The organism is Neobacillus drentensis (assembly GCF_036962125.1).
In the GTDB taxonomy this organism is placed as follows: Bacteria; Bacillota; Bacilli; order Bacillales; family Cytobacillaceae; genus Neobacillus; species Neobacillus drentensis_B.
Genome location: NZ_JBALOA010000015.1, coordinates 143,076 through 200,746 on the forward strand (window position 1 = coordinate 143,076; position 57,671 = coordinate 200,746).

Consider the following 57,671-nt stretch of genomic DNA (forward strand, 5'->3'; position numbering starts at 1 on the left):
GCCGCTGACCAGGGCGCTTGCGCTTTTCCTAAAACTTTTTGATTAAATCTAAATAATTGCAAAATTATTTTTGAAAAGATATGATTTACACTGTACATATTTGAAGTAAAATGGGGAATTTAACCACCGCTTTACTTTGATACGACAAAGGAGGATGCAATATGGCAACTGTAACATTTAAAGAGAATCCGATTACGCTTTTAGGAAATGAAGTAAAGGTAGGAGACAAAGCTCCAAACTTTACTGTACTGGCCAACGACTTATCAGAAGTTACCCTCGAGAGTACGAAAGGTCAAGTACGTTTGATTACTTCCGTCCCTTCTTTGGATACGGGTGTTTGTGATGCGGAAACACGTCGTTTTAATGAGGAAGCCAATAACTTAGGCAATGTGAAAATTTTAACCGTAAGTGTAGACTTGCCATTTGCTCAAAAACGCTGGTGTGCTGCTAGCGGAATCGAAAGCGTGCAAACATTATCTGATCATCGTGATCTTTCTTTTGGTGAAGCATACGGGGTGGCAATCCAAGAATTAAGACTGCTGGCTCGGGCTGTATTTGTTGTAGATTCTAACGACAACGTAACATATGTGGAATATGTTAGTGAAGCAACCAACCACCCGAACTACGAAGCAGCACTTGAAGCAGCAAAAGCAGCGAAGTAAATTTAAAAGCTTACATCGCCTGGCCTAGGCGATGTAGCTGTATAGTAAATATTAAACGGGTCTCGGCGAAGTCGAGGCCTTTTTAAATGTTTAAACTTGTATAAAATGCACATACTCGATTAAAATGGATAAGGAAATTAACGAGGGAGGGGAAAGGATGAAAGTTTCTCCAGTAGAACAATTGTTTACATTATTTAATGAAACTGCACTTCTTTTGCAAGAAGAATTAAACTGTACATATTTAGAAGCACTCGCCGAAACGGGAGAGAATTTATTTCAAGGGTCTATCCTTCAAGAAGTCAGTGAACTGACGGAAAAAAGGATTAAGAAACAATATGCACAAATTAATTTGGAAAAGTTTTCAAACGAGGAAATTCGAAAAGCCTATCAATTGGTCATCTTAAAAGGGATGAATGATAGTGTTCAGCCTAACCATCAAATGACACCCGATTCTGTCGGGATGCTGGTAGGCTATTTAGTAGAAAGATTTATGAAACAATCAACATTCCGCTTACTTGACCCAGCGGTGGGGACGGGAAACCTGTTAACAACAGTCTTAAATCATCTCCAAAGAAAAGTAGACTCTGTCGGCGTGGAAATAGATGATCTGTTAATTAAACTTGCCTATATTAATGCTAATTTACAGGCTCACCCTATTCAACTCTTTAATCAAGACAGCCTTGAGCCAATGTTTATTGATCCAGTTGATGCAGTGATCGGAGACCTGCCTGTTGGCTTTTATCCAAATGATGTGAGAGCGGCTGATTATCAAGTCAAGGCAAGTGAAGGACATACCTATTCACATCACCTCTTTATTGAACAAAGTGTTCGCCAGACGGTTCCTGGAGGTTATTTATTCTTCCTTATCCCTAATGGACTTTTTGAAAGTGAGCAAGCAACACTATTGCATGAATTTTTTAAAGAGCATGTCATTGTTCAAGGATTGTTGCAATTACCAATCAGTATGTTTAAAAATCAAAATTCAGCGAAAAGTATCATTATCCTGCAGAAAAAGGGGGAAGCGGTGCAGCCTCCAAAACAGGCACTGCTTGTCGATTTACCTAACCTATCAAATGCGGTAGAGATGGACAAGATACTAACCAGAATGGATAAATGGTTTAAAGAAAACAAAGGATGAGCCAAGCATAACGCTGGTTCATCCTTTGTTTATATTATGAAATATCTGAATAAATTTTCATTTGTAATGTAACCGCTACCAAAGAAAATTTGCCTTGAAATATAATATACACAGTGTTTCAATTAATGATGGAAATAATCAAAGAGGGTTTGAGCAAAATAATATTGTACTACACAAATGAATCCCAAACCAGTGTTGTTATATAAAAGGAGCGGTAACAGTATGTCAAAAATTATTGCCATTAATGCGGGGAGTTCATCCTTAAAATTTCAATTATTTGAAATCCCAAGTGAAAATGTCATTACCAAAGGATTAATCGAAAGAATCGGTTTAAATGATTCAATTTTTAATATAACGGTTAATGGGGAAAAAGTTCAGGAAATAATCGATATTCCTGACCATGAAGTCGCTGTAAAAATGCTTTTAGATAAATTAACGACACTCGGAATTATAAAATCTCTTGATGAGATTACAGGAATGGGGCACCGTGTTGTCCATGGCGGTGAAACCTTTACAGATTCTGTGCTTATTACTGACGAGGTACTGAGTAAAATTGATGAATTATCTGAGCTTGCACCATTACACAACCCAGCAAATCTAACAGGAATCAAGGCTTTTATGAGCGTGCTTCCTAATGTTCCTGCTGTTGCAGTTTTTGATACAGCGTTCCACCAAACGATGCCAGAAAGCTCTTATCTATACAGCTTACCAATGGAGTATTACGAGAAATATGGTATTCGTAAGTACGGATTTCACGGAACCTCTCATAAATACGTTTCACAGCGTGCAGCTGAACTATTAGGACGTCCTGTTGAACAATTACGTCTCATTTCTTGTCATTTAGGAAATGGTGCAAGTATTGCTGCAATTGAAGGTGGTATGTCTATTGATACGTCTATGGGCTTTACACCACTTGCAGGGGTAACTATGGGTACTCGTTCCGGTAATATTGATCCTGCCTTGATCCCATATATCATGGAGAAAACGAATAAAACGGCAGAAGAAGTACTAGATGTCCTAAATAAAAAGAGCGGAATGCTGGCCATGTCTGGTTTCTCAAGCGATTTACGGGATATTGAAATTGAAGCAAAAAAAGGAAATGAACGTGCGAAATTAGCCTTAGATGTTTTTGCTAACAGAATCCATAAATACATTGGTTCTTATGCTTCACGAATGAATGGTGTCGATGCCATTATTTTCACAGCTGGTATCGGTGAAAATAGTGACACCATCCGCGAAAATGTTTTAAGAGGTCTTGAATTTATGGGTGTATATTGGGATCCAGCTCTTAATAAAGTAAGAGGGGAAGAAGCGTTTATTAACTATCCACACTCTCCAGTTAAAGTAATGATCATCCCTACAAACGAAGAAGTAATGATTGCTCGTGATGTTGTACGTCTAGCTGACATTCATTAATCTATTTAAAGGCAAAAGCTTTATAACAAGGCTTTTGCCTTTTGTTTTATTTCCAGGTAAAGCTTTATGATATACTGGAATTAGAATGCCTTGCTGTGAGGGGGAATCAATCATGCCATTAACGGACCGTGAAGCAATGATTTTGAATGAAATACGGAACTGGGAAAAAAGTTTACAGGATTTTGTACCGAATGATTTCCAACTGACCTATGAAAAATATTTGCATCATTCATTCTCATTATTACCTGAAAAGGTCCAAAGACAATTCTTTTCGGTAATCGATAGCTGGCTGTTTCATTTACATAGTATGATACAAGGCTCACAGCTGCAAATGGATGCAAAGGAGAGAATTATTTCTTCAGGGCGAATTTTTCACAAGGACCTAGAAAAAATTTCCGACCTTAAAAAGCTTAACATTGAGCAATTACAATACATAGCAGAGCAGCAGATTGCCCGTCATCGTTTTTATTCCTTTGCGCAAGGCGGCTTAGCTGGAACGGGTGGTCCATTGCTGTTAAGCACAGACATTCCGGCAATTGCCGTTATTAATTTAAGGGTAGTGCAATTAATTGCGATGACCTACGGGGTTGAGGTTAACACTCCATTTGAAATGATGACCTCCCTAAAGGTATTTCATACGGCAACATTACCGCCAAGGCTTCAAGGAGAGGGCTGGACCTCTTTAATGGAAGAATTAGACTTCCAGGAAGACTTTTATTTCTATGAAGGCAATGAAGAAATAACCGACATAACCTGGCTGGAGCAGCCAATTCAACAACTGATGAAAGCCCTAGTCATTACTTTATTCAGAAAGAAAATGATACAAGGTATACCGCTTGTCAGTATGGCCATTGGTGCCGGTGCAAATTATCAGTTAACGAGAAAAGTAACAGAGATAGCTCATAAATATTATCAACTTCGTTATCTTAGAGAAAAAGAGGAGTCTATTGGATGAGTACTCAAGAACATAAAAATGCAGCCCCCAAGACGGTTAAGTGTAAAGTCATTACCGTTAGTGATACTAGGGATAAGGAAACCGACAAAAGTGGGAGGTTAATGATTGATTTGCTTGAACAGGCAGGTCACAAAATTATTGATTACGTCATTGTTAAAGATGAAGCCGAGCCGATTCAAAATGAAATCGTTAAAGGTTGTTCCAGCGGAGAAATTGATGTCGTCCTAACAAATGGAGGAACAGGAATTGCCAAGCGGGACGTTACGATAGAAACAGTTCAAAAGTTAATTGAGAAAGAGATTGTCGGCTTTGGAGAATTATTCAGGATGTTGAGTTATCAAGAGGACATTGGTTCTGCTGCAATTCTGTCAAGAGCCATTGCGGGAGTAGTAAATAATAAAGCAGTATTTTCTACTCCAGGCTCAACCGGTGCGGTGAAGCTCGCGATGAATAAATTAATCCTGCCTGAGATTGGCCATGTAGTTAGAGAAATGCAAAAAGATCTCTAAATCAGAAAAGCGAAGGACACTAGCCGCTAGGGCGCTGGAGCTAGACAGTTATCTAAGTTCAAGACCGTATACTTTCTTAATAGAAAAAAACTCCCTTTTTCCATATAAAGGGAGTTTTTTACTGATGAACTTTTGTTGAAACAACTTCGTTTGTTCGATACCAAAGCCATAAGTCATTAATAATTGAAGCTAGTTCAGCAATTTCTGTGTTTAATTTACAAGAGAGCGGAAAATTACTTTCATTCGAAAGAAGTGCTTGTTTCTGATTAATTTGATGTTCAAGGTCACTGATTCGGTCAGGGATAGAACCACGAACTTGTTCCCAGTATAAGAGAATGTCTTGCTGTATTTCTAATGTGTATTCAGCCAATTCCATAGGGAAATCTGGGATTTGAATACCAAGACGTTCGTCAAAAGAAAAAAATTCTCTCATGCATTTTCCTCCTAACAGTTTATTATAGTTTATTCTACTATACATGGATAAGCTCTTCATCACAATGATATTTTAAAAGGCAAAATAGCAATTAAAAAAGCACGGAGAAACATTGCTCCGTGCTTTTGGAGACTTTATATTTTTATTCAGAATCTTTATCTGTACGAACAACTAGTACATCACAAGCTGCATAGCGGGTGATGTGTTCAGAAACACTGCCGATAAAGAACCTTTCCACTACATTTAATCCAGTTGCACCGCAGATAATCAAATCAGCTTTGTGCTTTTTAGCTAAATCTCTTGGAATTCTTAGTTTAGGAGAGCCGAAATCAATTTCATATTGCACATTTGTTAAACCTGCATCTTCAGCTTGTTTTAGATAATTTTCAAGCATATCCTTTGCCAGTTTTTCTGCTCTATCTCCAATGACTGTATCATAAGCCTCGATTAGTGCAAATGTTCTAGTGTCAATTACATGGACTAATACTAGGGTAGCATCATTTCTTTTAGCAATTTCCATCCCCTTTTTAAAAGCCCTATCAGCTTCTTTTGAACCATCAATAGCGACTAAAATATTTCTATATTTAAGTCCCATGATTATCATCTCCTTACTTGAATTATACATTATTTTACAGGGGATAACTGTTGCAATTTTTCGAACAATAAAGAGGTAACCAACAAAGAAAGGTGATTGGCAGAATGGAAAAACGGGATCAGAATAAGCAGTTTTTGTTTGAGTTTGATGAGAAGGGAACAATTGAAGTAAGCCAACAAATTATGAATTCATATAATAGTGGATTTATTGGAGAGGGAACAGCAATTGCAGATAATGATGATTTTGCTGAGACAGAGAGTTAAATATGGTTAAACCTTTGGACTGTCCTAACTAGGGGACAGTTTTTTTTTGGACAAATGTCTTGGGAATTTTTATTAATACGGGCGAAAACCCAAGAATGTGCATCAGAATATGCATATTCTTTAATGTGTCAATTAATTATTTCGAGGAGGAGAATTATGAATACAGAAATGTATACTATGCCTAATAACATTGATATGAACTATAATGTGGTAGATCCAGGGGATGAAAGGATTCATGGATTCCATGGAGGATTTCACGGAGGGTTCGGTCACGGATTCCACGGAGGATTTGGCCGTCCAGGATTTGGTTTTGGCCGTCCAGGATTCGGTTTTGGTTTTGGTCGCCCAGGCTTTGGCTTTGGTGGATTTGGCTTTGGTGTTCCATTCTTAACTGGATTAGCAGCTGGTGCATTATTAACTCCTGGTTACGGATATGGTTACGGATATCCATACTACCCACCATATCCATATCCTTACCCTTACCCTTACTACCCTTGGTATTAATGAGAAAAAGCTTTGCCATTCCCGGCAAAGCTTTTGCATTTTTTTTTCGAAAACAACTGTAAATCTGTTTAACGTAACAAGACTACATCTTACTTGGGAAAAAGGGTATAATAAAATTGTCTTGGTTGATTTTACTAATTTGAATTTATTTGGAGGTAAGCACATGCGGATCGGAGTACCTAAGGAAATTAAAAATAATGAAAACCGAGTAGCCATGACACCAGCCGGAGTAGTAAACCTGGTTAAATTTGGTCATGAAGTTTTTATTGAAAGTGGAGCTGGGCTTGGATCTGGTTTTTTTAATGAAGATTATGAAGCAGCAGGTGCGATATTAGTAGATTCAGCAAAAGAAGCTTGGTCTATGGAGATGGTTATGAAGGTTAAAGAGCCGCTTCCTAGCGAATATAAATTCTTCCGTGAAGGCTTAATCTTATTTACATACTTACATCTTGCCCCCGAACCAGAATTAACTAAAGCATTAATTGACAATAAAGTGGTAGGCATTGCGTATGAAACGGTACAGTTGCCAAATAGAAGCCTACCGTTATTAACCCCGATGAGTGAGGTAGCTGGAAGAATGGCAGCTCAAATTGGTGCACAGTTCCTTGAGAAGGTCCATGGCGGTATGGGGATTCTGCTATCCGGTGTTCCAGGCGTTCAAAGAGGAACGGTTACCATTATTGGCGGTGGAGTGGCAGGAACTAATGCGGCTAAAATGGCCATTGGTCTAGGAGCAAAGGTAACCATTATTGATTTAAATCCTGATCGTCTACGTCAGTTAGATGACATCTTTGGATCAGATGTGACGACACTGATGTCCAATCCTTATAACATTGCAGAAGCTGTGAAGGAATCTGATCTGGTCATTGGAGCTGTTCTTATTCCTGGGGCAAAGGCACCGAAGCTTGTAACTGAAGAGATGATTCAATCGATGAAACCAGGAAGTGTAGTGGTCGATATTGCGATTGACCAGGGTGGGATTTTTGAAACCACTGACCGGATTACTACACACGACAATCCTACCTACTTGAAGCATGGTGTCGTTCACTATGCTGTGGCGAATATGCCTGGTGCAGTGCCAAGGACTTCAACGATTGCTTTAACAAATGTAACGGTTCCATTTGCTGTACAGATTGCCAATAAAGGCTATAAACAAGCTTGTCTTAACAACGAAGCCTTGTTAAAAGGGATTAACACACTTGGCGGATATGTCACCTATCAAGCTGTCGCAGAAGCACATGGACTTGAATACTTAGATACAAAAACGTTATTGGAAAAATAATTATTCGGGGGAGGTACAGAAATGTTCCTCTCCTTTTATTTTATTAAAAGTAAAAAACCAGCCCCTCGAAAGGAACTGGCTTTGAAATACTACATATGTAGCCGCATTTGCCGTATTAATATAAGAAAGTTTTAAACCACCACTCCTCAAAGTGGGTGTTCTCAGAAACCTTCCTGCGTGTCCTCCATGTCTTATAGACAGAGGCATGTCATTCCAGCTCAATGGTTAAACTCCCTTTTACAGCTTAAAGGTTAAAACTTTATTATGACTACGAACAACGCAGCTTGTATATGTATAATATATCAATTTCATCAGGATTTCAATGTAAAAAAATGACAACTGTTATTATTTTATTATCTGTAATTCTTTCGGGAATTTAGTAAGAACTTTTGCACCGTCTGCGGTAATAAAAATGTCATCTTCTATGCGGACACCGGCCACGTTTGGAACATAAATCCCTGGTTCAATGGTATAAACCATACCTTCTTCAATAATTAGCTGGTTTGTTTCGGTTAGTGAAGGGTATTCATGGACACTTATTCCAAGCCCATGTCCGAGCCTGTGTGGGAAATATTCTCCGTAACCAGCTTCAGCAATGATTCTACGTGCAGTTAAATCCACTTCCGATGCAGATACACCAGGTTTGCTAGCTTCAATCGCAGCAAGCTGGGCTTTTAATACAGTATCATAGATCTCCTTTTGCTTGTAACTAATGTCCCCATAAGCTACAGTTCGTGTGATATCCGAACAATACCTGTCAACAACCACACCCAAATCAAATAAAACAAGATCTCCTTTTTGAATTTTTGTTTCCCCAGGATTTCCATGAGGTGAAGCCGCATTTGCCCCAGTAAGAACCATGGTTGAAAATGACATTTCAGTCACACCCTTTTGCTTTAGAGCGTACTCTAGGGCATTAAGAATTTCCAATTCTGTTTTTCCTTCTTTGATTTCACTGGAACCAAATTCAACGGCGAAATCAGCAAGGGCACAAGCTTCTTCAATAATTTTTAATTCTTTGGCATCCTTAATCATACGAAGCATTCGTAATTTTTCCTCTGCAGAAATGAATGCAGCCTGCGGGAATAGTTTTGAGAGGTGTTCATAGCGTTCCACATTCATATGTTCTTTTTCAATAGCCGTTTTTGATACTCCGTTTATTCTTTTATTAATGGAAGTTAGAACCATTTCCCATGGTTTGTCAATGTCGCTATAACCAAGAATCTCATAGTCCCAACCAGAGCGTTTGGCATCATGAACTTCCATCCCAGGGCAGACAAGGAAAGGCTCTTCCGTTTGGAAGACAACTAGTGCAAGCAACCGTTCATGTGGATTGGTGTAATAACCGCTTAAATAAAAGACATTTTCTGATGAGGTAATAAAGCTAACTTCAATATCATTTTCCCTCATCCATGTTTGAAGTTTAGATAATCGCTGATTCATTTTATCTCCCCCTATGTAATTGATATCCTATTTGAGATTATCAATTAAAACTTGAAATGTAAACAAACTGACGAACTTCCTTTTTACTGCTTAAATTCAAATGAAGAGGAATAAACTAAGTTTATGAAGGAATTCCAGTTATTGTATGGAATTAATTAATATTCAAAACCAGAAAGGAGCGAGTCTGATGAGAATTTCTTATCACGGGCATTCAGTTGTACAAATTCAAACAAATGGGAGGACCATTTTAATTGACCCGTTCATAAATGGGAATCAATTAACGGACTTGAAAGTAGCTGAAACAAAGCTTGATGTCATTATTTTATCGCATGGACATAATGACCATGTCGGGGATACAGTCGAGTTAGCAAAGAAAAATAATGCGCTGGTTGTTGCTAACCATGAACTTTCAACTTACCTAAGCTGGCAGGGAGTAAACACCCATGCAATGCATATTGGCGGAGCTCATCAATTTGAGTTTGGCAAAGTTAAATTAACGCAAGCTTTTCATGGTTCTAGCTATACAACAGAAAATAATGAACTCATCTATTGCGGTATGCCGGCTGGGATATTATTTATGAATGAAGGGTATACGATTTATCATGCCGGAGATACAGCACTATTTTCCGATATGAAGTTAATTGGTGAGCGTCATCCGATTGATGTGGCCTTCCTGCCGATTGGTGATAATTTTACAATGGGACCAGAAGATGCTGCGTATGCTGCCGGATTATTAAAAGCTAAAACTGTTGTTCCTATCCACTTCAACACCTTTCCGCCTATTAAACAAGATCCATTTAAGTTTATTGAGCTGCTTGAAGATAAAAACGGAAAAGTACTTCAGCCAGGTGAATCGATTGAAATATAAATGTTCTTAGGTAAATTACATACTTTTTTTCCTCCTCTATGCATAAATATGGAACAAGCAGTCTTTAGAGGGAGGAATTTCATTTGAAAAAGAACCGTTATTTACTATGCTTGTTACTCTGTGGCTTCTTGCTTTACTATGGGGCTCCAAGATTATCCATTCATGCAGAAGGTGCAGAGGGGATATTTTCGTTAACCTGGCTCGCATTTGCATTAATCGTCATCGCTGGAAATCTGACAGGTCTGCTTTATACGCCTAAAAGGCAGGGGAAAAACCTTCAAACGGGACGTCGGACAAGGAAAAAATCAAGGTCATTCCATTAATGAATTAAGGGAATGTGAGAATCTGCATTGAATCAAGGCTTTTAACACTCTATAATAACATTTATACGTAATCCGAATTATTCAATACTGAATAATTGGAAGTTGACTATAAAAAGGGTGAAGGTCTTGGCCACTAAGCATGAACAAATTTTACAATATATTGATGGGCTTCCAATTGGGGAAAAGATATCTGTCCGGCAAATTGCCAAGGCAATGTCCGTTAGCGAAGGTACAGCTTACCGAGCGATTAAGGAAGCGGAAAATAAAGGATATGTAAGCACCATCGAACGTGTGGGAACCATTAGAATCGAACGTAAGAAGAAAGAAAATATTGAAAAGCTCACATTTGCTGAGGTCGTAAATATTGTTGATGGTCAAGTATTGGGCGGAAGAACAGGGTTGCATAAAACACTAAATAAGTTTGTAATTGGTGCAATGAAATTAGAAGCAATGATGCGCTACACTGAGGCCGGTAACCTATTGATTGTGGGAAACCGGACGCAGGCTCATGAATTAGCTTTAAAGGCAGGCGCCGCCGTGCTGATTACCGGTGGTTTTGATGCTGAAGAACATATTAAAAAGCTGGCTGACAAACTAGAAATCCCAGTGATTTCTACGAGTTATGATACATTTACGGTTGCAACCATGATTAACCGCGCCATTTATGACCAGTTAATAAAAAAGGAAATTATTCTTGTAGAGGATATTTTAACACCGCTTGCTGAAACTTTTTATTTAAAGACCACGGATAAGGTATCTAAATGGCATGAATTTAATCAACAAACTGCCCACAGCCGCTATCCTGTTGTTGATCAAAATATGAAGATCCAAGGGATGGTTACAAGTAAGGATATCTTAGGTCAGGATATGGAGATATCAATTGACAAAATTATGACCAAACATCCAATGTCTGTTAATGGAAAGACAAGTGTAGCGTCGACAGCTCATACCATGGTCTGGGAAGGGATTGAAGTCCTTCCAGTCACGGATGACGCTAACCGTCTTGAAGGAATTATTAGCAGGCAGGATGTTTTAAAGGCATTACAAATGAACCAGCGGCAGCCGCAGGTTGGCGAAACCATTGATGATATCGTTACAAATCAGATGGTTTTAATGCAGGGAAAAGCAAAAGGTGAAGAGGTCTACACATGTGAAGTAACCCCTCAAATGACAAACCAACTTGGAACTATTTCATATGGTGTTTTTACAACCATTGTTGCTGATGCGGCTAATCGGGTCTTACGTACCTACAAAAAAGGTGACCTTGTCGTTGAAAATATGACCATTTACTTTATTAAGCCAGTTCAAATGGAAAGTAACTTAGAAATATATCCAAAGGTACTTGAAGTGGGTCGTAAATTCGGAAAAGTGGATGTAGAAGTGTTCAATGAGGGAGTTTTAGTTGGAAAAGCGATGATGATGTGTCAGTTGCTCGATAGAAATTAGAAAGAAAGCACAAAGCCGCACTTCAGAGAGGCGGCTTTGTGCTTTTTACTTTTGGAGTTCAAAGTTTTTTGCTTCCTCAATTGCGAAAGGAAGGTAATGATTATATTTTTTGTAACCAATCCAGCTGAATCCAGCACCATAAATAATAAATAATGAAGCTACAAGATACGTAAGGGCTGTATCGGAAATAAATAACAAGTGATTAACTCCAAATAAAAAAACAAAAAGCCCAAGAGCAATATTGGATTTAGCAGCAAGCCATTTCTTTTCTACCAAACGGTTGCTTCTGAAGTATTTTGTTTTATAAAATAGATAGAAAGCAAAGAGAATAGCAATTAATACAACAAGAACAAACATATTATTTCCTCCAAGCATAGAAAATCTTTTATTATTGTAACTGTTAAAACAAAAAAATACCACCTTCGTTTATGAGTGGTAAAGGAGCATTGCCCATGATTGAACAAATATTAGCAGAGATTGAAAAATATGAAACCATTATTATTCATCGTCATGTCCGTCCTGATCCGGATGCATATGGATCACAAGGTGGGTTAGCAGCTATCCTGAAGGAATCCTATCCAGATAAAAAGATTTACGCAGTTGGTCAGGAAGAACCGACTCTCCATTACATGCGCAGGCTTGATGTGATTGAAGATTCAGTATACAAAGGAGCATTGGTGATCGTTTGTGATACCGCCAATGCTGAAAGGATATGCGATAAGCGTTACGTACTTGGCGATAAATTAATCAAAATTGATCATCACCCGAACGAAGACCGGTATGGCGATTTACTATGGGTCGATACAAGTGCAAGCTCATGCAGCGAAATGATTTATGAATTTTATTTAAATGGAAAATCCAAAGGATTAAAAATGAATGATGAAGCAGCCAGATTATTATATGCAGGGATTGTTGGGGACACAGGACGATTCCTTTTCCCGAGCACAACAGAAAAAACGCTTGGCTATGCAGGAGAGTTGATCCATTATAATTTTTCGCGGACAGAATTATTTGACAAGATGTATGAATTAGATACTAATATCATTAAATTAAACGGATATATACTCCAAAATTTCGAACTACAGGAAAATGGGGTGGCTTCCGTAAAACTAACAAAAGAATTGCTAACGAAATATAGTGCAAAACCCTCAGAAGCCTCTTTATTGGTCGGAACATTAGGAAATGTTAAAGGAATTAAGGCGTGGGTTTTCTTTATCGAAGAAAATGAACAAATAAGAGTGCGTCTTCGTTCAAAAGGTCCGGTAATCAATGGAGTTGCAAGGAAGTTCAAAGGGGGAGGGCATCCGCTTGCATCAGGTGCCTCCATCTATTCGTGGAGCGAAGTGGATGAAGTATTGAAAGCACTTGGCGAGGTCTGTGAGAACTACTCATTTAACCAATAAACAAATAGAAAAATCGGCCTTCGTACGGCCGATTTTCTTTTTATTCAAACTGAATCTCTAGTTGTATTGAGAGGTTCGTGTAAAAGACCATTTCTTTTACCTTCAGTTTGTACCTTTTATCATTTATTTTTATTGGTTTATTTTCAATGATTTTTTTCAGGAGGTCTTTACTTTTGTAAACTGTTTCGATATCTTTGGCGATCATCATGTTAATATCATCTTTTACGGCATCTTCTGTTTCTAGCACACTTAAGGAATCAAGTTTATATTTTTCCCAATTTGTTATTTTTATGTTGATTTTCTGAACCGTCAGCTGTTCTATTTTTCGTTTATTTATTTCTTTATATTCTTCCTGCCAAATCTTTTTCTCTTCGTTTAGGTCAACTATGTCTTGGGCTTGTTTCCGAATCAATTCGGTATTCTCCTCTTGCCAAACTCCATAAATATATAAAAAAATACACCAGCTTATTGCCCCTCCAACAGCCATTCCTGCAAAAAAACGCTGCCAGGAAGGTTTTCTATATAACGGCGGTATTCTCATGATGAGATATGCTCCTGCGTTAACCAATTAATAATTAAAGCTCCTGTCTGGGCACCGCCTAAGGCAGAGAGGATTAATAAAAACTGCTTAAAAAGATCCTTGGTATCGGCGTTAAATAGCCCCCGTTCAAACGTATAAACTGCGTCAAAAGTTCCTCCGATGGCGGAAACAATCGCCCAAATTCTAAGTGCTGAAGAGAGGCGATAAACGGTCGTAAGCGGCGGCTGCCCGGTTAGGAATGAAGCAATTCCCCCAATAAGTGCTCCGCCAAGTACAACTCCTAAGGCAATAAAGTAGCTTTCTATAAAAGCAGGAAAAAAGCCTATTTCTTTCATTTTCGTCAACCGCCCTTACCTAAAATCAATCCCAATACTCATTTATATGGACAAACCCCTGCAAATATGAATGAAGAATTGTCTAGCTTCAATCAGGACGCTTCCGCTTTTCTAATAAAAATGAGAACATATTTTCTTTTTAATCGATCTCGTTCTATAATAGAGGAAGAGATTATCGAATTAAGGGTGTGACAATATGTCTTTTATTCACCTGCATGTATATAGTGCATATAGTTTATTAACAAGTACGGCTTCTGTTTCGGATTTAATAAAAAGTGCACAGAAAAAAGGATTTTCATCAATTGCCTTGACGGATAGAAATGTCATGTACGGAACCATTGAATTTTATAAAATGTGCAAAAAAAATAACTTGAAACCCATTATTGGATTAACAGTGGACGTGGAAAGTGAGTACACTCCAACTGAGTCTTTTCCTTTGGTCTTACTCGCAGAAAATGATATTGGCTATAAAAATCTTTTAAAAATATCAAGTACCGTTCAAACAAAAACAGAAAATGGAATACCACAAAAATGGCTGAAACATTATTCTGCAGGCCTAATTGCGATTACACCTGGACTAGAAGGAGAAATTGAGCAGTCTATCATTAATGGCAACGAGGATATTGCAATAGGCATGATAAAAAAACTATCAGCTATTTTTGGCAGAGAGAGCTTTTTCCTTTCGGTTCAAAATCATCATCTGGAACAAGAAACAAAAATTAGAAAGACGTTCACGATGATTTCAAAAGAAATGAATATTCCTCTTGTGGCAACGAACCAAGTCTATTATCTAGAAAAAGATGATATGTTTGCCCATGAGTGTTTGTTAGCGATAAAAAATGGGGAAAAATTGCAGGATGATCATAGAGAAAAATTGGCAAATGATCAGTACTATCTAAAGACTTCGGAAGAAATGATAGAGCTCTTTGCTGATATTCCAGAAGCACTAGAGAATACGCTATGGATTGCAAATAGGTGTGACTTTAACATTGAATTAAATAAAACTTATTTACCTACCTTTCCTACGGAAAATGGAATGCCTGCAGAGAAATACCTTGAAATGTTGTGCCAACAAGGATTAAATGAACGGTTTCCCTCACCGTCACAGGAATACCATGAACGGTTATCTTATGAATTAACCGTGATTAAACGAATGAAGTTTAGCAACTATTTTTTAATTGTTTGGGATTTTATGAAATATGCAAGGGAACATGGAATTTTGACAGGACCTGGAAGAGGTTCAGCTGCTGGTTCACTCGTGGCTTATGTTTTATACATTACGGATGTTGATCCAATCGAGCATCAGCTATTATTTGAGCGCTTTTTAAATCCTGAGCGAATCTCTATGCCGGATATTGATATTGACTTTCCAGACCATCGCCGGGATGAAGTGATTAACTATGTAGCAGCAAAATACGGTGAACTGCATGTCGCTCAAATCGTTACCTTTGGAACGCTAGCTGCTAAAGCGGTTCTAAGAGATATCGGCAAGGTATTCGGCTTAAATTCAAAGGAACTCGAACATCTTTCAAGAATGATTCCATCTCGTTTAGGAATAGACCTAAAAGGTGCTTATAAAGAATCAGAAGCACTTAAAGCGTTTATTAAGGAAAGTCCGATGAATCAACGCCTTTTTGAAACAGCCTTAATACTTGAAGGTCTTCCGCGTCACACTTCCACCCATGCAGCAGGTGTCGTAATTAGTGAAAAACAACTTATCGACTTAATCCCCATTCAGAGAGGGTCTAACCATGTTTTTCTAACACAATTTTCAATGGAGCATTTGGAGGAAATCGGCCTCTTAAAAATGGACTTTTTGGGCTTGCGAAATCTTACCTTAATCGATTCCATTTTGTCCTCAATATTTCGAAAAACTGGTAGAAAAGTAAATATCAGTACGCTTCCATTAGATGATACATTGACCTTTAACCTGCTAGCTAAAGGGGAAACGACAGGTGTTTTTCAGCTTGAGTCAGAAGGAATGCGCAAGGTACTAACCCGTTTAAAGCCTTCTCGCTTTGAAGACATTGTCGCTGTCAATGCCTTATACCGACCAGGGCCAATGGAAAATATCCCGCTCTTTATTGATAGAAAACATGGCAGGCAGGCAGTTGAATATCCACACCCTGATTTGCAGCCCATCCTTGAGAACACATATGGAGTAATCGTTTATCAAGAGCAAATCATGCAAATTGCTTCAAAAATGGCTGGGTTCTCACTAGGGGAAGCTGACCTTTTAAGAAGAGCCGTAGGGAAAAAGAAAAAAGATGTACTTGATCAAGAGCGCAATCATTTTGTTGAGGGCGCCCTAAAAAAAGGTTATGAACAAGCATTAGCGAATGACATCTACGATTTAATTGTTCGCTTCGCAAACTATGGATTTAACAGAAGTCACGCTGTAGCCTATAGTATGATTGCTTATCAGTTGGCATTTTTAAAAGCCAATTATCCAGTTTATTTTATGGCTGGTCTGCTTACGTCGGCCATTGGCAATGATACAAAAATTGCTCAATATATTATGGAAACAAAGCAAAAAAATATAAATGTCTTGCCACCATCCATCAATCATAGCGGTTATTCTTTTCAAGTGGAACAAGAGGGGATTCGTTACAGTATGGCGGCTATTAAAAGTGTAGGGGCCGCTGCCTTAAAAGAAATTTTTCAAGCAAGGAAAAAGAAAAAATTTGCGGACTTATTTGATTTCTGTATACGTGTCTCCCCTAAAGCCATCAATCGAAAAACGATGGAATACCTTGTTCACTCCGGCAGCTTAGATGAATTTGGAGAGGACCGGGCCGTGTTACTTGCTAGTTTAGATGTGGCGATGGAGCATGCTCAAATATTTAAGCCAACTGACGATAACCAATTTGATTTATTTGAAGAAGAGTTCATACCCAAGCCTAAATATACGCAAGTCGACCCTATCAGCCAAGAGAATAAGCTGACCTTTGAGAAAGAAGCGCTAGGTTTTTATCTCTCAAATCATCCGATTTCGATATATGAAGAGCAATTGAGGCAGTGTGGGGCACTATCCTTATTTGGTAGGAAACCTAATAATCAGCGGTTGTTTACTGGAGTATATATCTCCTCGATAAAATCGATTCGTACCAAAAAAGGTGATTCGATGGCCTTTTTAACGGTAAGTGATTCGAGCGGTGAAATGGAAGCAGTGGCATTTCCTAATGTATACAAAAAATTTTCACACCTATTAGGGCATGGGAAGTTCGTGCTGCTTGAGGGGAAAATCGAAGACCGTGATGAAAAACAGCAAATGATCATTCAACAAGTTTTTCCATTGGGTGAATGGTTAAAAGCAAAAATGCCGCTGCAATCAGTGCTATATTTAAAAATCATCGAAGAAAAACAAGATGAGAAATTTCTACAAGAAATTCATCAGCTCCTAAAAGAAAATCCAGGAACAGCAACCCTGATCCTTCATTACGAAAAAAGCCGTAAAACTATTAAATTAGGGCCAGAAAATACTATCAATCCTACCCTCGAATTACTGCAATTATTAAGAAATCTACTTGGTCCAAAAAATGTAGTTTTGAAGGAATAATTCTTTACAACTATCCAAGATATGTTATATTGATAATGAGACAAGTGTGGTCTGACCACTATTTTCCAGGCTGCATTAAGTGGGATGGTTTATAAATTTTTGTAAAAATTTGAGGGGTGACATATCTTGACTTTACGTGAAGAAGCATTACATATGCATCGAATTAATAAAGGAAAGTTAGAGTCAAAGTCAAAAGTTTTAGTCCGAAATGCACACGATTTAAGTTTAGCCTATTCACCAGGTGTTGCAGAGCCATGTAAAGATATTTATGAAAAGCCAGAACTGGTCTACGAATATACCATGAAAGGGAATATGGTTGCTGTTGTTTCTGATGGAACAGCTGTTCTTGGACTTGGGAATATTGGACCTGAAGCTGCTCTCCCCGTAATGGAAGGGAAAGCCGTATTATTTAAAAGCTTTGCCGGTGTTGACGCGTTTCCCATTTGCTTAAACACTACTGATGTTGACAAAATTGTTGAAACCGTAAAATTGCTTGAGCCTACTTTTGGAGGCGTCAATCTTGAAGATATAGCTGCACCAAATTGTTTTGTAATTGAGGAAAGATTGAAAAAGGAAGCAAATATTCCAATCTTCCATGATGATCAGCATGGAACTGCTATTGTAACGGTAGCGGGTCTTGTAAATGCATTAAAGCTTATTGGGAAAAAGATGACTGAAATTAAAGTAGTCGCAAATGGCGCAGGTGCTGCGGGGATTGCAATTATTAAATTGTTATATAGTTATGGTGTTAGGGACATAATTATGTGTGATACTAAAGGAGCTATTTACGAAGGCCGTCCGCAAGGTATGAATGCGGTAAAGGCAGAGGTAGCTAAATTTACTAATCGAGATAATCTATCAGGCAGCCTTGAAGATGTAATAAAAGGTGCAGATGTTTTTATCGGTGTTTCCGTTGCAGGTGCACTTACCAAAGAAATGGTCGCTACAATGAATTGTGATTCGATTATTTTTGCAATGGCCAATCCTGTTCCTGAAATTATGCCGGAAGACGCAAAAGAAGCAGGAGCAAAAGTAGTGGGAACAGGTCGTTCTGATTTTCCAAACCAAGTTAACAATGTTCTTGCCTTTCCAGGAATTTTCCGTGGGGCACTTGATGTCCGTGCCACTCATATCAATGAAAAGATGAAAGTTGCAGCAGTAGAAGCAATTGCCAATCTAATTGGTCCAGATGAACTTAGTGCTGATTATGTTATTCCAGGACCTTTTGACCCGCGGGTTGCACCTGATGTTGCAGCTGCAGTTGCAAAAGCAGCCATGGAAACTGGCGTTGCCCGGATTAAGGTTGACCCAGAAGAAGTAAAAGAAAAAACAAAAAGGCTCGCTATTATTGGTAAAAGTGAGTGATCTGTGAGTGGAGAACAACACTAAAGTATATTTAGAGATTGTGAAGCAACTTCGGGATATGATTACCACTGATGGACTTAAAACTGGAGATAAAATTCCTTCTGAACGTGAATTGTCTGAGCGCCTGAATTTCGGGCGCTCTTCAGTTAGAGAAGCACTTAGAGGATTAGAACTGCTTGGACTAATTGAAACACGGCGTGGTGAAGGGACATTTATTCGTGATTTTCGGGGGCATCAATTGGTCCAGTTGCTTAGTACATTTATTTTGCAAGACGAAAAAGCGATACGAGATGTGTTGGAAACAAAGAACTTTATTGAGATGGATTGCCTTAGATTGGCGGTTCAAAAAATAGATGATAAGAAAATTGTAAACTTGAAAAATTGGGTGGATCAGCAAGAGGTTCTAAAGGATGATGAGTTTTTTAACCAAATTATTGAGATAGCCGATAATCACCTATTCTCTAGAATTTGGTCCATTTTAAAAGAATATTATCATTCCCAGGTCTCAATTAATCATGTCTATCACCGTAAAGACTATTTAATCTTACTGGCAGCATTGACTGAAAAGAATGAAGAGAAAACACTATCTGCATACTGCCATCTACGGAATTTGTCCGTTTTTAACGACAAATACTAACAGATTTTGAATCCACTTTAACTTATAGTGAAGTTTATCCAAGCCCTCATTCATGGGTGTTTTTATCTTTTGGTGGTCTGACCACCTCAAAGGCAAACAGGTATGAAGGAAGCAATAGTAAAAAAAATATAATTTGCAGTAGTAGGAGTAATATGCCATTTGGCGTTAATGTAGCACAAAGGAGGTTTAATTTTGGCGCTCAAAGATCTTTTTTCAAAAAACCAGACAAAAAAGAAGAAATACGCTCAAATACCGACGGAAATTGTAAAAAATGATGTTCCTGAAGGAATAATGACAAAATGCCCTTCATGTAAGAAAATCATGTATACTAAAGAATTGTTGAAAAACCTAAAAGTTTGTTTACATTGCGGACATCATTTTCCAATGAATTCGAAGGAACGTTTGGAGAGTTTCATTGATGAAGGAAGTTTTATTGAAATAAATGATGATATGATTTCTAAGAATCCATTAAATTTTCCTGACTATCTTGAAAAGTTAGAAAAGGACAGGAAAAAAAGTAAGTTAAATGAGGCTGTCGTTACCGGAATTGGAACAGTTAACGAACATAAGATTGTACTTGCAATTATGGATGCTTCGTTTCGAATGGGTAGTATGGGCTCTGTTGTCGGAGAAAAGATTACTCAGGCAATTGAAAAAGCGGATGAATTAAATGTTCCGTTTATCATTTTTACTGCATCAGGCGGGGCTAGAATGCAAGAAGGAGCTCTAAGCTTGATGCAAATGGCAAAAACGAGTGTGGCGTTAAAGAGGTTTAGTAATAATGGTGGATTAATCATATCAATTATGACACATCCAACTACGGGCGGGGTATCTGCGAGTTTTGCCTCATTGGGTGATTTCAACTTCTCTGAACCTGGTGCGCTGATTGCTTTTGCGGGCCGACGTGTTATTGAACAATCCATTCGTGAAGAATTGCCAGAGGATTTTCAAACGTCCGAGTTCCTTTTAAAACATGGTCAACTAGATGCGATCATCCATCGAAATGACTTAGTTGAGAAAATCACCAATATTCTAGATATCCATCAACCTGGAGGTGTGTTCAGATGGTAGGAGAATTAGATTTTGAACGCCCTGTAATTGAATTAAGAAAGAAAATAACTGATTTACAAGAGTTCACCAAAACAGCTGATGTTGATTTAAGTTCGGAGATTGCCAAACTAGAAAGAAGACTAGAAAAACTCGAACAGAGTATCTATGAAAACATTAAGCCTTGGGATAGAGTACAAATCGCTCGTCTGCCAAACCGACCGACCACGTTGGACTATATTCCCCATTTGTTTGAGAATTTCTTTGAATGTCATGGAGACCGAACCTTTGCTGATGATGAAGCAATTGTGGGCGGGATTGCCAAATATAGAGGATTACCTGTTACTGTGATTGGTCACCAGCGTGGCAAAGATACAAAAGAGAATATCCGCAGAAACTTTGGAATGCCCCATCCAGAAGGCTATCGAAAAGCGCTGCGATTAATGAATCAGGCGAATAAATTTAATCGTCCGATTATTTGTTTTATCGATACAAAGGGAGCCTATCCAGGTAAAGCGGCCGAAGAACGGGGACAAAGTGAAGCTATTGCACGTAATTTGTTTGAAATGGCAGGACTAAGGGTTCCAGTGGTTTGCATTGTTATTGGCGAAGGTGGAAGCGGCGGCGCACTTGCACTTGGAGTGGGTAATCGTATATATATGCTGGAGAATTCAACCTACTCGGTCATTTCCCCTGAAGGTGCGGCAGCTATCCTTTGGAAAGATGCATCTTTAGCAAAAAGTGCAGCTGAAACAATGAAAATAACGGCTCCTGATCTAAAAGAACTAGGTGTCATTGATGATATCATTCCTGAAATTAAGGGCGGAGCCCAAAAAGATATAGTCAAGCAAGCTGAAGAGATTGACAATGTACTGAAGAGAGCCTTGAAACAGCTTCTCGAGCTTTCAGAAGATGAACTAATCTCTGATCGATACAACCGTTTCAGAACAATCGGTGAATTCGCTACAAGCAATGAATACATTGGTGTAAATTAATTGAGAGTACTCTAGGGTACTCTTTTTTTTGTCATTCACAAATTGTTCACGAGAAATCCTCAAAAAAGGCAATGATGGCGTTTACAAACGAAAATTAAGCGTTTGCAGTTAACTGATTATTCCGCCTCTTATAATTACTAATACCCTTGGGTTGTTATAGTTATTTCTTCATGTTATTTTATAAATATTCGCGGGTTTTATGTAAATAATAAAAGAAGCAATTCAAAAACTCATCGTGCATTTATTTTACTACATATCATTGTATACATAATTTCCCAATACAAATTAGAGGTGATAGCTATGAAAAAAATAGGCGTACTTACTAGTGGCGGAGATGCTCCGGGGATGAATCCAGCTATTCGCGCTGTAGTTCGAAAAGCCATTTATCACAATGTGGAAGTATATGGTATTTACGGAGGTTATACAGGATTAATCTCTGGAAATATTAAGAAGCTTGAGCTCGGATCAGTTGGAGATATTATTCAACGTGGCGGGACCATGCTTCAATCAGCACGCTGCCCTGAATTTAAAACAAAAGAAGGTCAGCAAAAAGGGATTGAACAGTTAAGAGCGCATGGGATTGAAGGACTTGTTGTTATTGGCGGAGATGGTTCTTACCGTGGAGCAAAGGCATTAACAGAACAAGGCTATCCGTGTGTTGGAGTTCCAGGTACGATAGATAATGATATTCCCGGAACAGAACTTACGATTGGTTTTGATACAGCACTAAATACAGTAATTGATTCCTTAGATAAAATTCGTGACACTGCTACCTCACATGAAAGAACTTTTGTCATTGAAGTAATGGGAAGAAACGCTGGTGACATTGCTCTATGGGCAGGGTTAGCCGGTGGTGCAGAAACGATTTTGATTCCTGAAGTAGGTTACGACATGAATGATATAGTCGAAAAACTTCGCAAAGGGCAAGAACGCGGCAAAAAGCATAGTATTATTGTTGTTGCTGAAGGGGTATGCAGTGGTGTAGAGTTTGGAAAGCAAGTACAGGCTGCAACGAACTTTGATACGAGAGTTTCCGTCTTGGGACATATTCAACGTGGAGGCTCGCCAACTGCTGCAGACAGAGTCCTAGCTAGCCGATTGGGAGCAAGAGCAGTTGAGCTTTTAATTGAAGGAAAAGGCGGGCGTGCGGTAGGAATAGAAAAGAATCGCCTGGTCGACTATGATATTATTGAGGCACTTGGTCGTGAACATACTTTAGACCGCGATTTATACAAGCTTTCCATGGAATTATCTATATAATAAGAATTAATAACTTAAGAAATGGCATAGGTGCTGTTCTATTATAGGAGGAACAAGGATGTTACGAAAAACAAAAATTGTTTGTACGATTGGTCCTGCAAGTGAAAGTGTAGAAAAATTAACTCAATTAATTAACTCTGGTATGAACGTTGCTCGTTTGAATTTTTCACATGGTGATTTTGTAGAACACGGAGCAAGAATTCAAAATATCCGTGAAGCAGCAAAGCTTACTGGAAAAACAGTTGCGATCCTGCTTGATACGAAAGGTCCAGAAATTCGGACGAATAATATGCAAAACGGGGCAATTGAACTGCAAGCTGGAGAAAATATTATTGTCTCCATGACAGAAGTGGAAGGAACCTTAGATAAGTTTTCTGTAACATATCCTGGCTTAATTGAAGATGTACATGTAGGTTCAAAAATTCTTTTAGATGATGGATTAATTGGTTTAGAAGTTACGAACATTGATAAATCATCAAAGGAAATCCATACGAAAATTTTAAATAGCGGGACATTGAAAAATAAAAAAGGTGTAAACGTACCAGGTGTTTCTGTTAACCTGCCTGGTATTACCGAGAAGGATACACAAGACATTCTGTTTGGAATCGAACAAGGTATTGATTTTATTGCAGCTTCCTTCGTTCGTCGGGCAAAAGACGTACTAGAAATCCGACAACTCTTAGAAGAGAATAATGCAACTCATATCCATATCATTCCTAAGATTGAAAACCAAGAGGGCGTCGATAACATTGACGAAATCTTAGAAATTTCTGATGGTTTAATGGTAGCCCGTGGTGACCTTGGCGTTGAAATTCCTGCTGAAGAAGTTCCGCTTGTCCAAAAAATGTTAATTAAGAAATGTAATGCACTTGGAAAACCTGTAATTACTGCTACACAAATGCTTGATTCAATGCAAAGAAATCCACGACCTACACGCGCTGAAGCAAGTGATGTAGCGAATGCGATTTTTGATGGCACAGATGCGATTATGCTTTCTGGTGAAACGGCAGCAGGTCAATATCCAGTTGAAGCAGTACAAACAATGCACAATATTGCTTCGAGAGCGGAATCTGCATTAGATCATAAAGAAATTCTTTCAAGCCGCAGTAAAGATACCGAACATAATCTGACCGATGCAATTGGACAATCTGTTGCACATACTGCATTAAATCTTGAAGTGAAATCAATTATTACCCCAACAGAAAGTGGACATACGGCAAGAATGATTTCTAAATATCGTCCAAAAGCAGCAATCGTTGCGGTAACTTCAATCGAACAAGTTTGCCGTCGTCTTTCCCTTGTTTGGGGTGTATACCCGCAGTTTGGAAATGTTGCGACTACAACAGACGAGATGCTGGATAATGCAGTCGAAGCCAGCTTAACTAGCGGTATCGTGAACCGTGGTGATTTAGTAGTAATTACTGCTGGTGTGCCAGTCGGTGAGGCTGGAACTACCAACCTAATGAAAATCCATGTAGTCGGTGATATTATTACAAGAGCACAAGGAATTGGGCGTAGGTCTGCATTTGGTAAAGTAGTAGTCGCGCACGATGCTAAGGAAGCTCTAGAAAAAGTAAAACCAGGTTCGATTCTAGTCACTATCGGAACTGATCGTGACATGATGCCTGCTTTAGAAAAATGTGCAGCTGTTATTACACAAGAAGGTGGATTAACAAGCCATGCTGCTGTTGTTGGTTTAAACCTAAGTCTGCCAGTGATTGTTGGAGTAGATAATGCCTTAGAATTATTTAAAGATGGGCAAGAAATTACCGTTGATGCTACAAGAGGAGTAATTTACAACGGCCACGCTAGTGTCCTATAAAAAAATAATTGTAAACAAAGCGAAGAGGGGACCCTTCTTCGCTTTGCCTTTAGGAAAACCAATGACAAAATAATCCCCATTCGTAATATAATGAGAATAAGCTTTTTGAAAAGGGGACAAGCGATGCGCTATTTATTTTTGTTGATTATTTTAATTCCAGCTCTTGATATAAGCTTATTGCTAGTATCAGGAAAGGCGATTGGTTTATGGCCGACCATTGCACTTATCATCTTGACAGGGATCCTTGGAGCATATTTAGCTAAAAGAGAGGGTCTGCAAACTATCAGAAGGGTACAGGAACAATTAAGCTATGGCCAACTTCCTGGAGATGCTTTATTAGATGGAATATGCGTATTAATCGGTGGAACACTGCTCTTAACGCCTGGATTTATTACAGATATAACTGGATTCTTTTTCCTTTTTCCGCCATCCCGAAAGGCGATAAAATCTTTTATCATAAAAATGTGGCAAAGAAGGATTAATAAAGGGAGAATAAAAATAATAAAATAAAGTCAGCTCCCGTTTATTTTTAGGAGCTGACTTTTTTCCTTAAAAGCATTATATTTCTTCCTTCCCCATAATAAATCCCCATAAATCATGAAAAACCTTAGCACGATGTAAAGTACTAATGACCACAAGTGTTACAGGTCCAACAATTAATCCTAATAAACCAATTAATTTAAACCCCACGAATAAGGCAATAAGTGTGGCTAATGGGTCCAGGCCAATATTGGATGACAGTATTTTTGGCTCCATGATTTGCCGTTGCACGAGGACAACAATATATAGAACACCTAAACCAATAGCTAGACCCATATTCCCTCCAATAGCTACATAGATAATCCATGGAACAAAAACCGCACCTGTGCCTAAATAGGGAATAATATCGACAATCCCAGTAATTAAAGCGATGGTAATCGCATAGTCCACTCGAAGAATTAGCAAGCCAATTAGAATGATCACTGTAGTAATTGAAATTAGGGTTAGTTGGGCTTTAATAAAACCAAATAGCGCCTTTTTTAAGTCGATAAAAACAGAGCGGCTGCTTTTTTTGGCTCTCTCAGGCAAAAGTCTGCCACCGAGAGTTGATAAGCGGTACCAATCCTTACTGATGAAAAACGTAGCTAATAAAGAAAAAATTAATACAGTCGCGGCATTCGGAAGCCAAGCGATTATATTGGGGATAATTCCAAATAGACTTTGAATAAAACTGCCGACAGTTGTACCAATTCTGGTCCCAACATTTTGAATATTACTAATAATCGTATCTTGTTGCCCTGAATCAAGTTTTTTAAACACACCCGATAATTGATCGTATATCGGTAAGATTTGGGCAGTGAAATACTTCTCAATATACTCAATTAGAGTATCGAGATGTTCTGGTACGACCGTAGATAAATAATTTGCTCCAGATACAATTTCCGCTACTAAGAGTGTAATAAGTCCAGCAAATAAAGCAAAAATAATAATTAGTGCAATAAAAACTGCTAATGCACGATGCATTCTCGCCTTTCTTTCAAAAATATCGACAAGTGGATTTATTAAAAAAGCAATTAATAATCCAATTAAAAATGGATAGGTCACTTTTGATAAATAATATAAAAACAGTAGTCCCAACACAATCGCACCAATGACAATTATGAAGCGTATCGTTCGGAATAAATACTTTAGATTCAAAGGAAGTTCCTCCCTCATTATGCAATTAGCATATTTCTAGTTTAACATCTTCTGAATAATCTGCATAATCTTCTAAATAAATAAAATTTATATTACCAACATTTTTTGCTTGGAATGTGTAAAAGAATAGATCATAAATTGCTTAAACATTAGTTTCACTCTTAACAATCCATTATGTTACGATAATTTTTATAAAGGAAGGTGAAAAAATGCTAAATGAGTCTGTACTATTTTTACTATTATTGCTAGTCATTGGGTTTTTCGCCAAAAATAGTTCTTTAATGATTGCGATTGCTGTCCTTCTTGCGTTAAAGATTGGAGGATTAGATACCAAAGCTTTTTCGTTTATCCAGTCAAAAGGAATTAATTGGGGAGTAACTATTATAACTGTAGCAGTTTTAGCACCGATTGCCAGTGGAGATATTGGTTTTAAGGACTTAACGGGAGCATTTAAATCCTCTTATGCATGGATTGCCCTCATCTCAGGTATGCTGGTTGCATTGCTTGCAAAAGGAGGAGTAAAGCTGTTAGCTGATGATCCACAAATTACGACAGCTTTGGTCCTTGGTACGATTCTCTCTGTGTCAATTTTCAAAGGTGTTGCAGTCGGCCCATTAATTGGTGCTGGGATAGCATACACTGCAATGAGAATTTATAGTTTTTTCACGTAGATTTTTTGTAAAATAATATTTTTTTGCACTTTTCGAATCCTTTTCGTTCACAAAAATCTGATAATTGTTTATAATAGGCTTGTAAGCGTATCCTTTTTTACATAAACCACATATATATGCTAAATTGCTTATAAACTAATTTATGCCCAAAGGAATAGCATTTTAATTGTTTGTTTTTTGCCGAGCAATCGCTCAGTCAATTTAATGGATGAATCAGGGGAATAACTTGTTTTACTGGTATGGGGAAATTTAGAATGAGAAGGAGAGATTTACTATGACAGTAACACGCGGTCTTGAAGGGGTAGTGGCAACAACTTCCTCCATCAGCTCAATTATTGATGACACACTTACCTATGTTGGCTATGACATTGACGATTTAGCTGTGAACGCTAGTTTTGAAGAGGTAATTTATTTATTATGGCATTTAAAGTTACCGAATGCTGAACAATTAGCAGAATTGAAACAACAACTTTCAGAAAATGCTGCTTTGCCACCGGAAGTAATTGAGCATTTTAAGATGTACCCAATTGAAAAGGTACACCCAATGGCAGCTCTGCGTTCAGCGGTGTCTCTTTTAGGTTTGTATGATGAGGAAGCAGATTTAATGGACACAGATTCGAATTATCGAAAAGCAATTCGTCTTCAAGCAAAAATGCCTGCGATAGTCGCTACATTTGCCCGTGTTAGAAAAGGGCTCGAGCCAATTGCCCCTAAACCAGAATTAAGCTTTGCAGCTAATTTCCTATATATGTTGACTGGTAAGGAACCTGAAGCTATTGCTGAAGAAGCGATTAATAAAGCGCTCGTATTACATGCGGACCATGAGTTGAATGCATCTACATTTACGGCACGTGTATGTGTGGCTACATTATCTGATGTATATTCTGGAGTAACCGCTGCAATCGGAGCCCTTAAAGGACCATTACATGGTGGCGCGAATGAAGCTGTAATGAAAATGCTAAAAGAAATTGGTACGTTGGAAAACGTAGAGCCTTATGTACGTGGAAAGCTTGAGAAAAAAGAAAAAATCATGGGCTTTGGCCATCGTGTCTATCGAAATGGAGACCCACGTGCCAAACATTTGAGAGCAATGTCTAAAAAATTAACTGAACTTACAGGCGAACCACATTGGTATGATATGTCTGAAAAGATTGAAAGTATTGTTACTGGTGAAAAGAAATTACCGCCTAATGTGGATTTCTATTCTGCTTCTGTCTATCACAGCTTAGGAATTGATCATGATTTAATGACACCAATTTTTGCTGTAAGCAGGGTATCAGGATGGCTTGCTCATATTCTCGAACAGTATGAAAATAATCGTCTAATCCGCCCTCGTGCAGATTATACTGGTCCTGGAATGCAAAAGTATGTTCCAATTAATCAGCGAGGTTAATATTTACTTTTGTTTGAATAATTGGTCTAATAGATATGTATGAGAAGGTTAGAGACTCAAATCTCTAACCTTTGATAAGACAAAGGGAGAACTAGATGTAATTTCTTAATTTTGCTTGTTTTACATAATAGGAGGGAGAATCAACTATGCTAGGCGAAAAAATCACAGTTTCAAACGGAGTATTAAACGTACCAAACAATCCAATTATCCCATTTATCGAGGGGGACGGAATTGGACCTGATATTTGGGCTGCTTCCGAAAGAGTTTTAAATGCAGCTGTTGAAAAAGCATATAAAGGGGAACGCAAACTAATTTGGAAAGAAGTTTTAGCAGGTGAAAAGGCATTTAACCAAACTGGTGAGTGGCTTCCAAAAGAAACACTTGATGTAATCAATGAATACTTGATTGCCATCAAAGGACCATTAACTACACCTGTTGGCGGGGGAATTCGCTCATTAAACGTTGCACTTAGACAAGAATTAGATTTGTTTGTTTGCTTACGTCCAGTAAGATGGTTCGAAGGTGTTCCTTCACCTGTTAAGCGTCCACAAGACACTGATATGGTCATTTTCCGTGAGAACACTGAAGATATCTATGCTGGTATTGAATATGAAAAAGGTACAGAAGCAGCAAGAAAGGTCATTGACTTCTTACAAAACGAAATGGGTGTTAAGAAAATCAGATTCCCTGAAACATCAGGTATCGGAATTAAGCCTGTTTCTGAAGAAGGAACAACCCGCCTAGTACGTGCTGCAATTAACTATGCGATTAAAGAAGGCCGGAAGTCAGTTACACTCGTGCACAAAGGAAATATCATGAAATTTACTGAAGGCGCGTTTAAAAACTGGGGCTATGAACTTGCTGAAAAGGAATTCGGTGATAAAGTATTTACATGGGCTCAATATGACCGCATTAAAGCGGAGCAAGGGTCAGAAGCAGCTAATAAAGCTCAGGCAGATGCAGAAACAGCTGGCAAAATCATCGTAAAAGATGCGATTGCGGATATCTTCCTACAGCAAATCCTTACACGTCCACGTGAGTTTGATGTGGTTGCAACGATGAACTTAAATGGAGATTTCATTTCTGATGCACTTGCAGCACAAGTAGGCGGTATTGGTATTGCACCAGGCGCCAACATTAACTATGAAACAGGACATGCAATTTTTGAAGCAACACATGGTACTGCACCTAAATATGCAGGATTAGATAAAGTAAACCCTTCTTCAGTAATTTTATCAGGCGTGCTCTTACTTGAGCACTTAGGCTGGAATGAAGCTGCTGATATGGTAATTAAATCAGTTGAAAAGACAATTGCTTCCAAAGTGGTAACTTATGACTTCGCTCGTTTAATGGACGGAGCAACAGAAGTAAAAACTTCTGAATTTGGTGACGAACTTATTAAGAACATGGAGTAAAAGGTTTAATGCAGAGGGGACTGTTCAGTTAGTAGTCCCTCCTGCATTTTAAGATTTAAATCCACTAAAAAAGTTCAAAGGGGAGAGCCATAATGTCATTAAAGCGTAAAAAGGTATCTGTAATCGGCGGAGGATTTACTGGGGCGACAACGGCATTTTTACTAGCACAAAAGGAACTGGGAGATGTAGTTCTTGTTGATATCCCACAAATGGAAAACCCAACAAAAGGTAAAGCATTAGACATGCTTGAAGCGAGTCCGGTACAAGGCTTTGATTCCAATATTACTGGTACTTCAAATTATGAGGATACTCGTGATTCAGATATCGTGGTGATCACAGCTGGTATTGCCCGTAAACCTGGGATGAGCCGTGATGATTTAGTTCAAACAAACCAAAAGGTTATGAGAAGTGTTACACAGGAGATTGTAAAGTATTCTCCAAACTGTACGATTCTAGTTTTAACTAACCCGGTAGATGCGATGACATACACAGTATTCAAAGAATCAGGCTTCCCTAAAAACCGTGTCATTGGTCAATCTGGTGTGCTTGACACTGCCCGTTTCCGTACGTTTGTTGCTCAAGAATTAAATCTTTCAGTAAAAGACATTACAGGTTTCGTATTGGGTGGACATGGTGATGACATGGTTCCGCTTGTACGTTACTCTTACGCTGGTGGCATTCCGCTAGAAACTCTAATCCCTAAAGACCGCCTAGAAGCAATCGTAGAACGCACCAGAAAAGGCGGCGGTGAAATTGTTAACCTTCTCGGAAATGGCAGTGCTTATTATGCACCTGCTGCTTCATTAGTTGAAATGTGTGAAGCAATCCTTAAAGACCAACGCCGCGTTCTACCTTCCATTGCTTATCTTGAAGGTGAATTTGGTTATGATGGCATTTACTTAGGTGTACCAACAATCCTTGGTGCAAATGGTATTGAAAAAGTAATCGAGCTTGAACTAACTGCTGACGAAAAAGCTGCTTTAGATAAATCAGTTGAATCTGTTCGCAATGTTATGCAAGTATTAGCTTAATTTAGCTGGAATTCGGGGTTACATTGGTTCCCCGAATTTCTTTGCATATAAATGAAATCGCTTACATGGAGGTGGAACTTTATGCTTTTAGGTAAAAAGAGAAAGTTAGGCCGAAAGATTGAAGAAATTACTGTTGGTGAAAAATTATCTATGACTGAAAAAGTTGAAGACAAGGACATCCTTCTATATTTAGGATTAACAGACGATGCGAATCCGCTTTATATTCAGCATGATTATGCTTCACAAACTCCTTTTGAAAAACCAATCGTGCCAAGTATTATGTTGACAGGTATGATTACATCAGCAATTTCAAAATATTTACCTGGGCCAGGCAGCCACATATTAAGCCAAGAAATTGAATTTCCAAAGCCTGTTTACCATTATGGAACAGTCGAGTTTTTGTTTGAAGTGATTGAAGTAGTTAGAGATGAACATACTATTGTGATAAGTGTAGCAGGAACTAATGAAAAAGAGGGGACAGTAATAAAAGGCAAAGTTAAAGTTTGTCCTCCACATCGGTTAGAGGAAATCCATGGAAAAACATTAGACAACTTTTAGAAATGACCAAAAGGAATGTGACCTGTGCACGTTCCTTTTTTGTTAAAGTTTTGTAAAACTAGATAATAACCAATCTTTATTATTATAATGGAGGTAACAAATAAAGCGGGGGTTATTATGAAAAATAGAGTACTTGTTGTTGATGACGAACAGTCTATCGTTACTTTGCTTCAATATAACTTAGAGCAGGCTGGGTTTGAAGTATTAACAGCCATGGATGGGGAAGAGGGAAAACAGATTGCTGAGACACAGGCACTTGATATTCTTGTTTTAGATCTAATGCTGCCTAAATTAGATGGTATGGAGGTATGTAAACAGCTAAGGCAAAAGAAAATCATGACTCCAATCTTAATGTTAACAGCAAAAGATGATGAGCTCGATAAAATCCTCGGTTTGGAACTTGGCGCTGATGATTACATGGTAAAGCCATTCAGTCCAAGAGAAGTCATTGCACGTGTCAAAGCAATTCTAAGAAGGACACAAGTCCAAACGGAATCTACAAACGTAAGTAAGGAAGAAACGAGACAACTAAAAATAGGTAATTTAACAATCGACCCTGAAAAATATGAGGCCTATTTTAACGAAGATCTTTTGGAGTTAACCCTAAAGGAATTTGAATTGCTCCTTTATCTCGCCCAAAATAAAGGGCGCGTGTTGACACGCGATCAATTACTTAGTGCCGTTTGGAATTATGACTTTGCGGGCGATACTAGAATTGTCGACGTACATATATCTCATTTGCGAGAAAAAGTTGAAGTGGACACGAAAAAGCCAGCCTATATTAAAACGATACGCGGCTTGGGCTACAAACTGGAGGAGCCAAAAGGAGAATGACCAAATTCCGTAAAGGACTACTAATATCACTAATCCTTTTAATTATTACACTATTAGTTGGTTTAGGAATCCTATTAGGTCAATTTTTTAAAAGCTATTACTTAGAATCCTTAAATCAACAGCTTAAAATAGAAATCTTGTGGATTCTTTCCGCTTGCCTAGGGATTGCCATTATAATTATTATTTTCTTATGTGTAAGAATTACCTCTAAGTATACAAAACCAATTGAAGCGGCAACAAACGTTGCAATTGAATTGTCGAAAGGTAATTACCGCGCACGAACCAAAGTTAATCGTTTAGATGAGACAGGGATGCTTGGGTCATCAATCAATATGCTTGCTGAAAATCTTCAAGCACTCGTAAAAGCACAAGAAATGCAGCAGGACAGGCTTAGTGCATTAATCGAAAATATGGGAGCAGGGCTAGTCTTAATAGACAGTCGAGGGTACATAAATTTAATTAATAAAGGTTTTATTGATATTTTTCACGTGAATTCAGCAGATTATTTAAACAAACTATACTATGAGGTTATTGAATATGACGAAATCTGTCAGTTAGTTGCTGAAGTTTTTCGGACGGAAAAGAAGGTTAGCAAGCACATACTTGTTCCATTATTCATTGAAAGAAGATATTTTGTTGTTTATGGGGTTCCGATTATTGGGACAAATAATGTTTGGAAAGGGGTATTGCTTGTTTTTCATGATATAACGGAAATTAAAAAACTCGAGCAAATGCGAAAGGATTTTGTTGCCAATGTATCGCATGAATTGAAAACCCCAGTTACTTCTATTAAAGGATTTACTGAAACTCTATTAGATGGTGCTATGAATAATCAAGAAACCTTGGAAACATTTCTTTCTATTATTTTAAAAGAAAGTGATCGCCTGCAAACCCTTATCCATGACCTATTAGAACTTTCAAAAATAGAACAGCAGGGCTTTATATTAAATCTGCAAGAATTAGATTTGTATGTGTTATTAGATGAGGTTATTACCATGCTAACTGGAAAAGCACAAGAAAAGAATATTGAGCTTGAACTGGTTTGTAAGCAAAATCAAGTGATGGTCCAAGGTGATTTGGATCGTTTAAAACAAGTGTTTATTAACTTAATCGGCAATGCGATTACATATACCCCGCCGGAAGGTAATGTGACCATTATCCTTCTTGAACCTCGCGGAAAGGTTCGAATCCATGTGAAAGACTCAGGGGTCGGCATTAGTAAAGAAGAAATTCCGAGGATTTTTGAACGTTTTTACCGTGTTGACCGAGCGAGAAGCCGAAATTCAGGTGGGACCGGACTTGGTTTAGCAATTGTTAAACATCTAGTCGAAGCACATCATGGTAACATAACTGTGAGAAGTAATTTGGGTGAAGGAAGCGAATTTATTATTGAACTACATAAATATTTAACGTGATTTCTGGAAGGTGGATATGAATGGATAAGAAAAAACTTGTACTTATTGATGGAAATAGTATTGCTTACCGAGCATTTTTTGCTTTGCCGCTGCTTAATAACGATAAAGGTATCCACACGAATGCCGTATATGGCTTTACGATGATGCTGATGAAAATTCTTGAGGATGAAAAACCGAGCCATATTCTTGTGGCATTTGATGCTGGAAAAACGACCTTCCGCCATAAAACCTTTACTGAATATAAAGGCGGAAGGCAAAAAACTCCACCTGAACTATCTGAACAATTCCCCTTTATCCGTGATCTTCTTGATGCTTATGGGATCTCTAGATATGAACTGGAGAATTATGAGGCCGATGATATTATTGGTACCCTGTCATTAAGTGCTGAAAGGGATGGCTATGAAGTAAAGGTAATCTCAGGTGACAAGGATTTAACTCAGCTCTCCTCGCCCACGACAACGGTTGGGATAACCCGCAAAGGAATTACGGACATTGAAGAATATACCCCTGAACATGTTGCTGAAAAGTATGGACTAACACCTGAGCAAATTATTGATATGAAAGGGTTAATGGGAGATCCTTCCGATAATATTCCGGGAGTCCCTGGCGTTGGTGAAAAGACAGCAATCAAACTATTAAAGGAATTCACCACACTTGAAAATTTATTAAACTCTATTGATCAGGTAAATGGTAATAAGCTGAAAGAGAAGCTGGAGGAATTTAAGAATCAAGCACTAATGAGCAAAGAGCTTGCTACGATTGAAAGACAAGCACCTATAGAGGTGGATTTAGAAAACATCGCTTATGAGGGTTTTACTCGCGAAAAATTAGTAGCCTTATTCAAAGAATTAGGTTTTCATTCGTTATTGGACAAACTAGGAGAAAGTACGGACCCAACGGAAGAACCAGAATTAGAGGAAATCGAGTTTTTAACTCCAGCAGAAATTACCGAAGAGATGTTTGCTGACAATAATTATTTTTATGTAGAATTATTGGATGATAATTATCATTATGCAGAGGTCATCGGTTTTTCCCTTGTTAATGAAAAGGGCCATTTCTACTTGCCGACAGATCAGGCCCTGCAATCGGAAGCCTTTAAAAAATGGGCGGAGGATGAGAGTAAAAAGAAGACAGTCTATGATGCCAAGCGGTCTGAAGTTTCGTTAAGAAGATATGGCATTCATTTAAAGGGGGTCAATTTTGATATCCTAATGGGTGCATATATCATAAATCCATCGGAAAACATTGAAGACCTCGCCGCGATTACCAATCGATTCCATTTTCATAAAATCCAATCAGATGAATCCTTTTATGGGAAGGGAGCCAAACGTAAAGTCCCTGAGGCATCAAAACTTGCAGAGCATCTTGTCCGAAAAAGTCTTGCCATGTTTGATATCAAAGAAAAACTAGAAGATGAATTAAGAAAAAATGAACAATATGAATTATTTACCGAACTCGAAATGCCATTATCGCTTATTTTAGCAGATATGGAATCATGCGGGATTAAAGTGGAACAGGAACGCCTTCAAACGATGGGCAAAGAGCTGAATGACAGATTGATTGAAATCGAAGAAAAAATTTGTGAATTAGCAGGTGAAAAGTTTAATATCAACTCGCCGAAACAACTGGGTGTGATTTTATTTGAAAAGTTAAATCTACCCACACTAAAGAAAACAAAAACAGGTTATTCAACATCAGCAGATGTGTTAGAAAAACTAGCTGAGGACCATGAAATTATTGAATACATCCTTCTTTACCGACAATTAGGCAAGCTTCAATCTACATATATAGAAGGGTTACTCAAGGTTATTAATCCTGAAACAGGAAAAGTCCATACAAGATATCAACAAACCTTAACGGCGACAGGGCGGTTAAGTTCGATTGATCCAAACTTGCAAAATATACCAATTCGCTTGGAAGAAGGCAGGAAAATTCGCCAAGCTTTTGTTCCCTCTGAAGAAGGATGGATTATTTTTGCTGCAGACTACTCCCAGATTGAACTTCGGGTTCTTGCAGATATTGCGGGTGATGAAAAGCTGATTCAAGCATTTAAGGACGATATGGATATTCATACGAAAACGGCGATGGAGGTTTTCCATGTCAGTGCAGATGAAGTCACATCAAATATGCGGAGGCAGGCAAAAGCGGTTAACTTTGGAATTGTTTACGGAATCAGCGACTACGGTCTTTCCCAATCGTTAGGAATAACGAGGAAAGAGGCAGGGCAATTCATTGAGCGTTATCTTGATACCTATCCTGGAGTAAAGCAATATATGGATGACATTATCTATTCAGCAAAACAGAAAGGGTATGTTTCGACAATCATGCAAAGGAGAAGGTATCTTCCTGAAATTACTGCTCGTAATTTTAACCTAAGGAGCTTCGCCGAAAGAACAGCTATGAATACTCCCATCCAAGGCAGCGCTGCTGATATTATAAAAAAGGCAATGATTGATATGGATGAAGCCTTAAAGGACATGGGTTTAAAGACAAGACTATTACTTCAGGTGCACGATGAATTAATTTTTGAGGCTCCTGAGGAAGAATTAGAAACCTTAAAGAAGCTAGTTCCAGATGTGATGGAAAATGCACTAGAATTGAAGGTGCCGTTGAAAGTGGATTACGCCTTCGGACCAACTTGGTTTGACGCGAAATAAAAGGAGGGGGCTTTATTGCCGGAACTTCCAGAAGTAGAAACGGTCAGGAAGACATTAAAAAAATTAGTGGTTAATAAGACAATCAAGGATATAATGATCTATTGGCCTAAAATCATTAAAAACCCACTTGAAATAGAACAATTTGTCGATGCCTTGATTGGAGAAACTATTGTTGATGTGGGAAGAAGAGGGAAATTTTTAATTATCTATACTAGAAACTTCGCCTTAGTTTCCCATTTGCGAATGGAAGGGAAATACGGTCTCTATCCGAAGGAGGAGCCTTTTGATAAACATACGCATGTTCTCTTTCACTTTACAGATGGGACGGAGTTAAGGTATCGGGACGTTCGAAAGTTTGGAACCATGCATCTCTATAAAAAAGGCGATGAATTCTTAACTGAGCCGCTAATAGGACTTGGACCTGAACCTTTTTCAGAGGATTTTACCATTGATTATTTGGCAAGTAGGCTAGAAAAAACGAATCGAAAAATAAAAACGGCCCTATTAGACCAAAAAGTTTTTGTCGGACTTGGAAATATCTATGTTGATGAAGCGCTTTTTCGTGCGGGTATCCACCCCGAGCGACTTGCCAATACACTAAATAAAAATGAAATAACCATCCTTCACCGTGAGATTGTTGCCACCTTGAGCGAAGCTGTCAAAAAGGGTGGTAGTACAATTCGATCCTATGTTAACTCACAAGGAGAAATTGGGATGTTCCAGCTTGAATTATTTGCTTACGGCCGGAACGGGGAAGAGTGTAAACGATGCGGAACCCCTTTAGAAAAAATGACTGTCGGAGGCAGAGGGACTCATTACTGCCCAAAATGCCAAAAGCTCTAAGTTCAAAATGATAAAGTGAAATAGAATAAGATTAACAATGGATGGGCTCCTGCCATATACTATCGTAATGATTTTGGAGGAAGGAGCCCTAGACATCATGGTTCAGTTGTTATCACTTCTCATCCTTGCGTTTGCCCTCAGTCTTGATAGCTTTAGCGTGGGGTTTACCTATGGACTAAGAAAAATGGTTATGCCGCTCAGGTCAATCATTATTATTGCTAGTTGCTCGGCTATTTCGTTAATGATTGCCGTCTCCATTGGACATGGACTTGAAAAAGTTCTTTCCACGCGCGTCACTTCAAGCCTCGGGGGAATCATTTTAATCGCTCTAGGTGCATGGGTTTTGTATCAATTTTTTAGGCCAGAAAAAGAAAAAGATGTAATAAATCATGAAAAAACAATCGTCAACTTCGAAATCAAATCCCTAGGCTTAGCCATTAACATATTGAAAAAGCCAATGTCGGCAGATTTTGATTTATCTGGTACGATTACTGGGGTCGAAGCGTTAATGTTAGGATTTGCCTTATCATTAGATGCTTTTGGAGCTGGAATAGGCGCAGCGATGCTTGGATACTCTCCTATTTATTTAGCACTGACTGTCGCATTAATGAGCTCGTTGTTTGTCTTATTAGGGATAAAGAGTGGAACTTTTTTTCATAAATTTGATTGGATTCAAAAGTTCACCTTTTTGCCGGGGATTTTATTAATTATTATTGGGATATGGAAATTATAAAAACGAAAGCGCCCGTATAGCGGCGTATGACTGGAGCTAGACAGTTATCAAGGTTCAAAGTCTATACCTTGAAATTATCAGAAAGAGGAAAAGGTATGTCACTCGTTATTGGTTTAACAGGCGGAATAGCCAGTGGAAAAAGTACAGTCTCAAACATTTTCAAAGAAATGAATATTACTGTGGTTGATGCAGATATTGAAGCACGTCTAGCGGTCATGAAAGGTGAAACTGCTTATCATAAGATCATTGCTGATTTTGGCGAAGGGATCTTAATGGATACTGGAGAAATTGACAGGCAAAAGTTAGGTTCGATTATTTTTAATCAAGCGGATAAGAGGCAAAGATTAAACGAGATTGTTCACCCAGAAGTTAGAAAAAGAATGAATGACCAAGTTGAAAAGGCGAAGCAGAATGGTGAAGAAGTAATTGTTCTTGATATTCCATTATTATTTGAAAGTAAGCTTACCTACATGGTCGACAAAACCATACTAGTCTTTGTTGATAATGAAACACAATTAAAACGGTTAATGGTGAGAAATAATTTATCTGTAGAGGATGCAGAAGCAAGGATTCATTCACAAATGCCATTGGCAGATAAAATTAAGCTCGCAGATGCTGTTATTAACAATAATGGTGCGATCGAAGAGACAAAAAAACAGCTTCTTAATGTCTTAGTGCAGTTTGGAATCAAGAATTAAAGAGAAGGAATTCCTTCTCTTTTTTTTTGTTATCAAGTTGCCTAAATTATAAAACATTTTAAAAATCCGCATTTAATTCATCACATTTAATTCTAATTATGTTATACTAATTACAATAATACGAGTATAAAGTATGACATTAATATGGAAGGGGTTGCAAAATGAAGTCGAGAGTTGCAATAAATGGTTTTGGAAGAATTGGAAGGATGGTTTTTAGAAAAGCGATCCTTGAAAATAGTCTTGATGTTGTGGCCATAAACGCAAGTTATCCTGCCGAAACATTAGCGCATTTATTAAAATATGATACAAATCATGGTCCGTTTCAAGGTGAAGTAATACCATTAGATGATGAGTTACTTGTCAATGGGAAAAGAATTAAGCTATTAAGCAGCCGTAATCCTGAGGAACTTCCTTGGAGAGAACTTGGGATAGAGATTGTGATTGAAGCCACTGGAAAGTTTAATGCTCGTGAAGCAGCAGCATTGCACTTAGAAGCAGGTGCCAAAAAAGTGATCCTAACAGCACCTGGGAAAAATGAGGATGTTACGATTGTAATGGGTGTGAATGAGGAAATGCTTGATATCACACAACATGACATTATTTCCAATGCATCATGTACAACGAACTGTCTTGCACCGGTTGCAAAGGTGTTGGATGAGAAGTTTGGAATTGAATGTGGATTAATGACGACCATCCATGCCTATACAAATGATCAAAAAAATATAGATAATCCACATAAAGATTTACGGAGGGCTCGTGCATGTGGACAATCCATCATACCTACAACAACTGGGGCAGCGAAAGCACTTTCGCTTGTATTACCGCAGTTAAAGGGTAGATTGCATGGAATGTCGCTTCGTGTACCAACGCCCAATGTTTCCCTTGTTGATTTAGTCGTTGACCTGAACCAGGATGTGACGGTTGATGATGTCAATAATGCCTTTATTGAAGCAGCAAAAGGTCCATTAAAAGGGATTTTAGATTTGACAATGGAACCACTAGTATCCGTTGATTTTAATACGAATGAGCATTCAGCGATTATTGATGGCCTCTCCACAATGGTAATGGGAACAAGAAAAGTTAAAGTTTTAGCATGGTATGATAATGAGTGGGGCTATTCTTCACGTGTCGTCGATCTCACCATGTTAGTAGCACAAGCCTTAGCAAAACCCTCCCAGATGAAGGTTGGGTAAATCAAAAGAAAAAATGCTGTCGTTTGACAGCTTTTTTTTGTTGGGATTTGTGACTTTTTTTGGGCAATTAACATAAGATAGCTTTGTTGAATTAGAGTGTATTATGTTTAGGGATTGGACTAAATAAACTTATTAGAATATTTAAATTGATAGGTTGCAAAAAAAATATAAACAAAGTATACTAGTCATCGTGAACTTCTTCTTGAAATTAGGTAGCTATTGATTACTTAAAGGGTTAGGACCTCTCTGGACTAACTTTCCCCCGTGGTAATTACTCGGATACCGTCAATAAAGGATTTCAAGAAGGAAATAAAGGTTAGAGGGGGAAAAATGAATATGGAAACAATGGGACGTCACGTAATCTCTGAACTATGGGGATGCGACTTTGAAAAATTAAATGATATGAATTTTATTGAAACGACTTTTGTTGAAGCCGCACTTAGATCAGGAGCAGAAATCCGTGAAGTAGCATTTCATAAATTTGCTCCACAAGGTGTTAGTGGTGTTGTCATTATTTCTGAATCACATCTAACTATTCACAGCTTCCCTGAACATGGATACGCCAGCATTGATGTGTATACTTGCGGTGATTTAAATCCTAACGTTGCAGCAGATTATATTGCAGAGGCACTAAATGCCCAAACGCGTGAAAATATTGAAATTCCGCGTGGCATGGGTCCTGTGCATGTCAAACAGGCAAAGGTTTTATAGTCTTTATATAAAAAATTAGTGAAGAGGTGTATCTAAACGTACACCTCTTTTTATATTTTAAGGAAAATGTTGTACAATAAGACCAAAGGTACAACATGGGAGGAAAAGTATAGTATGGCGATGTTAGGTGGCTTATTTACACGTTTTAAAAAGCAAATTGAGACTTCAGACCGGATTGCGGATGATTCTCTAAAGACCCATTATTATAAGGCGAAGTATAATCAAGTTTTTGAATCTGTCGAAAAGTTATTCCATGAGGATGCTGATTGCCAGGTTACCACCGTTTCCAAAGAACGTGGAGAAATTGCTGTAGAAATTAATAAACCAATCCGCTGCTTCTTGATTGTTACCATTGTAGCGGTAAAGCCATTAGAAATAGCTGTAGACTTTAATATCTCCTCAGAAGGTTTTTCCTTACTGGGCAGCTATCCAGCTTTAAAAAAGCGGATTAATTCCTATTACGAGCGAATTAATCAATTACATACCTTCGTAGGAATAAAAAACTCCTAAATCCTTACTTGTATAAAGATAGTCTTTTTTATAAGATGAAAGTAAGCGTTTGTACGGGAATTACAGTGTAGATTTGGAGTTGATTATAGTGAAATGCCCTTCTTGTCAAAATTATGGAACACGTGTCCTTGATTCTCGGCCTGTTGATGAAGGCCGGGCAACCCGAAGGAGACGTGAATGTGAAGAATGCGGGTATCGGTTTACCACATTCGAGAAGATTGAAGAGATCCCGCTTATTGTAGTCAAAAAAGAAGGTACAAGAGAAGAATTCAGCCGGGATAAAATACTCCGTGGTTTAATTAAAGCGTGTGAGAAGCGGCCAGTTGCTTTAAAGGAATTAGAAGATATTACGCACGGTGTAGAAAAAGATCTCCGTAGTCAGGGTATTTCTGAAATAAAAAGTGAAGCGATTGGTGAAATGGTCATGGATAGGCTGGCACACGTGGATGAAGTCGCTTATGTAAGATTTGCATCTGTATATCGCCAATTTAAAGATATTAATGTATTTATTGATGAACTAAAAGAATTAATTAAAAAGGAAAAATCTTAACGGGCTAAAGAGGTTTTATCTTTGGCTCTCTTTTATTAACAGGGGAGAGGTTGGAATAAAATGGCTCAGCATTGGCAGGAAATTCTTCCTATTGACCGTTATATTGTAGCTGCTGATGGGTTGCTGCATGATTATGACCGTAAAGTGCTGACGTTTCTATATCAGCCCTTGATTGGGTCGACCTGCTTTAGTTTGTATATGACGCTCTGGGCGGAGGTAGAGGAAAATCGGCTTTGGTCTGAATCTTCAACACACCACCTGTTGATGAATCTTTTAGAGCTAAACTTAAAGGACATATACCAGGCAAGGTTAAAGCTTGAAGGCATCGGTCTATTAAAGACACTTGTAAAAACAGATGAAGAAGGGCGGTCCTTTTTATATGAGCTCCGTCCTCCTTTGAGTCCTGAACAATTCTTTTTAGATGGGATGTTAAATATTTATCTTTATCGTAAAATCGGCAAAAGCCATTTTTCACGTTTAAAACGCTTTTTTAGTGACCAACAAAAGCCTGTCGAAGGTGAGTTTATAGAGGTTACTAAAGCTTTTCAGGATGTGTTTGCATCAGCATCCCCTAGCAATATGCAATATATTCAAGGGATTTCTAAGGAATTGCAAGAGGAAGAAAATCAGCAGTTTATTGGACGAACGGATCCGAAGCCGATTCAAATAGGATTAGATACATTTGATTTTGAATTATTAGCAGCTGGACTAAACGAATCACTTGTACCCAAGAAAGCATTAACGGCAAAGGTGAAAAATGTGATTAGTAATCTTGCATTTCTGTACCAAATCGATCCAATTGAAATGAAAAATTTTATCCTTGGGGCCATAAATGAACATGAAGAAATTGACATTGAGGATTTAAGAAAAGGTGCCCGAGATTGGTATCAATTTGTTAATTACGACCAACTTCCGAGTCTGATTAATCGAACCCAGCCAATTGTTCATCAAACGCAAATAACGGAACCTAAAACGCCGGAAGAAAAATTGATTCGTTCTTACGAAACAACCCCGCCGCTGATTGTTTTTAAAGAACTTTCTGGTGGAGTAGAACCTTCAAATGCTAATTTGAAAACGTTAGAAGAAATCATGATTAAATATAAACTGCCCCCGGGTGTGGTAAATGTCTTAATTGAAGTGGCAATGAGAAAAACGGACATGAAATTTACCAAGGGCTTTGTTGAGTCCATCGCTAGTCATTGGGCACGGAAACAAGTAAAAACGGTGAAGGAAGCAATGGAGCTCGCGAAGAATGAAGAACATAAGGCAAAAGAAGTTAAAAAAGCGGGAAAATCATTTGCCAAAAAGCCAATTCGAACAGAGATGCTTCCAGACTGGTTTGATAAAGAAAAACAACCAAAGAAGGAAAAGAGTCCCGATTTAGAGGCTAAAAAAAGAGAGATTGATGAAATGTTAAAAGCATTAGATGATTAGAGGTGTCTTATGGAGAAAATAAATCAAACATTAAAGCGGTTATCCTCGCAAGAAAATTTTCAAAAAAGATACGAAGAAATGCGTCGTGCAACTCTAGAAAATCCTGATATCATAGAGTTTATTGGGAAAAATCAGGATGTCTTAACGAAAGAAATTATCGACAAGAGCTTAGTAAAGCTTTATGAATACACAAACCAAAGCAAGGAATGTGAGAAATGCGAAAGCCTGGATGGCTGTATTAATATGATGAAAGGATACCATCCTGAATTAGTATTGTCGCGAAACTTCATTGACGTTAGATATGAACGATGCCCAAGAAAAATTATGTATGATGAAAAGATTAAAAATGAAAGCTTAATTAAGAGCTTATATGTTCCTAAAGATATCCTAAATGCCACTATTGAAGATTTTATACGTGATGAAGAACGAATTGAAGCGTTAAGTAAGGCTATAGCCTTTATAAATGATTTTAAACAGGGAAAACACACAAAGGGTTTATACCTTTATGGCGAATTTGGTGTAGGAAAATCTTATTTGTTAGGAGCTATTGCGAATAAGCTAGCCCAAAAACAAATTTCATCCATGATTGTATATGTGCCGGAATTACTTAGAGAAATGAAAAGTTCGATCGCCAACTCGACCCTAAATGAAAAAATTGAAGCTTTGAAAAAAGAACAGATATTAATGCTAGATGATATTGGTGCAGAATCCATGTCGAGTTGGACTAGGGATGAGGTATTAGGTCCAATTTTACAGTTTAGAATGTTGGAAAATCTACCAACCTTTTTTACATCAAACTTTAATTTTGATCAGCTCGAGCATCATTTAACATACAGCCAACGGGGAGAAGAAGAGAAAATGAAAGCACGAAGAATCATGGAAAGAATTCGTAGTTTGAGTGTCCCAGTAATGGTTGATGGACCAAACAGAAGGTCGTAATAAAACAGAGAGTAGTTCAGGATTGTCGAACAATGAATCGGCAATCCTTTTTTTGTTCCTTTTTTTTCTTTAATTAACAAAAGCATGTGTCAGCTAACTTCTATTTTGGCCAAGTCCCCCATATACATTAATACAAAGATTGGCTTAAAGGGGGGATTTGGTTGGCGGAAATCATCTTCCAAAGCAAGGGGGATGCAGAAAAGTTTTATAACCACTTGCTGAAGTACTTACCAAATAATCATGGCAATGAAACTACTCTTCTATTAGAAGATCGACATATAGTTAAATTTTTAGGTAATACGGTTTCGATGGATATTTCTGAAATTGTTAAACATGCTTTTTATGAATTCATTACGAATATTAAGCGGGATGATTGGTTTAGAGAAATATTAAAAAGCCATTATTTTTACGATGAATTTGAAGAACAGCAGCAAATTATCGAGATAATTGATTCCATTCTCGAAGGTCAACGAGAAGACCTGTCTATTTTTTTGAATGCGGCAAATGAAGAGACTCAGATTAAATCTGCAATCGAGCATATCTTTTTGGATAATATCTCGTTTTCGTTTGACTCATTCCTTAAATTTCGATTGCGTCCGTACCTTCAATCGTTGGAAGGGTATGTCGAAATTGCCATTGATGAATATAAAATGGAGCAAGAATATCAAATATTTGTGCAAATGCTCCGTGAGTTCCTAGTAAATCGTGAACCCAAAATGGATGTGCTCCATTTATTGCTTGACGAGGAGATCACCTTTTATAATGAGCAGTTTGTCGAAATGAAACGTGCTGAATTAACAAGATTGATTGACCGGAAATTACTAGTTAATCATCCTGTCTATGTAGACTCAGCATCCATTGCCCCATTATTATCACTTGCGCCTACAACCATTTTTTTGTATACAAAGGACCCAGAAGAGCCCTTAGTAAGGACCATCAAAAATATTTTTGAAGAGCGAGTAACCATTAAGTCATTTGCAGCACTAAGAGATGTGAATAAATGGGAAGAGGAACAACACTCTACTGAAAACCAGGCTTGAGAAAAGAATTATTTGAAAATTTGTCTTATTAGGTTGATGTCCCTTGATTTTTCAAAAATAAATCATTATAATAACGTACATAGTTAGAAAAGCGGAAGCGCTTTGGTCAGGGGCGACAAGCATAAGACGAGCCGGCGGGAAGATTGTTCTTTAACCTTCTCGACGGATTGGCTTATGACCTCGAGCCCCTAAGCGCTGGAGCTAGACACAGTAAAATTCATAGCAAAAGTAATGATAAGGATAACAGTATTTTTTACGGTTTCTAGAGAGGGAGGACATGGCTGAGAGCCTCCTAACACGAAAATAATACTTACCACCTTTAAACTTCAGCAGTGAAAACTTCATGTTGCCATGGGGTTAGTAATTGCCTGACGGCTCTCGACCGTTAACGGACCAAAGTCATTTTCAAGCTGTCATTTGAAAGTGAAAAATTGGGTGGAACCACGTGTTTATCAAAACTCGTCCCTTTTCCAGGGACGGGTTTTTTTTATTTTTCAAAAAGCGAATTTTGGGCAAAAATGACCCGAAACGCTTAATTTAAAGGAGGAATTACCATGCCAGACGTTGTTAAGATTTCGTTTCCAGATGGGGCAGTAAAGGAGTTCCCGCGTGGGACAACAACGGAAGATATCGCCGCATCCATCAGCCCCGGCCTAAAGAAAAAAGCGATAGCCGGAAAATGGAACGGTCAACTATATGATCTTCGCCGTCCCATTAATGAAGACGGTGCAATAGAAATCGTCGTCCCCGATTCCAATGATGCATTAGAGATTTTACGTCATAGTACAGCCCACTTAATGGCACAAGCAGTTAAGAGGCTTTATCCAGATGTAAATTTAGGGGTAGGACCAGTAATCGAAGGCGGATTCTATTACGATATGGATCTTGAGGCATCCTTAACTCCAGAAGATCTTCCGAAGATCGAAAAAGAAATGGCGAAAATCGTTAATGAAAACATTGAGATTGTTCGTAAGGAAGTGAGTCGTGCTGAAGCTGTACAGCTTTTTAAAGAAGCCGATGACCCATACAAACTAGAACTAATTGAGGCTATCCCTGATGAGGAAACAGTGACAATCTACGAGCAGGGTGACTTTTTTGACCTATGCCGCGGTGTCCATGTCCCATCCACTGGAAAAATTAAAGAATTTAAGCTATTGAGTATTGCCGGTGCCTATTGGCGTGGGGACAGTAAAAATAAGATGCTCCAGCGCGTGTATGGAACAGCCTTCTTCAAAAAAGAAGACTTAGCTGAGCACTTACGTTTACTTGAAGAGGCAAAAGAGCGTGACCATCGTAAAATTGGTAAAGAGTTGAACCTTTTCACTAGTAACCAATTAGTGGGCCAAGGATTGCCATTATGGCTTCCTAAAGGTGCAACGATTCGCCGGGTAGTTGAGCGATACATTGTGGATAAAGAACAGCGTCTCGGCTATGACCATGTTTACACTCCAATCATGGGAAGTGTGGACTTATACAAGACATCTGGCCACTGGGATCATTACCAGGAAGATATGTTCCCAGTTATGGAAATGGATAATGAACAATTAGTTCTTCGTCCAATGAACTGTCCGCATCATATGATGGTTTACAAGAACACTCCGCATAGCTACCGTGAACTTCCAATCCGGATTGCCGAACTTGGAACTATGCATCGTTATGAAATGTCCGGTGCTCTTTCAGGTCTGCAGCGTGTTCGCGGGATGACTTTAAATGATGCTCATATTTTTGTTCGTCCAGATCAAATTAAAGATGAGTTCAAGCGCGTAGTTAACCTTATTTTAGCCGTATATAAAGACTTTGACATTAACGACTATTCCTTCCGTCTATCCTATCGTGACCCGCAGGATACTGAAAAGTATTTTGACGATGATGCGATGTGGGAAAAGGCACAAAGTATGCTGAAGGAAGCCATGGATGATCTTGGACTTAACTACTATGAAGCAGAGGGAGAGGCAGCCTTCTACGGTCCGAAGCTTGACGTTCAAGTCAAAACAGCTCTCGGCAAAGAAGAAACACTTTCCACTGTTCAATTAGACTTCTTATTACCTGAACGTTTTGATTTAACATTTGTGGGTGAAGATGGTAAACCGCATCGTCCAGTTGTTATCCACCGTGGTGTTGTGTCAACAATGGAACGATTTGTTGCCTTCTTAATTGAAGAATACAAAGGAGCTTTCCCTACGTGGCTCGCTCCGGTACAGGTGCAGGTCATTCCCGTTTCTCCTGGTGTGCATTATGATTATGCGAAGCAAGTCCAGGAGCAGCTTCAAAATGAAGGACTACGCGTCGAAGTAGATGGCCGTGACGAAAAAATCGGTTATAAAATCCGCGAAGCACAAATGCAAAAAATACCATATATGCTAGTTGTTGGCGATAAAGAAGTGGAAGATCAGGCTGTCAATGTTCGTAAATATGGTGAACAAAACTCAGAAACAAAGCCATTTTCAGAGTTTTTAGCGTCTATCGTTGCTGAAGTTAAAAGATAATAAATATAAAAAGAGAGGTTCGCCTCTCTTTTTGTTTGAAAAAAACTATTGAATAATTATTTGTTTCTTGCTAAAATAAATTTCGTTGTCAAAGAAAATAAGTTCATTTGACATTATATCTTTGCTTATGTTATATTTACTAAGGTGAAAAATTGAATACTTGTTTTTGGGAAAAGAAGAAGCACCCGCTTCTCACCTGATTGACGCTAATAGAGCAGTTAGCAGGTTTTACTTGAACTTTTTGGTTTTATTACTTTTGTTCTGTAAAGTGTGGGTGCATTCATCCGCACTTTTTATTTTGTGCACTTATAGCACTGCTAAAAAGTTTTATACCTGTTGATTAGTTTAGCGTCATACGTTAAGGTTTGAAAGGGCTCGTAATGATTTTCTTGATCAAGACGTTGTATTCGTGATAAAACCTTGGAGGTGGCTAATTATTAGCAAAGACATGTTGTTAAATGAGGGCATTCGCGCTCGCGAAATTCGCCTAATTGATCAAAATGGCGAGCAGTTAGGTATTAAAACCAAAACTGAAGCCTTAGAGATTGCCGGAAGAGTGAACCTTGATTTGGTCCTAGTAGCACCAAATGCAAAGCCTCCAGTCGGCAGAATTATGGACTATGGCAAATTTAAATTCGAGCAACAAAAGAAAGAAAAAGAAGCTCGTAAGAATCAAAAAATCATCACCACTAAAGAAGTTCGTCTCAGCCCAACTATTGATGAGCATGACTTTAATACAAAGTTACGCAATGCAATTAAGTTCTTAGAAAAAGGCGACAAGGTAAAAGCTTCAATCCGTTTCAAGGGCCGGGCGATTACCCATAAAGAAATTGGTCAACGTGTGTTAGACCGTTTTTCAGAGGCGTGCAAGGAAGTTGCAACGATTGAATCACATCCAAAAATGGATGGTCGAAGCATGTTCCTAGTTTTAGCACCTAAAACCGACAAGTAATAAGGAGGATATCCCAATGCCAAAAATGAAAACTCACCGTGGCGCTGCAAAGCGTTTTAAAAAGACTGGTTCAGGTAAATTAAAACGTGACCACGCTTATACAAGCCACTTATTTGCTAACAAATCTACAAAAGCAAAGCGTAAGCTTCGCAAAGCATCACTTGTTTCTAAAGGTGATTTCAAACGCATTCGTCAATTATTAACTTACATGAAGTAAAAATTAAGTGATCGATTTATATATTGGAGGGAAATTAAATGCCACGTGTAAAAGGCGGTACAGTTACGCGCAAACGTCGTAAAAAAGTTCTTAAATTAGCAAAAGGTTATTTCGGTTCAAAACATACATTATATAAAGTAGCTAACCAACAAGTTATGAAATCTTTAATGTATGCTTTCCGCGATCGTCGCCAGAAAAAACGCGACTTCCGCAAACTTTGGATTACTCGTATCAATGCAGCAGCACGTATGAACGGTCTTTCTTACAGCCGTTTAATGCATGGCTTAAAGCTTGCTGGTATCGAAGTAAACCGCAAGATGCTTGCTGAATTAGCAGTAAGTGATGCAAACGCATTTACTGAATTAGCAAACGTTGCAAAACAACAATACAACAAATAATTTTAATAAAAGCCATTCTCAATAGATGAGAATGGCTTTTGCTATTAGGGGATAAGTATATGAAACTATGGTTAGCGGCCTATTTAATCATGAATTTAGCAGGATTGTTGATTATGGGAGAAGATAAAAAGCGGGCTAAAAAACATCAATATAGAATTTCAGAACAGACCTTGTGGTTTGTTGCTTTACTAGGAGGCGCTGCAGGTGCGACGGCAGGCATGCAGTTATACAGGCATAAAACGAAGCATCTGCAGTTTAAAATTGGGTTTCCGTTCTTAGCAGGAATTGAATTGGTTCTTTTGATCAAGTACTTATTATAAAAAGCCGCGCATGTTTAACGGCTATTGTTTCAAAAATTCCTTTACCGGACTTTTCCAATGAATTTCAGCATGCGGATAGTATTTGAGGATTTTTTTATCGATATATAAGAAATCTTCTTTAACTAATCCTTTTAAAAAGCTGGCGTTTTCAGGCCAAATGAAAATGGAAACAACGTCAAAGGTATTGTCAGCAGGCCCCAAATATTTCTCACCAGCAAATACAGCACCTTTATAGGTCAGGACGAAGTTTTTTCTAACATCCTCATCATCAATGAATAAGAACTGCTTCTGTTTACGCGCCTTTTCTAATTTACGTTTCGGAGTAAAAAGGGCTTTTATACTATAGTTTATTAGGAAAAGAATAAGAAGCAACAATACGAAGCGCAGCAACCATATCATGGCTCAGCCTCCTGAATCTATTTTCTTAATAATACGAAACAGTCTGAAAAAAGTTTCAATCATTTCTCAGTTTGTTTTAATTTTTCCATAGGGGTGAGGACAGGAATGCAACTAGGTAAATTGTTTGAAATGCAGAGGGCATTGGATAATCACATTGAAGACAAGCACGGCCTGCAGAATGAAGATCTCTTTGACAGAAAGGTACTTGCTTTGCTGGTAGAAATCGGCGAATTGGCAAATGAAACACGCTGCTTTAAATTTTGGAGTGTCAAGCCATCATCAACGAAAGAAGTCGTTTTGGAGGAATTTGTTGATGGTGTTCATTTTATTTTATCGCTTGGAATTGAATGTGGATTTGAAACAGAGCAAATTGATATGAATGACGAGGAATCATTGTTGAATGTGACAGAGCAGTTCCTTTTCGTTTATGAAAGGATCAGCGTTTTTCAAAAGAGCAAAGGTTTAGCGGACTACAAACAGGTAATTTCCTCCTACCTGCATTTAGCTTCCTTACTTGGATTGACATCTGAAGAAATAGAAAGAGCATATTTCCACAAAAACGAAGTAAATTATCAAAGACAACAGAATAACTATTAGCACATAAAATTGTGAATTTATCGCCAACTTTTGTATAATGAAGGCGAACAGACATGAAGGGGGCTTTTAAATGGTAAAACTTGATGAAACTTTGACGATGTTAAAAGAGTTAACCGATGCCAAAGGGATTCCAGGTAATGAGCGTGAAGTTCGCGAAGTTATGAAAAAATACATAGAACCATTTGCTGATGAACTTACAACTGATGGGCTCGGAAGCTTGATTGCCAAAAAAGTAGGTAAAGAAGGCGGCCCGAGCATTATGGTGGCGGGTCATTTAGATGAAGTTGGCTTCATGATAACCCAAATTGATGATAAGGGGTTTCTTCGTTTTCAACCGGTTGGCGGCTGGTGGGGACAGGTTATGCTTGCCCAGCGTGTAACGATTGTAACGAGAAAGGGTGACGTTACTGGTATTATCGGATCAAAGCCACCGCATATTTTATCAGCAGAGGCCCGTAAGAAACCTGTTGAAATTAAAGACATGTTTATTGATATAGGTGCATCTAGCCGTGAGGAAGCCTCTGAATGGGGTGTTCGTCCCGGTGATATGGTTGTCCCATATTTTGAATTCACCGTAATGAACAATGAAAAGATGCTGCTAGCTAAAGCTTGGGATAACCGGATTGGCTGTGCCATCGCTATTGATGTGTTGAAGCAGTTGAAAGGTGTAGACCATCCTAATGTTGTCTATGGTGTCGGAAATGTTCAAGAAGAGGTTGGTTTGCGCGGTGCCAAGACGGCAACGTATAAAATTCAGCCGGATATTGGCTTTGCAGTTGATGTCGGTATTGCTGGCGACACACCTGGAATTTCTGAAAGGGAAGCGATGAGTAAAATGGGTAAAGGACCACAAGTTGTCATCTATGATGCCTCACTTGTTGCCCATAAAGGCTTGCGCGATTTAGTGACAGATACTGCGGATGAATTGAATATTCCCTATCAGTATGAATCAATTCCTGGCGGCGGAACTGATGCAGGGTCGATCCATTTGACTCATAAAGGAGTTCCAGCATTAGCGATTACAATTGCAACAAGGTATATCCATTCCCATGCTGCGATGCTCCATCGTGATGATTATGAAAATGCAGTTAAACTGATTGTTGAGGTAATTAAGCGGTTAGATCGTGAGACTGTTGATAAAATTACGTTTGAATAATTTTTTTATGGGTATCCCCGGCGGAACTTTGCCGGGGGTTTTTTATTCGAGTTTTTGAATCGCTGATAGAAAGGTAAAATTAGCTGATTGAACCTGAGTATTCGCCGATTGAAAGGTGGAATTCGCTGATTGACACTTCAAAATCGCAGATTGACGACTTATTCTATATTTATATCCCAGAAAAAAGCTGTCAATCCACCCGATTGACAGCGTCTGAACGAACATTTGATTATTTTAATCCACTTTCAAGGGTTGCAAGCATTTCTTTTTTGTCCTCTTCGGATGAATTTTTCCAAATAATTTCAAATAAAACACCGAGACCAGGAAGCATCTTTTCTTCCCCGTTTTGAATCGCATCCACGATAGTATCTTCTAATTGGTCTTGTGTATTCCCAGAAACATTGTGAACAATCGCATTTCGTAAATTTAAATTCATGTATATGCACTCCTTTTTTATCCTGTATTACTTTAATATGTTTTCTATTTTTTGTTTTATTATGTATTTTTGTTAAGCTATAATAAAAAAATCATCGTTATTGTAAAAGGAGAGCGGGTTTTGAAGCATATTGAATCAATTAATAATCCAAAAGTGAAACAATGGAAAAAACTATTAACGAAAAAAGAACGGGATAAGTCAGGAACTTTTTTAGTTGAAGGTTTTCATTTAGTGGAGGAAGCCCTTAAACAAGGCGAACAAATCGTAGAAATCATAGTTTCTGATAAAGTTGATTTACCATCTCGGTGGGACGCTGGGTCGACGCCTGTAACACAAGTAACCGAAGAAATATCGAATTCATTAACAGATACAGAGGCGCCGCAAGGTATTTATGCTGTTTGCCGAATAGCAGCCACTGAAGTTCGTAATGCTAAAACGTTCCTGTTTATTGATGCCGTCCAGGATCCGGGGAATCTCGGCACAATGATTCGTACGGCAGATGCAGCAGGGATTGATGCAGTTGTAGTTGGGCGAGGAAGCGTGGATATTTATAACTCTAAGGTCCTTAGGTCTGCTCAAGGAAGTCATTTTCACCTCCCGATTATAAGAGGTGACCTCCATGAGTGGATGGACAAACTTCAAGAAGAAAATATTCCTGTTTACGGTACAGCACTTGAAGGAGCATCAGCATATACCGAAATTTCCACGAGCGAATCTTTTGCTTTGATTGTTGGAAATGAGGGGAATGGTGTTGGTAAAGATATTCTGGCAAGCACAACAGCCAATCTTTATATCCCGATTTACGGGAAAAGTGAGTCACTAAATGTGGCTGTGGCAACAGGGATCCTTCTTTATTATTTGAAAAAATAGGCACAAACTTGTTTGACCTTGCGAGGAGAATTATTATATAATAATGAACAATATGGAATATTAAATGACGATGACGGAGAAAAGTACCTTATTTTAGACCATTTAGGGAGAAAGTGCCGCGACTGAAAGCACTTTTATGGCGATGATAAGCGAAGTTCACCTCCAGAGTTGGCATCGGGACCACGAATAAAGGTACTTCCGTTTTTCGTGTAAAGATGCACCGGCATATGCCGTTATCCGAATGAAGCGAACACAATGTTTATTTACATAACGTGTTTACAAGGGTGGTACCGCGAAACTATAACCTCGTCCCTTTCCAGGGATGGGGTTTTTTTGTTTTTCTTTGGTACCTGACACCAATAATTATTTAGGGAGGAATTGACATGCAAGAACGTTTAAAGGAATTGCAGGAAGAGGCTGTTCAAAAGATTGAACAGTCCGGAAGTTTAAAAGAATTAAATGACATCCGCGTTGCCTACTTAGGGAAAAAGGGACCAATAACGGAGGTTCTACGCGGTATGGGAAAACTTTCTGCTGAAGAGCGTCCAGTAATGGGCGCATTAGCAAACGAAGTCCGTGAAGCCATTGCCGTAAAGATAGAAGCCAAACAAAAGGGGTTAGAAGAAGCAGCTGTCCTTGAAAAATTAGCTTCTGAAAGTATCGATGTGACCCTTCCAGGACGCCCAATCAAGGTTGGTAATCACCATCCGCTGACAAAGATTATCGAAGAAATTGAAGACTTATTTATTGGAATGGGTTACCAAGTAGCTGAAGGTCCGGAAGTTGAGCAGGATTATTATAACTTCGAAGCTCTTAATTTACCGAAAGGCCACCCAGCCCGCGATATGCAGGACTCTTTCTATATTACTGAAGATATTCTTCTTCGCACCCATACATCTCCAGTTCAAGCTCGGACGATGGAAAAGCACCAAGGCAAAGGCCCTATCAAAATTATTTGCCCTGGTAAAGTGTACCGCCGTGATAATGATGACGCGACACACTCTCACCAATTTATGCAAATTGAAGGTCTTGTTGTCGGTGAAAACATTCGTATGAGTGACCTGAAAGGAACATTAGAAGTATTTGCGAAAAAAATGTTCGGAGTAGATCGGGAAATCCGTCTACGACCAAGCTTTTTCCCATTCACAGAGCCATCAGTTGAAATGGATATTTCTTGTAAAATTTGCGGTGGGTCTGGCTGCAGCGTTTGTAAGCGTACAGGCTGGATCGAAATTCTTGGTGCAGGTATGGTTCATCCAAACGTTCTCGAGATGGCTGGATACGATTCCAAAAAATACACTGGCTTTGCTTTCGGAATGGGCCCAGAGCGGATTACGATGTTAAAGTACGGTGTCGATGATATCAGACATTTCTATACAAATGATGTACGTTTCTTAAAGCAATTTTCAAAACACGAGTAACCTTAAATGCTTCACCCCATGGAAGTTGGATAAATAAAGGAGGATGACGACATGTTCGTTTCATATAAATGGCTCCAAGATTATATTGATTTAACTGGAGTTACTGCAGCTGAATTAGCAGAAAAAATTACAAAAAGCGGTATTGAGGTTGAAGGAGTAGAAGTTCTTAACGCCGGTATTCAAGGCGTAGTGGTTGGTCATGTCCTTGAACGTGAGCAGCACCCAAATGCAGATAAATTAAGCAAATGTCTTGTTGATATCGGCGGAGAACAACCGGTTCAAATTATTTGCGGGGCGCCTAATGTGGCCCAAGGCCAAAAGGTTGCCGTGGCGACAGTAGGAGCGGTACTTCCCGGTAATTTTAAAATAAAAAGGGCGAAACTTCGCGGTGAAGAATCAAACGGAATGATTTGTTCCCTTACTGAGTTAGGAATGGAAGGAAAAGTCGTTCCAAAAGAATATTCTGAGGGAATCTTTGTTTTTCCAGCCGACACTGAAGTTGGCGTCGATGCACTGGCCCAGTTAAATCGTGACGATGAAATACTTGAACTTAGCTTGACTCCAAACCGTGCGGATTGTTTAAGCATGCTGGGTGTTGCCTATGAAGTGGCAGCCATCCTTGGCAGAGACGTTAAACTTCCAGAAACGAACCTGCAGGCTTCAACTGAAAAAGCATCTGATTATGTAAAAATTACGGTCGAAGCAAAAGAGGATAATCCATTATATTTAGCGCAAATCATTAAAAATGTAAAAATCGGACCATCTCCGCTCTGGATGCAAACACGCTTAATGTCAGCAGGAATTCGTCCACATAATAATGTCGTCGATATTACCAACTACATTCTGCTTGAATATGGTCAGCCGCTTCATGCGTTTGATTATGACCGTTTAGGTTCCAAAGAAATCCTTGTCCGTCGTGCAATGGATGGCGAGAAATTTATTACGCTTGATGATGCAGAACGTACACTTTCTTCCGACCATCTTGTCATTACAAATGGAACAGAGCCTGTTGCTCTTGCTGGTGTAATGGGTGGAGCAAATTCAGAGGTAAGTTCAGACACAACAACTGTACTACTTGAATCCGCATATTTTAACGGAGCAACTGTCCGAAAAGCATCAAAAGACCATGGCTTAAGAAGTGAAGCGAGCGCCCGTTTTGAAAAGGGTGTTGATCCTAATCGTGTTCGTGCGGCTGGAAATCGGGCTGCCTATTTGATGGCAAAATATGCTGGCGGTGAAGTCCTAGAAGGTGCCGCAGAGGCGGATACAATGACAGTTGAGCCAGCGGTTGTTTCTATCACTTTAGAGAAAATCAATCGAGTTCTGGGTACAGACCTTGTAATGAATGACGTTAAAGAAATCTTCAATCGACTTCAATTTACTGTCAGCATTGAAGAAGATACCATCACTGTTACAGCTCCAACTCGCCGTGGTGATATTAAAATCGAAGAAGATTTACTGGAAGAGGTAGCTCGTCTTTACGGCTACGACAATATCCCAAAAACATTGCCAATTGGTTCAACTACCCCTGGTAGACTGTCCGCGTACCAGCAGAAGCGCCGCGAGGTTCGCCAATACCTTGAAGGGGCAGGATTGTACCAAGCTGTGACATATTCCCTTACTAGCGAGGAAAAAGCAACCCAATTCGCACTTGAAAAGCGAGGCACTATCCGCCTTTCTATGCCGATGAGTGAAGAGCGCAGCATCCTGCGTTTAAGCATTATGCCGCAGCTGTTGGAAGTATTAAAATACAACAGTGCCCGCCAAAACGATAGCTTAGGTGTGTATGAAACTGGGGCTGTATTTTTAGCAAATGGAACAGAAACTCTTCCATCAGAAAAAGAACATATAGCAGCCGCCATTACAGGGCTTTGGTCAAGCCATTCATGGCAAGGAGAGAAGAAGGCTGTCGACTTCTTCGTAATCAAAGGGATTCTAGAAGGAATGTTTGCTAAGCTTGGTTTACTAAAGCAGGTTCAATTTGTTCAAGCACAAGTTGACGGTATGCACCCTGGACGTACAGCAGAGGTTCTCTTAAATGGGGAGAAAATCGGCTTTATCGGGCAAGTCCACCCAACAGTACAAAAAGAGCTCGATTTAAAAGATACCTATGTATTTGAACTCTCATTGAAAGCAGTACTAGAAGCAGAAACACCTGCATTACAATACCAGGCCATCCCACGCTTCCCGTCCATCACAAGAGACATTGCCCTTGTGGTAAACAGAGAAACGGTGTCAGGCACCCTAAAAGAAATTATTGTAACAGCGGGGACACCTCTTTTGAAGGAAGCTGAAGTGTTTGATTTATATGAGGGAGATAAGATGGAGGCAGGCAAGAAGTCAATTGCGTTCTCTCTTAAGTATGTTGATCCGGAACGTACGTTAACGGATGAAGAAGTAACGAAGATTCATAACCGAGTACTTACAGCGTTAGAAGAAAAAGCAGGTGCGGTTTTACGAGGTTAATAACTAAAAGCCAGCTCGAATTAATTATTCGAGTTGGCTTTTTTGTATTTAGGAAAATTTTCGACCCTATGTAATAATCCTGAGCCCCGTTCTGATTTGCTTGTAATTTTTAGGATAATAAAAATTTAGCGGGTCAAACTAAAAAAATATTATTACTTGTAAGGAAGGGGGGACTGTATGGGGAAATATATTACTATTTTTCTTATTTGTTTTGCGGTTGCTTTTGGTGGAGGATACTTATTTTTTAATGATAAAGACACGACTGAGCCTGCTGAAAAGGCTGAAAAAACTGATCAAGTTGTTAAGAACGACGCAATTGAGAAACAACAAGGAGATTCTACTGCAAAAGAAGGAAGGATTTTCATTCAGCGCGGTTGTGTTTCCTGTCATAGTATTTCGAAATTAAATATCCAAGGCGGGTCAACTGGCCCTGATTTATCACAAGCATATGTAAATGTGGAAGGAAAGCATGGGGTTCCAATTGAAGAATTTCTCAAAAAACCCACTTCTGCAGTCATGTCAGGTGTATTAGGTGACAAGCCGCTTACGGACGATGAAAGAAAAGCAGTTTTAGCCGCACTAAAAGCAGCATCAGAAAAGTAAGAATGATTGTTTCTTGGAGGAATCATAATGAAGAAATTGATTGCAGGCATTGCAGGTTTAGTGGCAGGAGCGTTGGTATCAATCGTGGTTTTTGCGGATTTCAACGGAAATAAAACTACAAATCAAGCGGATACAGCCACTAATGCCCAAAAGGTCTATGTTCCGTTCGGTCAGAAGGATGAATACTATTTATTTGCCTCAGGAGGACACTCGGGGCAAATGTTTATTTATGGTGTTCCTTCCATGC

At 38.6% G+C, this 57,671-nt stretch carries 59 protein-coding genes, 1 other RNA gene and 2 other annotated features (1 of these 62 only partly in view); of the genes, 50 read left to right on the top strand and 10 right to left on the bottom strand.

Going from position 1 to position 57,671, the window contains the following annotated elements:
- Positions 1–161 precede the first annotated feature (161 nt).
- The 5 genes from tpx (at position 162) to V7121_RS15205 (ending at position 4,680) form a co-directional block, all read left to right on the top strand.
- Complete coding sequence (tpx, locus tag V7121_RS15185; RefSeq protein ID WP_335498879.1) at positions 162–662, top strand: thiol peroxidase; 501 nt, start codon at positions 162–164, stop codon at positions 660–662.
- 157 nt (positions 663–819) lie between these two features.
- Positions 820–1,800, top strand: coding sequence for a class I SAM-dependent methyltransferase (locus V7121_RS15190; RefSeq protein ID WP_335498881.1), 981 nt, complete (start codon positions 820–822; stop codon positions 1,798–1,800).
- A gap of 222 nt (positions 1,801–2,022) precedes the next feature.
- Positions 2,023–3,216 (top strand): acetate kinase, encoded by a 1,194-nt coding sequence (locus V7121_RS15195; protein ID WP_335498884.1) that lies wholly within the window; start codon positions 2,023–2,025, stop codon positions 3,214–3,216.
- Positions 3,217–3,328: 112 nt separating this feature from the next.
- Positions 3,329–4,171 carry an EcsC family protein gene (locus V7121_RS15200; protein ID WP_335498886.1) on the top strand — a complete coding sequence of 281 codons (843 nt, stop codon included), beginning with the start codon at positions 3,329–3,331 and terminating at the stop codon, positions 4,169–4,171.
- Complete coding sequence (locus V7121_RS15205; RefSeq protein ID WP_335498891.1) at positions 4,168–4,680, top strand: MogA/MoaB family molybdenum cofactor biosynthesis protein; 513 nt, start codon at positions 4,168–4,170, stop codon at positions 4,678–4,680. The genes V7121_RS15200 and V7121_RS15205 overlap by 4 nt, the downstream gene beginning before the upstream one ends.
- Positions 4,681–4,798: 118 nt before the next feature.
- Here the strand turns inward: V7121_RS15205 and V7121_RS15210 are convergent, their stop codons facing one another.
- The gene (locus V7121_RS15210) at positions 4,799–5,113 is read right to left on the bottom strand and encodes a hypothetical protein (protein WP_335547094.1); all 315 of its coding nucleotides are present in this window, start codon (positions 5,111–5,113) and stop codon (positions 4,799–4,801) included.
- A gap of 142 nt (positions 5,114–5,255) precedes the next feature.
- Complete coding sequence (locus V7121_RS15215) at positions 5,256–5,708, bottom strand: universal stress protein (RefSeq protein WP_335498897.1); 453 nt, start codon at positions 5,706–5,708, stop codon at positions 5,256–5,258.
- A 104-nt stretch (positions 5,709–5,812) separates the two neighbouring features.
- Here V7121_RS15215 and V7121_RS15220 point away from each other — a divergent pair, with 104 nt between their 5' ends.
- The 3 genes from V7121_RS15220 to ald all read left to right on the top strand — a co-directional run bounded on the left by V7121_RS15220 (position 5,813) and on the right by ald (position 7,757).
- On the top strand, positions 5,813–5,971 hold the full coding sequence (locus V7121_RS15220) for a hypothetical protein (protein ID WP_335498900.1): 159 nt from the start codon (positions 5,813–5,815) through the stop codon (positions 5,969–5,971).
- Positions 5,972–6,127: 156 nt separating this feature from the next.
- On the top strand, positions 6,128–6,475 hold the full coding sequence (locus V7121_RS15225; protein WP_335547097.1) for a hypothetical protein: 348 nt from the start codon (positions 6,128–6,130) through the stop codon (positions 6,473–6,475).
- A gap of 163 nt (positions 6,476–6,638) precedes the next feature.
- The gene (gene ald / locus V7121_RS15230; RefSeq protein WP_335547099.1) at positions 6,639–7,757 is read left to right on the top strand and encodes an alanine dehydrogenase; all 1,119 of its coding nucleotides are present in this window, start codon (positions 6,639–6,641) and stop codon (positions 7,755–7,757) included.
- 94 nt (positions 7,758–7,851) lie between these two features.
- Here the strand turns inward: ald and ssrS are convergent.
- Both ssrS and V7121_RS15240 read right to left on the bottom strand, forming a co-directional pair.
- A non-coding RNA gene (ssrS, locus tag V7121_RS15235) (6S RNA) lies at positions 7,852–8,046 on the bottom strand.
- Between the two features lie 56 nt (positions 8,047–8,102).
- A complete protein-coding gene (locus V7121_RS15240) occupies positions 8,103–9,200 on the bottom strand; it encodes a M24 family metallopeptidase (protein WP_335547101.1) in 1,098 nt (365 codons plus the stop codon).
- A 187-nt stretch (positions 9,201–9,387) separates the two neighbouring features.
- On the opposite strand from V7121_RS15240, the gene V7121_RS15245 reads away from it, so the two are divergent.
- The 3 genes from V7121_RS15245 (at position 9,388) to V7121_RS15255 (ending at position 11,837) form a co-directional block, all read left to right on the top strand.
- Complete coding sequence (locus V7121_RS15245) at positions 9,388–10,068, top strand: metal-dependent hydrolase (protein WP_335547103.1); 681 nt, start codon at positions 9,388–9,390, stop codon at positions 10,066–10,068.
- A gap of 83 nt (positions 10,069–10,151) precedes the next feature.
- Entirely contained in the window at positions 10,152–10,391 is a 240-nt protein-coding gene (locus tag V7121_RS15250; RefSeq protein WP_335498912.1) for a hypothetical protein, read from the top strand.
- 126 nt (positions 10,392–10,517) lie between these two features.
- Positions 10,518–11,837 (top strand): CBS domain-containing protein, encoded by a 1,320-nt coding sequence (locus V7121_RS15255; protein ID WP_335547104.1) that lies wholly within the window; start codon positions 10,518–10,520, stop codon positions 11,835–11,837.
- Positions 11,838–11,882: 45 nt separating this feature from the next.
- On the opposite strand, the gene V7121_RS15260 is transcribed toward V7121_RS15255, so the two are convergent.
- Entirely contained in the window at positions 11,883–12,194 is a 312-nt protein-coding gene (locus V7121_RS15260; protein WP_335547106.1) for a YtpI family protein, read from the bottom strand.
- Positions 12,195–12,289: 95 nt separating this feature from the next.
- On the opposite strand from V7121_RS15260, the gene V7121_RS15265 reads away from it, so the two are divergent.
- On the top strand, positions 12,290–13,240 hold the full coding sequence (locus V7121_RS15265; RefSeq protein ID WP_335498921.1) for a DHH family phosphoesterase: 951 nt from the start codon (positions 12,290–12,292) through the stop codon (positions 13,238–13,240).
- Between the two features lie 40 nt (positions 13,241–13,280).
- Here V7121_RS15265 and ytrI read toward each other — a convergent pair whose 3' ends face one another.
- Together ytrI and V7121_RS15275 are read right to left on the bottom strand one after the other, a co-directional pair.
- Entirely contained in the window at positions 13,281–13,781 is a 501-nt protein-coding gene (ytrI, locus tag V7121_RS15270) for a sporulation membrane protein YtrI (RefSeq protein WP_335498924.1), read from the bottom strand.
- Positions 13,778–14,116, bottom strand: coding sequence for a YtrH family sporulation protein (locus tag V7121_RS15275; protein ID WP_218347910.1), 339 nt, complete (start codon positions 14,114–14,116; stop codon positions 13,778–13,780). Before V7121_RS15275 ends, ytrI begins: the two co-directional genes overlap by 4 nt.
- Positions 14,117–14,312: 196 nt before the next feature.
- On the opposite strand from V7121_RS15275, the gene dnaE reads away from it, so the two are divergent.
- From dnaE to V7121_RS15315, 8 genes are all read left to right on the top strand, one after another.
- Entirely contained in the window at positions 14,313–17,675 is a 3,363-nt protein-coding gene (gene dnaE, locus V7121_RS15280) for a DNA polymerase III subunit alpha (protein ID WP_335547107.1), read from the top strand.
- Between the two features lie 126 nt (positions 17,676–17,801).
- Positions 17,802–19,040, top strand: a complete 1,239-nt coding sequence (locus V7121_RS15285) for an NAD(P)-dependent malic enzyme (protein ID WP_335547109.1) — start codon at positions 17,802–17,804, stop codon at positions 19,038–19,040.
- Between the two features lie 7 nt (positions 19,041–19,047).
- The gene (locus V7121_RS15290) at positions 19,048–19,677 is read left to right on the top strand and encodes a FadR/GntR family transcriptional regulator (protein ID WP_335498931.1); all 630 of its coding nucleotides are present in this window, start codon (positions 19,048–19,050) and stop codon (positions 19,675–19,677) included.
- A 192-nt stretch (positions 19,678–19,869) separates the two neighbouring features.
- Complete coding sequence (accD, locus tag V7121_RS15295) at positions 19,870–20,748, top strand: acetyl-CoA carboxylase, carboxyltransferase subunit beta (RefSeq protein WP_335498934.1); 879 nt, start codon at positions 19,870–19,872, stop codon at positions 20,746–20,748.
- On the top strand, positions 20,742–21,719 hold the full coding sequence (accA, locus tag V7121_RS15300) for an acetyl-CoA carboxylase carboxyl transferase subunit alpha (RefSeq protein ID WP_335547111.1): 978 nt from the start codon (positions 20,742–20,744) through the stop codon (positions 21,717–21,719). Before accD ends, accA begins: the two co-directional genes overlap by 7 nt.
- Positions 21,720–22,019: 300 nt before the next feature.
- Entirely contained in the window at positions 22,020–22,979 is a 960-nt protein-coding gene (gene pfkA / locus V7121_RS15305) for a 6-phosphofructokinase (protein ID WP_335498939.1), read from the top strand.
- Positions 22,980–23,037: 58 nt separating this feature from the next.
- Positions 23,038–24,801 (top strand): pyruvate kinase, encoded by a 1,764-nt coding sequence (gene pyk, locus V7121_RS15310; RefSeq protein WP_335498942.1) that lies wholly within the window; start codon positions 23,038–23,040, stop codon positions 24,799–24,801.
- Between the two features lie 123 nt (positions 24,802–24,924).
- Positions 24,925–25,311: an FxsA family protein gene (locus V7121_RS15315; protein WP_335547113.1), complete on the top strand. Its 387-nt coding sequence runs from the start codon at positions 24,925–24,927 to the stop codon at positions 25,309–25,311.
- 48 nt (positions 25,312–25,359) lie between these two features.
- Here the strand turns inward: V7121_RS15315 and ytvI are convergent, their stop codons facing one another.
- On the bottom strand, positions 25,360–26,478 hold the full coding sequence (gene ytvI / locus V7121_RS15320; protein WP_335547114.1) for a sporulation integral membrane protein YtvI: 1,119 nt from the start codon (positions 26,476–26,478) through the stop codon (positions 25,360–25,362).
- Between the two features lie 209 nt (positions 26,479–26,687).
- Here ytvI and V7121_RS15325 point away from each other — a divergent pair, with 209 nt between their 5' ends.
- The 23 genes from V7121_RS15325 (at position 26,688) to V7121_RS15435 (ending at position 49,476) form a co-directional block, all read left to right on the top strand.
- A complete protein-coding gene (locus V7121_RS15325) occupies positions 26,688–27,149 on the top strand; it encodes a DUF441 domain-containing protein (RefSeq protein WP_335498951.1) in 462 nt (153 codons plus the stop codon).
- Between the two features lie 274 nt (positions 27,150–27,423).
- Positions 27,424–28,542, top strand: coding sequence for a citrate synthase (citZ, locus tag V7121_RS15330; protein ID WP_335547115.1), 1,119 nt, complete (start codon positions 27,424–27,426; stop codon positions 28,540–28,542).
- A 146-nt stretch (positions 28,543–28,688) separates the two neighbouring features.
- Positions 28,689–29,957: an NADP-dependent isocitrate dehydrogenase gene (icd, locus tag V7121_RS15335; protein ID WP_335498957.1), complete on the top strand. Its 1,269-nt coding sequence runs from the start codon at positions 28,689–28,691 to the stop codon at positions 29,955–29,957.
- A 92-nt stretch (positions 29,958–30,049) separates the two neighbouring features.
- A complete protein-coding gene (mdh, locus tag V7121_RS15340) occupies positions 30,050–30,988 on the top strand; it encodes a malate dehydrogenase (protein WP_335498959.1) in 939 nt (312 codons plus the stop codon).
- A gap of 81 nt (positions 30,989–31,069) precedes the next feature.
- On the top strand, positions 31,070–31,546 hold the full coding sequence (locus V7121_RS15345; RefSeq protein WP_335498962.1) for a MaoC/PaaZ C-terminal domain-containing protein: 477 nt from the start codon (positions 31,070–31,072) through the stop codon (positions 31,544–31,546).
- 117 nt (positions 31,547–31,663) lie between these two features.
- Entirely contained in the window at positions 31,664–32,380 is a 717-nt protein-coding gene (locus tag V7121_RS15350) for a response regulator transcription factor (RefSeq protein WP_335498965.1), read from the top strand.
- Positions 32,377–33,795 carry a two-component system histidine kinase PnpS gene (gene pnpS, locus V7121_RS15355; RefSeq protein WP_335547116.1) on the top strand — a complete coding sequence of 473 codons (1,419 nt, stop codon included), beginning with the start codon at positions 32,377–32,379 and terminating at the stop codon, positions 33,793–33,795. Before V7121_RS15350 ends, pnpS begins: the two co-directional genes overlap by 4 nt.
- A 20-nt stretch (positions 33,796–33,815) precedes the next feature.
- Positions 33,816–36,452, top strand: a complete 2,637-nt coding sequence (gene polA / locus V7121_RS15360; RefSeq protein ID WP_335547118.1) for a DNA polymerase I — start codon at positions 33,816–33,818, stop codon at positions 36,450–36,452.
- 15 nt (positions 36,453–36,467) lie between these two features.
- Positions 36,468–37,295: a DNA-formamidopyrimidine glycosylase gene (mutM, locus tag V7121_RS15365; RefSeq protein ID WP_335547120.1), complete on the top strand. Its 828-nt coding sequence runs from the start codon at positions 36,468–36,470 to the stop codon at positions 37,293–37,295.
- 97 nt (positions 37,296–37,392) lie between these two features.
- Positions 37,393–38,028 carry a sporulation membrane protein YtaF gene (ytaF, locus tag V7121_RS15370; protein ID WP_335498974.1) on the top strand — a complete coding sequence of 212 codons (636 nt, stop codon included), beginning with the start codon at positions 37,393–37,395 and terminating at the stop codon, positions 38,026–38,028.
- A gap of 95 nt (positions 38,029–38,123) precedes the next feature.
- A complete protein-coding gene (coaE, locus tag V7121_RS15375) occupies positions 38,124–38,726 on the top strand; it encodes a dephospho-CoA kinase (RefSeq protein ID WP_335547122.1) in 603 nt (200 codons plus the stop codon).
- A gap of 161 nt (positions 38,727–38,887) precedes the next feature.
- The gene (locus V7121_RS15380; RefSeq protein WP_335498979.1) at positions 38,888–39,919 is read left to right on the top strand and encodes a glyceraldehyde-3-phosphate dehydrogenase; all 1,032 of its coding nucleotides are present in this window, start codon (positions 38,888–38,890) and stop codon (positions 39,917–39,919) included.
- A 336-nt stretch (positions 39,920–40,255) separates the two neighbouring features.
- Entirely contained in the window at positions 40,256–40,630 is a 375-nt protein-coding gene (speD, locus tag V7121_RS15385) for an adenosylmethionine decarboxylase (protein WP_088089215.1), read from the top strand.
- A gap of 114 nt (positions 40,631–40,744) precedes the next feature.
- Positions 40,745–41,140: a hypothetical protein gene (locus tag V7121_RS15390; protein WP_335547124.1), complete on the top strand. Its 396-nt coding sequence runs from the start codon at positions 40,745–40,747 to the stop codon at positions 41,138–41,140.
- An 88-nt stretch (positions 41,141–41,228) separates the two neighbouring features.
- On the top strand, positions 41,229–41,690 hold the full coding sequence (nrdR, locus tag V7121_RS15395) for a transcriptional regulator NrdR (protein ID WP_026563356.1): 462 nt from the start codon (positions 41,229–41,231) through the stop codon (positions 41,688–41,690).
- Positions 41,691–41,750: 60 nt separating this feature from the next.
- Entirely contained in the window at positions 41,751–43,124 is a 1,374-nt protein-coding gene (locus V7121_RS15400) for a replication initiation and membrane attachment family protein (protein ID WP_335498985.1), read from the top strand.
- Between the two features lie 9 nt (positions 43,125–43,133).
- Positions 43,134–44,063 (top strand): primosomal protein DnaI, encoded by a 930-nt coding sequence (gene dnaI / locus V7121_RS15405; protein WP_335498987.1) that lies wholly within the window; start codon positions 43,134–43,136, stop codon positions 44,061–44,063.
- Between the two features lie 161 nt (positions 44,064–44,224).
- A complete protein-coding gene (ytxC, locus tag V7121_RS15410) occupies positions 44,225–45,103 on the top strand; it encodes a putative sporulation protein YtxC (RefSeq protein WP_335498989.1) in 879 nt (292 codons plus the stop codon).
- A 554-nt stretch (positions 45,104–45,657) separates the two neighbouring features.
- Positions 45,658–47,589 carry a threonine--tRNA ligase gene (gene thrS / locus V7121_RS15415; RefSeq protein ID WP_335547125.1) on the top strand — a complete coding sequence of 644 codons (1,932 nt, stop codon included), beginning with the start codon at positions 45,658–45,660 and terminating at the stop codon, positions 47,587–47,589.
- A gap of 167 nt (positions 47,590–47,756) precedes the next feature.
- Positions 47,757–47,891 (top strand) — a sequence feature (ribosomal protein L20 leader region).
- A 146-nt stretch (positions 47,892–48,037) separates the two neighbouring features.
- Positions 48,038–48,541, top strand: coding sequence for a translation initiation factor IF-3 (gene infC, locus V7121_RS15420; protein WP_142333006.1), 504 nt, complete (start codon positions 48,038–48,040; stop codon positions 48,539–48,541).
- Positions 48,542–48,557: 16 nt separating this feature from the next.
- Entirely contained in the window at positions 48,558–48,758 is a 201-nt protein-coding gene (gene rpmI / locus V7121_RS15425) for a 50S ribosomal protein L35 (protein WP_026563362.1), read from the top strand.
- A 38-nt stretch (positions 48,759–48,796) separates the two neighbouring features.
- Positions 48,797–49,156, top strand: a complete 360-nt coding sequence (gene rplT / locus V7121_RS15430; protein WP_335498999.1) for a 50S ribosomal protein L20 — start codon at positions 48,797–48,799, stop codon at positions 49,154–49,156.
- 59 nt (positions 49,157–49,215) lie between these two features.
- Positions 49,216–49,476 carry a DUF1294 domain-containing protein gene (locus V7121_RS15435; protein ID WP_335499001.1) on the top strand — a complete coding sequence of 87 codons (261 nt, stop codon included), beginning with the start codon at positions 49,216–49,218 and terminating at the stop codon, positions 49,474–49,476.
- Between the two features lie 21 nt (positions 49,477–49,497).
- Here V7121_RS15435 and V7121_RS15440 read toward each other — a convergent pair whose 3' ends face one another.
- Entirely contained in the window at positions 49,498–49,875 is a 378-nt protein-coding gene (locus V7121_RS15440) for a sigma-w pathway protein ysdB (RefSeq protein ID WP_335499003.1), read from the bottom strand.
- Positions 49,876–49,980: 105 nt separating this feature from the next.
- On the opposite strand from V7121_RS15440, the gene V7121_RS15445 reads away from it, so the two are divergent.
- Positions 49,981–50,472 carry a dUTP diphosphatase gene (locus tag V7121_RS15445; RefSeq protein ID WP_335499005.1) on the top strand — a complete coding sequence of 164 codons (492 nt, stop codon included), beginning with the start codon at positions 49,981–49,983 and terminating at the stop codon, positions 50,470–50,472.
- Positions 50,473–50,542: 70 nt separating this feature from the next.
- On the top strand, positions 50,543–51,628 hold the full coding sequence (locus tag V7121_RS15450) for a M42 family metallopeptidase (protein WP_335499007.1): 1,086 nt from the start codon (positions 50,543–50,545) through the stop codon (positions 51,626–51,628).
- Between the two features lie 229 nt (positions 51,629–51,857).
- Here V7121_RS15450 and sspI read toward each other — a convergent pair whose 3' ends face one another.
- Positions 51,858–52,064, bottom strand: a complete 207-nt coding sequence (sspI, locus tag V7121_RS15455) for a small acid-soluble spore protein SspI (RefSeq protein ID WP_335499010.1) — start codon at positions 52,062–52,064, stop codon at positions 51,858–51,860.
- A gap of 120 nt (positions 52,065–52,184) precedes the next feature.
- On the opposite strand from sspI, the gene V7121_RS15460 reads away from it, so the two are divergent.
- The 5 genes from V7121_RS15460 to nosZ all read left to right on the top strand — a co-directional run.
- Positions 52,185–52,934 carry a TrmH family RNA methyltransferase gene (locus tag V7121_RS15460; protein ID WP_335499012.1) on the top strand — a complete coding sequence of 250 codons (750 nt, stop codon included), beginning with the start codon at positions 52,185–52,187 and terminating at the stop codon, positions 52,932–52,934.
- A gap of 61 nt (positions 52,935–52,995) precedes the next feature.
- Positions 52,996–53,251, top strand: a binding site (T-box leader).
- A gap of 66 nt (positions 53,252–53,317) precedes the next feature.
- Positions 53,318–54,355, top strand: a complete 1,038-nt coding sequence (gene pheS, locus V7121_RS15465) for a phenylalanine--tRNA ligase subunit alpha (RefSeq protein ID WP_335547127.1) — start codon at positions 53,318–53,320, stop codon at positions 54,353–54,355.
- A gap of 51 nt (positions 54,356–54,406) precedes the next feature.
- Positions 54,407–56,821 carry a phenylalanine--tRNA ligase subunit beta gene (pheT, locus tag V7121_RS15470; RefSeq protein ID WP_335547130.1) on the top strand — a complete coding sequence of 805 codons (2,415 nt, stop codon included), beginning with the start codon at positions 54,407–54,409 and terminating at the stop codon, positions 56,819–56,821.
- A gap of 177 nt (positions 56,822–56,998) precedes the next feature.
- Positions 56,999–57,424, top strand: a complete 426-nt coding sequence (locus V7121_RS15475) for a cytochrome C (RefSeq protein WP_335499019.1) — start codon at positions 56,999–57,001, stop codon at positions 57,422–57,424.
- A 27-nt stretch (positions 57,425–57,451) separates the two neighbouring features.
- Positions 57,452–57,671 carry the 5' end (the start) of a Sec-dependent nitrous-oxide reductase gene (gene nosZ, locus V7121_RS15480; RefSeq protein WP_335499021.1) on the top strand. 1,646 nt of this gene lie beyond the right edge of the window, so only the first 220 of its 1,866 coding nucleotides appear in the window; it begins with the start codon at positions 57,452–57,454; the stop codon falls past the right edge of the window.

What these genes read in the sequence shown, in the direction of transcription:
- tpx (WP_335498879.1), top strand. Translation starts at nt 162, where the DNA reads ATGGCAACTGTAACATTTAAAGAGAATCCGATTACGCTTTTAGGAAAT.
- V7121_RS15190 (WP_335498881.1), top strand. Translation starts at nt 820, where the DNA reads ATGAAAGTTTCTCCAGTAGAACAATTGTTTACATTATTTAATGAAACT.
- V7121_RS15195 (WP_335498884.1), top strand. Translation starts at nt 2,023, where the DNA reads ATGTCAAAAATTATTGCCATTAATGCGGGGAGTTCATCCTTAAAATTT.
- V7121_RS15200 (WP_335498886.1), top strand. Translation starts at nt 3,329, where the DNA reads ATGCCATTAACGGACCGTGAAGCAATGATTTTGAATGAAATACGGAAC.
- V7121_RS15205 (WP_335498891.1), top strand. Translation starts at nt 4,168, where the DNA reads ATGAGTACTCAAGAACATAAAAATGCAGCCCCCAAGACGGTTAAGTGT.
- V7121_RS15210 (WP_335547094.1), bottom strand. Translation starts at nt 5,113, where the DNA reads ATGAGAGAATTTTTTTCTTTTGACGAACGTCTTGGTATTCAAATCCCA.
- V7121_RS15215 (WP_335498897.1), bottom strand. Translation starts at nt 5,708, where the DNA reads ATGGGACTTAAATATAGAAATATTTTAGTCGCTATTGATGGTTCAAAA.
- V7121_RS15220 (WP_335498900.1), top strand. Translation starts at nt 5,813, where the DNA reads ATGGAAAAACGGGATCAGAATAAGCAGTTTTTGTTTGAGTTTGATGAG.
- V7121_RS15225 (WP_335547097.1), top strand. Translation starts at nt 6,128, where the DNA reads ATGAATACAGAAATGTATACTATGCCTAATAACATTGATATGAACTAT.
- ald (WP_335547099.1), top strand. Translation starts at nt 6,639, where the DNA reads ATGCGGATCGGAGTACCTAAGGAAATTAAAAATAATGAAAACCGAGTA.
- V7121_RS15240 (WP_335547101.1), bottom strand. Translation starts at nt 9,200, where the DNA reads ATGAATCAGCGATTATCTAAACTTCAAACATGGATGAGGGAAAATGAT.
- V7121_RS15245 (WP_335547103.1), top strand. Translation starts at nt 9,388, where the DNA reads ATGAGAATTTCTTATCACGGGCATTCAGTTGTACAAATTCAAACAAAT.
- V7121_RS15260 (WP_335547106.1), bottom strand. Translation starts at nt 12,194, where the DNA reads ATGTTTGTTCTTGTTGTATTAATTGCTATTCTCTTTGCTTTCTATCTA.
- V7121_RS15265 (WP_335498921.1), top strand. Translation starts at nt 12,290, where the DNA reads ATGATTGAACAAATATTAGCAGAGATTGAAAAATATGAAACCATTATT.
- ytrI (WP_335498924.1), bottom strand. Translation starts at nt 13,781, where the DNA reads ATGAGAATACCGCCGTTATATAGAAAACCTTCCTGGCAGCGTTTTTTT.
- V7121_RS15275 (WP_218347910.1), bottom strand. Translation starts at nt 14,116, where the DNA reads ATGAAAGAAATAGGCTTTTTTCCTGCTTTTATAGAAAGCTACTTTATT.
- dnaE (WP_335547107.1), top strand. Translation starts at nt 14,313, where the DNA reads ATGTCTTTTATTCACCTGCATGTATATAGTGCATATAGTTTATTAACA.
- accA (WP_335547111.1), top strand. Translation starts at nt 20,742, where the DNA reads ATGGTAGGAGAATTAGATTTTGAACGCCCTGTAATTGAATTAAGAAAG.
- pfkA (WP_335498939.1), top strand. Translation starts at nt 22,020, where the DNA reads ATGAAAAAAATAGGCGTACTTACTAGTGGCGGAGATGCTCCGGGGATG.
- pyk (WP_335498942.1), top strand. Translation starts at nt 23,038, where the DNA reads ATGTTACGAAAAACAAAAATTGTTTGTACGATTGGTCCTGCAAGTGAA.
- V7121_RS15315 (WP_335547113.1), top strand. Translation starts at nt 24,925, where the DNA reads ATGCGCTATTTATTTTTGTTGATTATTTTAATTCCAGCTCTTGATATA.
- V7121_RS15325 (WP_335498951.1), top strand. Translation starts at nt 26,688, where the DNA reads ATGCTAAATGAGTCTGTACTATTTTTACTATTATTGCTAGTCATTGGG.
- citZ (WP_335547115.1), top strand. Translation starts at nt 27,424, where the DNA reads ATGACAGTAACACGCGGTCTTGAAGGGGTAGTGGCAACAACTTCCTCC.
- icd (WP_335498957.1), top strand. Translation starts at nt 28,689, where the DNA reads ATGCTAGGCGAAAAAATCACAGTTTCAAACGGAGTATTAAACGTACCA.
- mdh (WP_335498959.1), top strand. Translation starts at nt 30,050, where the DNA reads ATGTCATTAAAGCGTAAAAAGGTATCTGTAATCGGCGGAGGATTTACT.
- V7121_RS15345 (WP_335498962.1), top strand. Translation starts at nt 31,070, where the DNA reads ATGCTTTTAGGTAAAAAGAGAAAGTTAGGCCGAAAGATTGAAGAAATT.
- V7121_RS15350 (WP_335498965.1), top strand. Translation starts at nt 31,664, where the DNA reads ATGAAAAATAGAGTACTTGTTGTTGATGACGAACAGTCTATCGTTACT.
- pnpS (WP_335547116.1), top strand. Translation starts at nt 32,377, where the DNA reads ATGACCAAATTCCGTAAAGGACTACTAATATCACTAATCCTTTTAATT.
- polA (WP_335547118.1), top strand. Translation starts at nt 33,816, where the DNA reads ATGGATAAGAAAAAACTTGTACTTATTGATGGAAATAGTATTGCTTAC.
- ytaF (WP_335498974.1), top strand. Translation starts at nt 37,393, where the DNA reads ATGGTTCAGTTGTTATCACTTCTCATCCTTGCGTTTGCCCTCAGTCTT.
- coaE (WP_335547122.1), top strand. Translation starts at nt 38,124, where the DNA reads ATGTCACTCGTTATTGGTTTAACAGGCGGAATAGCCAGTGGAAAAAGT.
- V7121_RS15380 (WP_335498979.1), top strand. Translation starts at nt 38,888, where the DNA reads ATGAAGTCGAGAGTTGCAATAAATGGTTTTGGAAGAATTGGAAGGATG.
- speD (WP_088089215.1), top strand. Translation starts at nt 40,256, where the DNA reads ATGGAAACAATGGGACGTCACGTAATCTCTGAACTATGGGGATGCGAC.
- V7121_RS15390 (WP_335547124.1), top strand. Translation starts at nt 40,745, where the DNA reads ATGGCGATGTTAGGTGGCTTATTTACACGTTTTAAAAAGCAAATTGAG.
- V7121_RS15400 (WP_335498985.1), top strand. Translation starts at nt 41,751, where the DNA reads ATGGCTCAGCATTGGCAGGAAATTCTTCCTATTGACCGTTATATTGTA.
- dnaI (WP_335498987.1), top strand. Translation starts at nt 43,134, where the DNA reads ATGGAGAAAATAAATCAAACATTAAAGCGGTTATCCTCGCAAGAAAAT.
- thrS (WP_335547125.1), top strand. Translation starts at nt 45,658, where the DNA reads ATGCCAGACGTTGTTAAGATTTCGTTTCCAGATGGGGCAGTAAAGGAG.
- infC (WP_142333006.1), top strand. Translation starts at nt 48,038, where the DNA reads ATGTTGTTAAATGAGGGCATTCGCGCTCGCGAAATTCGCCTAATTGAT.
- rpmI (WP_026563362.1), top strand. Translation starts at nt 48,558, where the DNA reads ATGCCAAAAATGAAAACTCACCGTGGCGCTGCAAAGCGTTTTAAAAAG.
- rplT (WP_335498999.1), top strand. Translation starts at nt 48,797, where the DNA reads ATGCCACGTGTAAAAGGCGGTACAGTTACGCGCAAACGTCGTAAAAAA.
- V7121_RS15435 (WP_335499001.1), top strand. Translation starts at nt 49,216, where the DNA reads ATGAAACTATGGTTAGCGGCCTATTTAATCATGAATTTAGCAGGATTG.
- V7121_RS15440 (WP_335499003.1), bottom strand. Translation starts at nt 49,875, where the DNA reads ATGATATGGTTGCTGCGCTTCGTATTGTTGCTTCTTATTCTTTTCCTA.
- V7121_RS15445 (WP_335499005.1), top strand. Translation starts at nt 49,981, where the DNA reads ATGCAACTAGGTAAATTGTTTGAAATGCAGAGGGCATTGGATAATCAC.
- V7121_RS15450 (WP_335499007.1), top strand. Translation starts at nt 50,543, where the DNA reads ATGGTAAAACTTGATGAAACTTTGACGATGTTAAAAGAGTTAACCGAT.
- sspI (WP_335499010.1), bottom strand. Translation starts at nt 52,064, where the DNA reads ATGAATTTAAATTTACGAAATGCGATTGTTCACAATGTTTCTGGGAAT.
- pheS (WP_335547127.1), top strand. Translation starts at nt 53,318, where the DNA reads ATGCAAGAACGTTTAAAGGAATTGCAGGAAGAGGCTGTTCAAAAGATT.
- pheT (WP_335547130.1), top strand. Translation starts at nt 54,407, where the DNA reads ATGTTCGTTTCATATAAATGGCTCCAAGATTATATTGATTTAACTGGA.
- V7121_RS15475 (WP_335499019.1), top strand. Translation starts at nt 56,999, where the DNA reads ATGGGGAAATATATTACTATTTTTCTTATTTGTTTTGCGGTTGCTTTT.